Below are 56,494 nucleotides of genomic sequence, written 5' to 3' on the forward strand. Positions count from 1 at the left end.
CGCTTCCCTTCGGTCTTGCGTTTCCGACTCTATCAGATCTTTCCGATCCGATTTCCTCGGTGCTTTCCAGGTTCCCGCTTTCGCGTTTCCCTTTCCGGCGGTTCCGACTTTATCAGAACTTTCAGGCCGGTCTTACCGGCCTTCGTTTCCGATTCATCGGGAGAGTGCTTCGTCGAATTCGTTGATTCGGAGAAGCTCGTAGATGTTCACTGTTGCCCTCTGGGGTGAACCCGTCTCCAGGCAACTGTTCGAATCTACCTCCCCGCTCGCTCCGTGTCAACGGCTCTTGCGGGAACGAAGAGGACAGTAGCAGCTCGTCAGGGGTGGATGCACATCAGGCGGCCGTGGGCACCGTGGCGCTGCGTTCAGCGGGTTCGACGTCACCCGTGTCGCCGGCGCGTACGGCACGGCCGCCCAGAACGTAGACGTAGGACAGGAAGGCCAGCTCGGCGACGACGCCGATGGCGATGCGGGCCCAGGTGGGCAGGCCGGACGGGGTGACGAAACCTTCGATGGCGCCGGACACGAAGAGGACGAGGGCGAGGCCGACCGCCATGCCGATGGCGGCCCGGCCCTCCTCGGCGAGGGCGATGCGCCGGGTACGTGGGCCCGGGTCGATCAGGGTCCAGCCCAGGCGCAGACCGGTGCCCGCGGCGACGAACACCGCTGTCAGTTCGAGCAGACCGTGCGGGAGGACCAGGCCGAGGAAGGTGTCGAGGCGGCCGGCCGACGACATCAGACCGAAGCCGACACCGAGGTTGAGCATGTTCTGGAAGAGGATCCAGAGGACGGGCAGTCCCAGGAAGACGCCCAGGATGAGGCAGAGCGCGGCGGCCCAGGCGTTGTTCGTCCACACCTGTGCCGCGAACGAGGCCGCCGGGTTGCTCGAGTAGTACGTCTCGTACTGACCGCCCGGGCGGGTGAGCTCGCGCAGTTCGCTCGGGGCGGCGATGGTGGACTGCACCTCCGGGTGGGTGCCGATCCACCAGCCCAGGAGGGCCGCGACGGCGGTCGACAGGAGGGCGGTGGGGACCCACCAGTGGCGGGCGCGGTAGACGGCCGCCGGGAACTGCTGGGTCAGGAACCGCGTGACGTCGCGCCAGGAGGCGCGTCGGGTGCCTGTCACGACACTGCGCGCGCGGGCCACCAGTTGGCTGAGACGTCCGGTCAGCTGGGGATCGGGCGCGCTGGACTGGATCAGGGACAGGTGGGTGGCCGTGCGCTGGTAGAGGGCGACGAGTTCGTCCGTCTCCGGACCGGTCAGACGGCGCCGGCGCCGGAGGAGGGCGTCGAGGCGGTCCCACTCCGCGCGGTGGGCGGAGACGAAGACGTCGAGGTCCATCGGTGTGCCTGCTCCTCGGCTATCGTCGGCGGCTCGTCGTGGATCAGCTTGTCGTACTGCGGCGCGGTGCGTCCTCAGCTTGGCAGACTGGCGGGGACGGGGGCAGTCAGGGGAAGGACGGCGGGCGTGAGCGAGCTGGTGACGGGCGAGGCCGTGGCGCTGGAGCTGCGCCCCGCGAGGCTGCCCAGCAGGGCACTGGCCGTCCTGCTCGATCTGGCGGTGGCCGTGGCCGTCTACGTGGCGGTGACCGTCGCGCTGATGGCGGCCACCGCGTCCTTGGATGTGGCGGCGCAGACCGCGCTGTCGATCGCGACCTTCGTCCTCGTGCTGGTGGGCGGGCCGATCGCCGTCGAGACGCTGAGCCACGGGCGGTCGCTCGGGAAGATGGCGTGCGGGCTGCGGGTGGTGCGGGACGACGGCGGGCCGATCCGGTTCCGGCACTCGTTGGTGCGGGGCTTGATCGGGGTGATCGAGATCCTCATGACGCTCGGCGTCATCGCTTGCGTCGCCTCGCTGGTGTCGGCGCGGGGACGGCGGCTCGGCGACGTGTTCGCCGGCACCCTCGTCGTGCGGGAGCGGGTGCCGTTCTCGTCGGCGGGCTTCATGCCGCCGCCTCCACCCTGGCTGGCGGGGCGGTTCTCGGGGCTCGACCTGTCCGCGGTGCCCGATGATCTGTGGCTTGCCGTCCGTCAGTACCTGGCGCGGATGGGTCAGCTGGATCCGCGGGTCGGCTGGGCCATGGCCGAGCGGCTCGCCGCCGACGTGGCGGCGCGTACGGGGGCTCCGGTGCCGCCGGAGGTGCCGCCGCCCGCGTATCTGGCGGCGGTGCTGCAGGAACGGCAGGCTCGGGAGGCCCGGCGGGCGTTCGGCGGCGCTCAGGCGGCTGACGGGGCTGCCGCGTCGGTGCCGGTGGCACCGACCGCTCCTGCTCCCGCTGCCCCGCCTCCCCCGCCGCTTGCTCCGCCGACCGCACAGCCTCCCGCTACGTCACCGGGGGGCCGCCCTGAGGTGCCGCGGGACGTACCGCCCGACCGCCGCTCGGGAACCGGGTTCGTACCGCCGGCGTAGGCAGGGCCGGACGGGGCCGCTCACGGGAACACGGACGGTGGTGTCTCCAGGTCCTCCAGCTCGATCCCGGGGGCCGCGAGCACGACGTCGCCGGCGATGTGCACGGCGTGCTGCTCGCCCGTGTCCAGGGCTGTGACCTGGTATTCGTCCACGGTGAGGGGGCCGTTGTCAGTGGCGTGTGCTTCTCTGTTCAGCAAGGCCCAGGACTGGTCCAGGGTGCGGGGGGCGAGGACCGGGTCGGTGAGGGCGACGAGGCGTACGCGGGTGGCTGATTCCGAGGGGGTGAGGCGCAGAAGACGGGTGACGGCGACGAGGAAGGCCGGAGAGGTGCCGGTGAAGGCGTGGGCGCGCGCATTGCCTTCGGTGGCGTGGATTCCGGTGGGGTCGGTCCGGACCCAGGTGACGCCGTCGATGGCGGCTCCGCGGACCTGCCAGTCGGCGGCGTGCAGTTCGAGGCGGATGGGGCGGCCGAGTTCGTCGAGGGCGAGGTCGACAGAGCCGTAGTGGTCCCCGGTGGGGGTGGTCAGCCGGGAGACGTAGCGCCAGCCGGAGGGGCCGGGTGCGCATTGGAAGTGTTCTTCTGCGAGGGGGGTGTGGTCGTGCGGATCGTGGAGCGAATAACGGCCGCGGGGCATGGGTGTCCTGGGTGGTGACGGGCTGGTCCGGCCGCTGACGCGGCCGCGGCGCCAATGGGGCAGGCCCCCGGCACGGGGGTGCGGGGGCCTGCCTCGGAGGAACCGGTGACTCAGTAGCGGTAGTGGTCCGCCTTGTAGGGGCCCTCGACCTTGACGCCGATGTAGTCGGCCTGCTCCGGGCGGAGCGTGGTCAGCTTGACGCCGAGGGAGTCGAGGTGGAGCCGGGCGACCTTCTCGTCCAGGTGCTTGGGCAGCACGTAGACGTCGGTCGGGTACTCGTCGGGCTTGGTGAACAGCTCGATCTGGGCCAGGGTCTGGTCCGCGAAGGAGTTGGACATCACGAACGACGGGTGACCGGTGGCGTTGCCCAGGTTCAGCAGGCGGCCCTCGGAGAGGACGATGAGTACCTTGCCGTCGGGGTAGGTCCAGGTGTGGACCTGCGGCTTGACCTCGTCCTTGACGATGCCGGGGGTCTGGGCGAGGCCGGCCATGTCGATCTCGTTGTCGAAGTGGCCGATGTTGCCGACGATGGCCTGGTGCTTCATCTTGGCCATGTCCGAGGCCATGATGATGTCCTTGTTGCCGGTCGTGGTGACGAAGATGTCGGCCTTGTCGACGACCTCGTCCAGCGTGGTGACCTGGAAGCCGTCCATCGCCGCCTGCAGGGCGCAGATCGGGTCGATCTCGGTGATGATCACGCGGGCGCCCTGGCCGCGCAGGGACTCCGCGCAGCCCTTGCCGACGTCGCCGTAGCCGCAGACGACGGCGGTCTTGCCGCCGATCAGGACGTCGGTGGCGCGGTTGATGCCGTCGATCAGGGAGTGGCGGCAGCCGTACTTGTTGTCGAACTTCGACTTGGTGACCGCGTCGTTGACGTTGATCGCCGGGAACAGCAGGGTGCCGTCGCGGTGCATCTCGTACAGGCGGTGGACGCCGGTCGTGGTCTCCTCGGTGACGCCGCGGATCTCGGACGCCAGCTGGGTCCACTTCTGCGGGCTCTCGCCGACCGTGCGGGTGAGGAGTTCGAGGATGACGCGGTGCTCGTCGGACTCGGCGGTGTCGACCGAGGGGACCTTGCCGTCCTTCTCATACTCGACGCCCTTGTGGACGAGGAGGGTGGCGTCACCGCCGTCGTCCAGGATCATGTTCGGGCCGCCGGTGGGGGTGTTCGGCCAGGTCAGCGCCTGCTCCGTGCACCACCAGTACTCCTCCAGGCTCTCGCCCTTCCAGGCGAAGACCGGGACGCCCTGCGGGTTGTCGGGCGTGCCGTTCGGGCCGACGGCGATGGCGGCGGCCGCGTGGTCCTGGGTGGAGAAGATGTTGCAGGAGGCCCAGCGGACCTCGGCGCCGAGGGCGACCAGGGTCTCGATGAGCACGGCGGTCTGCACGGTCATGTGCAGAGAGCCGGTGACGCGGGCGCCGGCGAGCGGCTGGGCCTCGGCGTACTCCTTGCGGATCGCCATGAGGCCCGGCATCTCGTGCTCGGCGAGGGTGATCTCCTTGCGGCCGAACGCGGCCAGGGAGAGGTCGGCGACCTTGAAGTCCTGTCGGTTGTCGACAGTCGTCATTACGGGCTGCTCCTCGGGTTGGGTCGAGGTGGGTACGGCTGACCTGCGCGGCGGCGGACACAGGGGTGCCCAGAAGAGGACACAGGCATGCCCGCGTACGCGCAGCGCAGTCCGTCGGAGGCCCTCTCTCCCTCGGCCGGTCCGTCCTGGACCGCCCGACCGCCATCAGCAGCGACGTCTGGCTCCGTCCCAAGCTACACCGCGGGCGCCCGCCGTCCCCAGTCCGCCTCCGAACACTTCCGGACGTTCACGCGGGGTGATGGCGGTCGCGGGCGGGCGGTCAGTGGGTGGCGGGCGACGTGGTCGGGCCGCCGGGGGTCGCCTCGGGGTCGGGGCCCTTGGCGGCCTCGGACTCGCTGTAGATGTCCGGTTCCAGGTAGATGACGCGGGCGATCGGAACGGCCTCGCGGATACGGGACTCGGCGGCGTCGATCGCGGAGGCGATCTCGGTGGCCGTGCCGTCGTGCCGGACGGCGATCTTGGCGGCGACGAGCAGTTCCTCGGGGCCGAGGTGGAGGGTGCGCATGTGGATGATGCCGGTGACGGTGTCGCCGGCCACGACCGCTGCCTCGATCTGCTGGACCACTTCGACGCCGGCGGCCTCGCCGAGCAGCAGGGACTTGGTCTCGGCGGCGAGGACCAGCGCGATCAGGATGAGCAGGATGCCGATGCACAGGGTGCCGATGCCGTCCCAGACGCCGTCGCCGGTGAGCAGGGCGAGGCCGACGCCGCCGAGGGCGAGGATCAGGCCGACGAGGGCGCCGAGGTCCTCCAGCAGGACGACCGGCAGCTCCGGTGCCTTGGCGTGGCGGACGAATTCCTTCCAGGACTTCTTGCCGCGCAGGGGGTTGGACTCCTTGATGGCGGTCCGGAAGGAGAAGCCCTCGGCGATGATCGCGAAGACCAGGACGCCCACCGGCCAGTACCAGTGCTCCAGTTCGTGCGGGTGCTTGATCTTCTCGTAGCCCTCGTAGAGGGCGAACATGCCGCCGACCGAGAAGAGCACGATGGAGACGAGGAAGGCGTAGATGTAGCGCTCGCGGCCGAAGCCGAAGGGGTGTTGCGGGGTGGCCTCGCGCTGGGCGCGCTTGCCGCCCAGGAGCAGCAGGCCCTGGTTGCCGGAGTCGGCGAGGGAGTGCACGGACTCGGCGAGCATCGACGACGATCCGCTGAAGAGGAACGCCACGAATTTCGCTACCGCGATCGAGAGGTTGGCGAGCAGTGCCGCCACGATCGCCCTGGTTCCGCCTGACGCGCTCATGTGTCGCGTTGTCCCTTCGCCTGCGTCTGCTTCGACTGCGTCTGATTCGGCTGCGGCCGTGCGCCGGTGGGGCGCGGCCGGTGAGTACCGGCTTTGCCCCTCCTTTGCGGTGCGCCATTGTTGCAGCCCGTGCGGGCCCCGACGTGCCGGATGCCCCGTCGGGCGCGGGTCAGACGCGCACGGTGGCCCGGAAGAGCGTGCCGGTTCCGGACACTTCGGCCTTTTCGTACGCCGGGACGAAGACGGAGCGGCCGGGGGTCAGTTCGTGTTCGCCCGCTCCTACGGTGCCCGCCGTGCAGAGCAGGATCTGCGGCGTGGGCAGGGTGAGGTCGTGGGCGCCGGAGCCTTCGGGCAGGACGTAGCGGGACAGGCGGAACTCGTCGATCGGGGTGTCGTAGACCTCTTCGCCGTCGGGGGAGGCCTCCGGGCGCAGGATGCCGGGGTCGCCCGCCTCGAAGCGGACGATGCGCAGGAGTTCGGGGACGTCGACGTGCTTGGGGGTGAGGCCGCAGCGCAGGACGTTGTCGGAGTTGGCCATGATCTCGACGCCCAGGCCGTTCAGGTAGGCGTGCGGGATGCCGGCGCCGAGGTACAGGGCCTCGCCGGGCTGGAGCCGGACGTGGTTGAGGAGCATCGCGGCGAGGACGCCGGGGTCGCCGGGGTAGTGGTGGGCGATGTCGGCGTAGGGCCGGTAGGCGCCGCCGAGGCGGTCGCAGGCGGCCGCGGTCTCGGTGACGGTGTGGGACATGTCCTCGGGGTCGGCGGTGAGGATCGCGGTGAGTACCTCGCGCAGGGCGGCGTCCTCGGGCTGGGCGCGCAGCAGGTCGACGTACGGCTTGAGGGAGGCGACGCCGAGGCCGTCGAGCAGGTCGGCCGTCTCGGCCGGGGCGCGGAAGCCGCACAGGCCGTCGAAGTCGGTGAGGGCGCAGACCAGTTCGGGCTTGTGGTTGGCGTCCTTGTAGTTGCGGTGCGGGGCGTCCAGGGGGACGCCACGGCGCTCCTCGTCCTCGTAACCGGCCCTGGCCTGGGCGAGGTCGGGGTGGACCTGGAGGGAGAGCGGGGCACCGGCGGCGAGGAGCTTGAGGAGGAAGGGCAGCCGGGGGCCGAACCTGGCCACGGAGGCGGCGCCCAGTTCCTTCTCGGGGTCGGCGTCGACGACCTCGGCGAGGGTGCCCCGGCCGGTGCGGGAGGGGGCGCCGGGGTGGGCGCCCATCCACATCTCCGCCTGCGGTTCGCCGGTCGGCTCGGTCCCGAGCAGGGTCGGGATCGCGGTGGTGGAACCCCAGGCGTAGGGGCGGACGGTGTTGTCGAGGCGGTCCATGGGCTCTCTCTGCCGGTGCGTGCGGGTGCGTGGGCGATGGTGCGCCGGGGTCAGGCTCCCGAGGCGAGCGCCAGGTAAACGGCGGCGAAATCCGTGATGGCGATCAGTTCGGCGAGGGTCTCGAGTTCGCCGCCCTCTTCCGGTTCCAGCTCGCTGATCGGCGTGTCGTGGCCGAGGGCCAGGTCACGTGCGTTGGGGGCGGCGGTGAGGCCGCCGGTGGGGCGGTCGCGCAGCAGCACCACGCGCGCGTGCAGGGCGGCCGGTTCCTCGACACGGTCGCGGAAGAAGTCGTCGGGGTCGGCGCCCGCGGCGAGTCGGCCGGCGAGCAGGGCGCTGTGCGCCGCGAGCGCCTCGGGCAGGTCGGCGACGACCGCGGGGGTGCCGGACAGTTCGGCGAGGGCGGCCGCGAAGCGGCGGCCCGCGGGTCCGGCGGAGGTGCCCTCGGTCCAGACGACGGGGAGGGACTCGGCCAGCTCGGACGCCAGGGTCTTGGCGGGGTTGCTGTAGGTCACGATGGCGGGCCCGCAGCGTTCGGCGACCCGGTCGAGGCGGTCGGCGACCTTGTCGATGGCCTCGGGCGGCGCCTCGAGCAGGCCGGTGCGGTCCAGCAGGGCCAGGAGCGGCGTGAGCAGTGCCCACAGGACGCCCGGGGCGGAACCGGCGAGCGGCTCGTCGTGGTCGTAGGGGGCGGTCGCCATCGGGATGAACAGGCCGCGCGAGGCGCTCACCGCATCGTTGAGCGGGGAGCGGGCGGGGGCGACGGCGACGACCGTGCAACCCCGGCGGTAGGCCTGCTCGGCGAGGAGGGACAGGCCCGGCTCGGCGCCGTCGGGGGTGGCGATCAGCAGGAGGTCCACGGAACCGGCCCAGCCGGGCAGTTCCCAGCGCAGGGCGCCCGCGGCCGGGGCCACGCCGGTGGGGGCGAGGCGGGTGACGGGGCTGCCCGCCCCTGCGAGGGTGCCGAGGAGGTCGGCGGCGTGGGTGGCGGCGGCGCCGGGCCCCGCGATCAGTACGGCGCGGGGGCGGCCGTCCGGCTTGAGGTTGCCGACGCCGGCTTCGGCGGCGTGCCGGGCGGCGGTGCGGACGCGGGCGCCTGCCTCGGCGGCGCCGCGGAGCAGGCCGCGACGGTCGGCCTCGGTGAGGCGCTCCGGGGCGTCGAGGAGCGATTCGTCGAGCATGGCGGCAGGTCTCCGATCGCCGGGGCGTTCGTTCGAGTGCGCGGGGTGTGCGGGTGTGCGGGGTCGTCGCCGGGTTGCCGGTCGCCGGCCGGCGGTCACTCGGGGCGGCGGGCCTCGTCGACGAGGAGGACGGGGATGCCGTCGCGCACCGGGTATGCCAGGCCGCAGTCCTGGCCGGTGCAGATCAGCTCCGCGTCCTGCTCCTTGAGGGGGGCGTGGCAGGCGGGGCAGGCGAGGATCTCCAGGAGGCCGGCTTCGAGCGGCATGGGGGTTCCCTTCGGGGGCGATGGGGCGTGTGTGGATGTGCTGGTCAGGGTACCGCCGGTCCCGGGACCCCGGGGTGGGTCTCGCGGACCGGCGCCTGCCGGGTGCCGCTGCGCCCACCCGTGCCGCCTGGGGGTACCTCCCAGGCCGTTCAGGCACTGGGGGAGGCACGACTGCCCGCAGCGGCGGCGGGGTGGGGCGGCGCGACTGCCCGTCGCGGCGGCTAGGCCCGGATGATCGCCAGTGCCTCGTCCCGGACCTTCGTCATCGTTGCCTCGTCGCGGGCCTCCGCGTTGAGGCGGAGCAGTGGCTCGGTGTTGGACGGGCGGACGTTGAACCACCAGTCGGCCGACGTGACGGTGAGGCCGTCGAGGTCGTCCACGGTGACGTCGTCGCGGCCCTCGTAGGCGGCCCGGATCGCGGTGAGGCGGGCCTGCTGGTCGTCGACGGTGGAGTTGATCTCACCGGAGCCGGTGTAGCGGTCGTAGGCGGCGACCAGGGCGGACAGCGGGCGGTCCTGCTCGCCGAGGGCGGCGAGGACGTGGAGGGCGGCCAGCATGCCGGTGTCGGCGTTCCAGAAGTCCCGGAAGTAGTAGTGCGCGGAGTGCTCGCCGCCGAAGATGGCGCCGGTCCTGGCCATCTCGGCCTTGATGAAGGAGTGGCCCACGCGCGTGCGTTCCGGTGTGCCGCCGTTCTCCCGTACGACCTCCGGGACGGACCAGGAGGTGATCAGGTTGTGGATGACCGTGCCCTTGCCGCCGTTGCGGGCCAGTTCGCGGGCGGCCACGAGGGCGGTGACGGCGGACGGGGAGACGGGGGCGCCGTCCTGGTCGACGACGAAGCAGCGGTCGGCGTCGCCGTCGAAGGCGAGGCCGAGGTCGGCGCCCTCCTCGCGGACGCGCTGCTGGAGGTCGACGAGGTTGGCCGGGTCGAGGGGGTTGGCCTCGTGGTTGGGGAAGGTGCCGTCCAGTTCGAAGTACATCGGCACCAGGTCGAGGGGCAGGCCGGCGAAGACCGTGGGGACGGTGTGGCCGCCCATGCCGTTGCCCGCGTCGACGACGACCTTGAGGGGGCGGATGGTGGTGAGGTCGACGAGCGAGCGCAGGTGGGCGGCGTAGTCGGCCAGGGTGTCGCGCCGGGTGACCGTGCCGGGGCGGGCGGACGGTTCCGGGGCGCCCACCTCGCTCCAGCGTTCCACCAGGGCGCGGATCTCGGCGAGGCCGGTGTCCTGGCCGACCGGGGCGGCGCCCGCTCGGCACAGCTTGATGCCGTTGTAGCGCGCGGGGTTGTGCGAGGCCGTGAACATGGCGCCCGGCAGGCCGAGGGCGCCGGAGGCGTAGTACAGCTGGTCGGTGGAGCACAGGCCGATCCCGGTCACGTCGGCGCCGCGGGCCGCCGCTCCGCGCGCGAAGGCGTCGGACAGGCCCGGGGACGAGGGCCGCATGTCGTGGCCGACCACGATGGCGCCCGCGCCGGTCAGCTCGACGAAGGCCGCGCCGAACAGCTCGGCCAGCGACTCGTCCCACTGGTCCGGGACGACACCGCGCACGTCGTACGCCTTCACGATCTGCGACAGATCAGCAGCCACGGCCAACCTTCCTGAAAGTCCTGTCGGAGCCCACAAACTACCCGTAGGGACCGGCGGGCCGCCCGGAAGGTTCCCTCAGGTCAGGGCAGCATCCAGCCCAGGGCCGCCGTGGACTGCCCGACCACGATCAGGCACATGACCAGCAGGAGGCCGAGGCTCCAGGGCAGCACCTTGCGCAGCAGGTCGCCCTCGCGGCCCGCGAGCCCGACGGCGGCACAGGCGATGGTGAGGTTCTGCGGGGAGATCATCTTGCCGAGGACGCCGCCGGAGCTGTTGGCGGCGGCCAGCAGCTCGGGCGAGAGGCCGGACTCCCGCGCGGCGGTCACCTGGAGGGCGCCGAAGAGCGCGTTGGCGGAGGTGTCGGAGCCGGAGACGGCGACGCCGAACCAGCCGAGGACCGGGGAGAGGAAGGCGAGTCCGGCACCGGCCGCGGCGACGAAGTGGCCGATGGTGGCGGCCTGCCCGGAGAGGTTCATGACGTAGGCGAGGGCGAGGACCGAGGTGACGGTGAGGATCGCGAACCGCAGTTCGTGCACGGTCGCGAGCCACTCCTTGACCGCCACGCGCGCGTGCACGCCGAGGACGACGGCCGTGGCCAGTCCGGCGAAGAGCACGAGCGTGCCGCCGGTGGAGACGATCGGCCAGGAGAACACGTTGCCGCCGACCGGCTTGCCCTCGGGGTCGAGCACGTCCAGGAACGGCCAGTCGTAGGACTGCGTGGCCTTGGCCAGCCAGTCCTTGACCGCCGGGATCTGCGCCACCGAGAACACGGCGACGATCAGCGCGTACGGCGCGTACGCCCGCACGACCTCACGGGCGGAGTCCCGCTCGTCCAGTTCCTCGCTGCGCTCGCCGGTCAGTACGGACGCCCGTACGGGCTCGGCGGCGGGCCGGCGGGAGTGCGGTACGGCCACCAGCGCACCGGCGCCGATCAGGGCGGCGGCGATGTCGGCGAGTTGGGCGGAGACGTAGTTGGAGGCGACGAACTGGGCGACGGCGAAGGCGACCCCGCAGGCCAGCGCGGGGATCCAGGTCTCGCGCAGTCCGCGCCGCCCGTCCACCAGGGCGACCAGGAGCAGCGGCACGACGAGGGCCAGCAGGGGCGTCTGGCGGCCCACCACGGAGGCGACGTCGTCCAGCGGCAGCCCGGTGACCTGGGCCAGCGTCACCACCGGGGTGCCCATCGCCCCGAAGGCGACCGGCGCGGTGTTGGCGACCAGCGAGACCACGGCGGCGCGTACGGGGTCGAAGCCGAGGGCGACGAGCATGACCGAGCAGATCGCGACGGGCGCCCCGAACCCGGCGAGGGCCTCCAGGAGGGCGCCGAAGCAGAAGGCGACGACGAGGGCCTGGATGCGGGGGTCGTCGGAGAGGCGGCCGAAGGAGCGGCGCAGGATGTCGAAGTGCCGGGTGCGGACGGTCATCCGGTAGACCCACAGGGCGTTCACGACGATCCACAGGATGGGGAAGAGGCCGAAAACCGCCCCCTGGACGGCGCTGGAGGCCGTCTGGTCGAGCGGCATGCCGTAGGCGAGCCAGGCGACCAGTACGGCGGCCAGGAGGCCGATGAGGCCCGCCAGGTGCGCCTTCATGCGGACGCCGCCCAGCAGCACGAGGACGATCACCAGTGGCAGGGCCGCCACCAGGGCGGACAGGCCGAGCGAACCGGCGACGGGTTCCAGTTCCTGCACGTACACGGACGCCTCCCCGGATTCCGCCATGCGAAAGCGATTTCTCGCGGCTTCCGGAATGGTCGTGTCCGCGACAACGGGGCGTCAATGGGTGTGCAGCAACGGATGTGACCGAGGCCACTACGAGTGAAAGGTGCGGGTCCCCTGAACGGGGTGAACGGGGCTCAGTTGTCCGGCGAACGCAGCACGCGCAGGTGGCCGCGGCGCGCGACCTCCATCGGGTCGGCCGTCCGGGCGCTGCCGCCCGCCTCGGCCGCCCGTTCCTGGGGCCGGGCCGCCTCGCGCACCGCGTTGGCAAGCGCTTCCAGGTCGTCGCCGCTGGGGCGGGCCGGGGCGGATCCGTCGAGCAGGCGGACGACCTCCCAGCCGCGCGGGGCGGTGAGGCGCTCGGAGTGCTCGGCGCACAGGTCGTAGCAGTGGGGTTCGGCGTAGGTGGCGAGCGGGCCGAGGACCGCGGTCGAGTCGGCGTAGACGTACGTCAGCGTCGCGACGGCGGGACGGCCGCAGGCGGTGCGCGAACAGCGACGTACAGGGCTCACGATGTTGGACGGTACCGCACTCTTGAGCGGGCCGCGACGACTCTCCACCGGGTCACACCCCCGTGTCGTGGCGTGAAACGTGCTACGGGCCCTTCCGAACAGTCCCCTTTGACCTGGGCGGACCCCGGCCCCCGGGATCCTGCGCAGCCCGGGAAGCGGTCACGACCCGATACAAACAACGACATTTGCCTTGAGTTCCGCGGTCGCGGAGAGATACGGAATTGAGCCCAACCTTGGCTGGAATGGTCATCCGGCGACAAGCGGAGCGGGTCGCCGCCACGCCGCCCGCGGTGCGCGTGCGGTCGGGCACGCGGCCTCGGCGGGGACTACCCTTCACCAGTGATGGACAACCCCGTGACGCCCCGTGATGCCGGCCGCCCAGGACCCCGCCGTCGTGATCGCCACGGTCGGGGCATGCGCGGCCCGGTCGCACCCCCGCAGGTGCCGCTCGCGGCGAGCCGCGGCGAGGTGTTCGCGGACCTGGTGCAGGACTCCGTGGAGCGCCTGGAGCGGCGCTGGCCGCAGCTCGCCGACATCGACTTCCTCGTCCTCGACGTGCCGCGCCCGGCCGAGGCCGGGGAGGCGTGGAACGACGAGGCGGTCCCGCTCGGGGGCATGGTGCCCTCGCGGGACGGGCGGCGGGGGCGGGTGGTCGTCTACCGGCGACCGGTGGAGATCCGGACCAAGGGGCGGGACGAGCGGGCGCTGCTGGTGCACGAGGTCGTCGTCGAGCAGGTCGCGGAGCTGCTCGGACTGACGCCGGAGACGGTGGACCCGCGGTACGGGGAGGACTGAGCGGCGGAGGGACCAGACCCCCCGCCGCGGCTACTTCTGCACCACCGACAGGTCCTCGTCCGCGTTCGGCACCGAGACCGTGCCCCGGTCGTCGGAAAGGGTCTGGACGGTGAAGGCCGCCACGTCGTCGTCCGAACCCGTCAGGGTGCGGGACGCGTGGACGGGGCCGCCCGAGACGGTCTCGACGGTCAGCGCGTAGGAGCCCTTGAGCCCGGCGGGAACCGGTGCGTCGACGTTCTGGGTCGTACCCGCCTTCACCGTGTACGTCTTGGTCGCCGTCGTGCCGCCCTCGGTGCCCGCCGACGCCGTGACCTTGACCTTCGCCGCCTGGCCGGGCGCGGACAGGGCCAGCGTGGTGCTCTTGGCACGGTTGTCCGCGACGGTCGCGCGCGCCCCGACCGGGTCGGAGGCCGGGATGAACGCCGACTCCTGCTCGTCGCCCTTGCCCCGCACGACCCGGACCGCGGCCACAACCGGCACGGACCGGTCCGCCGGCGTCAGCACCAGCGAACCCGCCTCGCCGCGGGTGATCTCGCCGAGGTCGACGCCGGTCGTCATACCCGCCTTGACGTGCACCGTCTCATGCCCGGCGGGCGTGATCAGCCCGGACGGCGAGGCGAGCCGCACCTTCAGGTCGGCGTCCGTGCCGCCGGGCGTGAACAGCACCAGGCGTACGGCGGTGGCGTCCTCGGGGATGCCCGGCAGTACGAGGTCGCCCGCCGGGTCCGCGGCCGCGGTCAGCCAGTCGCCGCCGGTCTTGTCGTCCAGGGCCTGGACCGCGGCGCCGAGCCGCCCGCTGCGCACGCCGACGTGCACGGTCAGGTCGGTCTGCTTCACGTCGCTGAGCGTGGACAGCAGGAGGGACTCACTGCCGTGCGGCGGCACCGTGACGCCCTCCCCCACCGTGGACTTGAGGGCTCCGTCCTTGCCGTACAGCTCGATGTCGACGACGGCCGCCGAGTCGTCGGGGTTCGTCAGGTGCACGTAGTCGGTGCGGCCGGTCGCCGTGCTGGCGCCCGGGAACCAGAACTCCGTGTCCGGGGCGGTGCAGTTGACGCCCTGCAGGCCCCGGCCCGTCCCTGCGGCGACCTCCGTGGTCTGCTGGACCGTCCAGCCGGGCGCGCTGCTTCCCTCGGCGGTGCCGATGAGCGCGGGCGTGTCGGCGCCGGTGGCCTTCCCGGCGACGGGGGTGCCGGGCGCCTTGGGCTGGACGACCGGCTTCTCGTTCTTCTGGTCCTTCTGGTCCTTCCCGGCGTCTTCGGCCGGCTCCGCCGTCGCGAGTTCCGCGCTGCCCTTCTCGTCCGCGCCCTTCGTGACGGGAGTGAAGGACGTGTACGCGGTCTCGGCCAGGTCGGAGGTGCTGGGCGCCGGGCACAGCAGGCTGGTGCGCTCCACGGGCAGCCGGGCGGCCGGTACGGCCGTGTCCGTGCCGGAGCCGTCCGGGGCGGACACCGCCGCGAACCCGGTGACGGCGGCGAGCGCCGTCGCACAGGCGATCAGGGACAGGGTCGTGCGCTTCACTGCTGGCTCCCGTCGGGACGCTCACTGCCCGTGCCGTGGGGCTGCTGGGGCTGCTGGGGCTGGGAAGGGTCGTACGGCGTGTCGTATCCGCCCTGCCCGTACGCCTGGTCGTAGGCGGGGTCGTACCCGCCCTCCTGCGCCTGCGCCGGGTCGCCGTAGGCGTAGGGGTCGTACTGGCCTGCCCCGTACTGCGCGCCCTGACCGCCCTCGCCGCCGTGACCGCCCTGGTAGGCGTCCGCCTGGTACGGGTCCGCCGCCTGGTACGGCTGCTGTCCGTACGCGCCCGGGTCGTACTGCTGGGCGCCCTGGTACTGCTCACCGCCGTAGCCGCCGTCGTAGGAGCCGTAACCGGCGCCGGTGTAGCCCGTCGCGTCCCATTCGCCGTACGCCTGCTGCTGGGGGACCGGCACGGGGGCCTGCACCGGTGGCCCGGGCACCTCGGCGGCGTCGCCCGCCGCCTCGGGGCCCGGCTCCGCCTCCGAGAAGGCCCCGGCCTCCGCTTCGGCCTCGGCCTCGGCCTGGGCCCGCAGTCGGCGGGCCCGGCGGCCTTCGCCCTCGACGGGCTGGGCGGGGACGAGCGGCTCGTCGGGCAGGTCGTCGTCGACGTCGCGGCGCCTGCCGGGCAGGGCGAGGACGACCAGGACGACGGCGAGGAGCCCCTGGGCCCACAGCCAGGCCGTGTGCGTGAACGGGTCGTCGTAGGTGACGTCCAGCCGGCCGCCGGAGGCGGGGAGTTCGAAGCCCTGGGCCCAGCCGTCGACGGTGGTGCGAGCCAGCGGCTTGCCGTCCAGGGTGGCCGTCCAGCCCTCGGCGGCGGTGTCGGCCAGGCGCAGCACCCGGCCCTCGGCGCCCGCCTCGATGTCGGTGTGGATCTCCACGGGTCCGGCGGCCACGGGCTCGGGCTCGCCCCCGGCGGACTTGCCGGCACCTGACTCGGCACCGGACACGATGGTCGCGCGCGCGACCTCCTGGTCCACCCGCCACAGTCCGCTGCCGTCCTGCTGGCTGAGCCTGCTCAGTCCGGGCGTGGCGTCCAGGACGCGGGTGACCTCGCGGGGGGCGCCCTTGTGCACGAGCACGTAGCGCACGGCGAACCCGCCGAGCTGGTCGGCCTGGTCGGCGCCGGAGCCGGCCACGAGGTTGGCGACGACCTTGTCGAGGGTCCTGTTCCCGCCGTCGCCGGAGGCCAGTTCGCCGTCGCCGAGGCGGGCGCCGGAGCCGCGGACCAGCATGTAGCCCACGTGCGCGGCGGAGTCGCTGTCCAGGACGAGGGTGCGGGCCTGGTCGCGGGTGTGGCTCTCCTCGGCGACGAACGCGGGCACCTGCACGGGATCGCGGCGCTCCACGGGGCCGTCGGCGCCGCCGAACACCCAGCCGGCGGCGGCGATCAGCGGGCCGAGGGCCGAGGCGAGGGCGATCAGGGCGGCGACCGGCTGGCGCCAGCCGAAGCTCTGCTCGGCCACGCGGAAGCGCGCCCCGTCGGCGCCGAGGGTCGCGGCGGACAGCAGGGCGATGCCGTAGACGAGGGTGGCGGGACCGGCCCAGGCGGAGCGGTTGGACAGCACCGAGAAGACCAGGGCGACCAGGGCCACGGCCCAGGCGGTGCGGACGCCCAACTGCCGCTCGGAGCGCAGCAGGGCGGCCAGCGCGGCCAGCACGATGCCGAGGAGGAGCAGCCCGCCCACCGTGCCGGGGCCGCCGGGGCTGGCGCCGAGCAGGTCGAGGGCGGAGGCGGCCGAGGAGCCGTACTCGAGCCCGGCCTCGTCGAAGAAGCCGAACGGCAGCAGCGACAACGACCAGGGCGCGAGCAGCAGCAGCGGGGTGCCGAGCTGGGCGAGGAAGCGCGGCCCGTACGCCGTGATCTCGCCGCGGCGCAGGGCGAGGACCCCGATGCCGAGGACCAGCGCGACGGGCCACACGACGGGCGTGAAGGCGGTGGTGACGGTGAGGAGCAGGGCGTACGCCCAGGTGGCGCGCCAGCTGCCGCGGGCGCCGGAGGAGCCCGACAGGCCGGCCGCCGCGACGCCCGCGCGCGCGATGAGCGGGAGCAGCACGGCGAGGACGGCGGTGCCGATGCGGCCGCCGGCGAGTGCGCCGGTGGCGGCGGGCAGGAAGGCGTAGGCGACGGCGGCCCAGGCGCGCAGCAGCCGGGACGGAACCAGCGGGCGGGAGGCGAAGTACGCGGTGGCACCGGCCAGGGGCACCGAGCAGACCATCAGCAGGGTGACGGCGAGCCCCGTGGAGCCGAGCAGCAGGGACGCGACGGTGGCGACGATCGCCAGGTAGGGCGGTGCGGAGGCGGTGCCGCCGGTGCCGACCGTGTGCCAGGCGTCCACGTACCGCGACCACAGCTCACCGGCGCCGGCCGGGGCGGGCAGCAGTGCGCCGCCCGCCAGGGCGCCGCCGCCGAGGAGCGCCCGGCAGGCGGCCAGCGAGACGAGCAGCAGTACCAGGAAGAGCACCGGTCCGGGCTTGCGGGCGATGCGCTTGAGGCGGGCGAACTGCTCGATCTCCAGGAAGTCGGCGTCGTCGCCGCCCGGTCCGGACTCGATGCCCCCGCCGTGCCGTCCGGCGCCCGCGGCTGCCTCGGCGTCCGAGCTGCCGAAGAGGTCGCCCGCGACCTGCTCGACGGTGGCCCGGACGGTCGCGCCCGGGGGTGGGAACAGGGGCCGCAGTTCGTCCTTCTCGACCTGCGGGCGGCCGCGTTCGCGTCGGCCCGCGATGATCCGCTCGGGCCGCAGCAGGACGCCCAGCAGGCCCCGGATCTCGTCGAGGGCCTGACCGGGGACCTTGCCGACGAGGTAGGCGACGGTGCGCAGCAGCGTGCCGAGGACGATGCGCAGCAGCACCCACGGCAGGACGGCGGTGCGGACGTTGACCAGGAGGGTGTGGACGGCACCGGCCTTGTCCACCTTGTGCGGTGAGGCGGTGGTGCGCCCGGCGCAGTCGACGGCGCGGCGTTCGCGCGAGGCCGCCTCGGCGTGGCGGACGACCGCCTCCGGGGCGACGAGGACGCGCAGTCCGGCGGCGTGCGCGCGCCAGCACAGGTCGACGTCGTCGCGCATCAGGGGCAGCCTGCGGTCGAATCCGCCGAGCCGCTCGAAGACGTCGCGCCGGATCAGCATGCCGGCGGTGGACACCGACAGCACGGTCCTGACGTGGTCGTGCTGGCCCTGGTCCTGCTCGCGACGGTCCAGGCCGGTCCAGCGGCGGCCGGAGTTGGCGATGGAGACGCCGACCTCCAGCAACTGCCTGCGGTCGTACCAGCCGCGCAGTTTGGGGCCGACGACGGCGACGTCGTCGCGGCCGAGTTCGTACTCGGTGTCCACGACGCGCAGCAGCTGGGCGAGAGCCTCGGGTTCGGGGGCGCAGTCGTCGTGCAGCAGCCACAGCCACTGGACCGGCTCCCCGTGGGGAAGCTCCGGCATGTCGTAGGCGTCGTCGCGCCAGGAGCGGGTGACGGGGTCCCAGCCGCTGGGCCGCCTCAGGTACGGCAGCTCCTCGGGGGTGAGGACGGGGGCGGTGCGGGCGGCCTCCTCGACGGCCTGGCCGAAGCCGGTGCGCCGGGCGAGGTGGAGCACGCGGTCGTCGCCGAGGGCTTCGGCGACCAGCCGGGAGGAGTCGTCGGCGCTGCCGGTGTCGGCTGCCACGGCGTACTGGACGGGGCGCTCCTGGCCCAGCAGCCCGGCGAGCGCGTCGGGCAGCCAGCGGGCTCCGTCGTGGGCGACGAGGACCGCGGTCACCACGTGACGCGGGAACTCAGGTGTGGCAGCGAGGTCTTGCTGGGCTGCCGAGTGACTCTGCACGGACATCGAGGTACGGGCCCCGGTTCGGTGGACTGCGGTGGACGCCCGTGCCCGTTGAGGGTGGCGGGGCGTCTCGGACGAGCGCCCACACTATCGGCTGGGCAGCAAGAGGGCCCGCCGCCTGTGGACAACCCACCCGCGACGGGCCGTTCTCGCTGTTCGGGCCGTTTCTGCCGCTGCGTCGGGCGGCGCTTTCAGACCGCGGCCTTCTTGAGGCGGCGGCGTTCCCTCTCGGACAGGCCGCCCCAGATGCCGAAGCGCTCGTCGTTGGCAAGGGCGTACTCGAGGCATTCGGAGCGGACCTCACAGGCGAGGCAGACCTTCTTGGCCTCGCGGGTGGAGCCGCCCTTCTCGGGGAAGAAGGACTCGGGGTCGGTCTGGGCGCACAGTGCGCGCTCCTGCCAGCCGAGTTCCTCGTCCGCGTCGTCGACCAGCAGTTGCTGCACCAGCTCGGTCATGTGCGCCCCTCGTCTGTCTTTCGCGTCCCCGTGATCTAGCCGTTACCGATTCCGGCTGAACGACACGAGTGAAATTACAAGTGTGCTGCTCCGGGCGAGTCAAGCCGAGATCTGCTATTGGGCCCCTTATTCACTCTGCGGAACCAAGCCCATGCAGTAAGTGTTCAAATCGCCATAAACCTTGACATACCAATGAGGCCCACCGGGACACCCGTCCCGATTCACACCCGCACCAGGAAGGACGCCCCGGCGTTCGATCCCGTTCCGATACACGCGCCGAAGCGAACCTGATCACATTCGGATCACGGGATCGCAACGGGGGTTGTGCGCCCGGCTTGTGCGCCATGTGTCCCGGTAGCCGCCTGAGCAAACCTTTCCGCAGGACGATCAACCGGATGAGGTGAAACATGTCCCACATAACGGTCATCGAGTTGACAGTGCCTGTGTGAACCGCTGTCCTTGGGGGCATGCTCGCGAACTTGGCGCTCGCCTCGACCCGCATCGCCGGGTCCCACGGTGCTGCCCGCGCTCGCTGTAGCTGTTGCCGCTGTTCCAGCTGTTGAGCCCACCGCGCTCCGGCTGTCCCCGAGTCCCACGCGACTCGACTGCTCCGTTCCCGCCCCACCAGGGCGCGCTTCGTCATTCGCTCCGCTCAGCCGCACTCTTCCGTTGAGGACCACCGCACCCATGAACAGCGACAGCGACCTCCAGATCGCCGGCGACATCCTCGAAGTCCCCCACCTGCTGCAGGCTCCGCGCGAGCACCCGGCCACCGTCGCCGAGTTCGCCGGTCTGCTCCGCTCCGTCGCCGCCGACCGCTCCGCGTGGGGACACCTCGTCCGGTACGACGCGACGACCCGCTGGTACCACCGGCTGCGCACCGGCCCCGGGTACGAGGTCTGGCTGCTGTCCTGGGTGCCGGGACAGGGCAGCGGACGGCACGACCACGGCCCCTCCTCCGGCGTGTGGACGGTCCTTGAAGGCACCCTCACCGAGCACACGGAGCGCGGCACGCGCGCGTTGGGCCCCGGCACGCAGCGCGTGTTCGCACCGGGGTACGTGCACGAGGTGGTCAACGACGCGCTGGCGCCGGCGGTCAGCCTGCACGTCTACCACCCGGGCCTGACCGAGATGCCCATGCACTCCCCGCAGTGCTCGGCCGCCGCGGTGACGACTGGCTGACGCACTGTCGTACCCGCCTGCAAGACTGGGGCCATGCGCATTGTGGTTCTGGCAGGAGGCATCGGTGGTGCCCGGTTCCTGCGTGGTCTCAGGCAGGCCGCGCCGGACGCGGACATCACGGTCATCGGCAACACCGGGGACGACATCCACCTCTTCGGGCTGAAGGTCTGCCCGGACCTCGACACGGTGATGTACACGCTCGGCGGCGGCATCAACGAGGAGCAGGGCTGGGGCCGGGCCGACGAGACCTTCCACCTCAAGGAGGAACTGGCGGCGTACGGCGTCGGCCCCGAGTGGTTCGGCCTCGGCGACCGCGACTTCGCCACGCACATCGTGCGGACGCAGATGATCACCGCGGGCTTTCCGCTGAGCGCGGTGACCGAGGCGCTGTGCGACCGCTGGAAGCCCGGTGTGCGCCTGATCCCGATGACCGACGACCGCGTGGAGACGCATGTCGCGGTCGAGCTGGACGGGGAGCGGAAGGCGGTCCACTTCCAGGAGTACTGGGTGCGCCTGCGCGCCTCCGTCCCCGCCGAGGCGGTCGTGCCGGTCGGCGCCGAGCAGGCCAAGCCGGCCCCCGGCGTCCTGGAGGCCATCGGGGAGGCGGACGTGATCCTCTTCCCGCCCTCCAACCCGGTCGTCTCCATCGGCACGATCCTCGCCGTGCCCGGCATCCGCGAGGCGATCGCCGACGCCGGGGTGCCGGTGGTGGGCCTCTCCCCCATCGTCGGCGACGCGCCCGTGCGCGGGATGGCCGACAAGGTGCTCGCCGCGGTCGGCGTGGAGTCCACGGCCGCCGCGGTCGCCGAGCACTACGGCTCGGGCCTGCTCGACGGCTGGCTGGTCGACACGGTCGACGCGGACGCCGTCACCCGGGTCAGGGCGGCCGGCGTCCTCTGCCGCGCCGTACCGCTGATGATGACCGACCTCGACGCGACGGCGCAGATGGCCCGGGAGGCGCTGACGCTGGCGGAGGAGGTGCGGGAGGCATGAGCGACGAGACGCGCGACGACGCTCCCGGCCGCCGGGACGGCTACCGGGTGTGGGCCCTGCCCGGGCTGCCCGAGGTGCGGCCCGGCGACGACCTCGCCAAGCTGATCGCGGCCGCCGAGCCCGCGCTGGCCGACGGGGACGTGCTGCTCGTCACGTCCAAGATCGTGTCCAAGGCCGAGGGCCGGGTCGTCGAGGCCGCCGACCGGGAGGCCGCGATCGACGCGGAGACCGTACGGGTCGTGGCCCGGCGCGGCCCGCTGCGCATCGTCGAGAACCGCCAGGGCCTGGTCATGGCGGCCGCGGGCGTCGACGCCTCCAACACCCCGGCCGGGACCGTACTGCTGCTCCCCGAGGACTCCGACGCCTCCGCGCGCGGCATCCGCGAGGGACTCCGCGACACGCTCGGCGTGGACGTCGGCGTCATCGTCACCGACACCTTCGGGCGCCCCTGGCGGGCCGGGCTCACGGACGTGGCGATCGGTGCCGCGGGCGTCCGCGTCCTCGACGACCTGCGCGGCGGCACGGACGCGCACGGCAATCCGCTCGCCGCCACCGTCGTCGCCACCGCGGACGAGCTGGCCGCCGCGGGCGACCTGGTCAAGGGCAAGGCCGCGGGCCTGCCCGTCGCCGTCCTGCGCGGGCTGCCGCAGGTGGTCGCCGAGGACGACGGCGAGGGCGCGCGGGCGATGGTGCGCGGCGCGCGCGACGACATGTTCCGCCTCGGCACCTCGGAGGCGGTACGCCAGGCGGTCACCCAGCGTCGTACGGTGCGGACCTTCACGGACGAGCCGGTCGATCCCGGTGCCGTACGGCGGGCGGTGGCCGCGGCCGTGACCGCGCCTGCGCCGCACCACACGACGCCGTGGCGGTTCGTGCTCCTGGAGTCCGGGGAGTCCCGCGCCCGGCTTCTCGACGCGATGCGCGACGCCTGGATCGCGGACCTGCGGCGCGACGGCAAGAGCGAGGAGTCCATCGCCAAGCGCGTCCGGCGCGGCGACGTCCTGCGCAACGCGCCCTACCTCGTCGTCCCCTGCCTGGTCATGGACGGCTCGCACACCTACGGGGACGTACGCCGCGACGGGGCCGAGCGGGAGATGTTCGTCGTCGCCACCGGCGCGGGGGTGCAGAACCTGCTCGTCGCGCTCGCCGGGGAGCGGCTGGGCTCCGCGTGGGTCTCCTCGACGATGTTCTGCCGGGACGTCGTGCGGGAGGTGCTGGGGCTGCCGGGCGACTGGGACCCGATGGGAGCGGTGGCGGTCGGCCATCCCGCGGAGGAGCCGAAGGCCCGGCCGGAGCGGGACGCGGAGGCGTTCATCGAGGTGCGGTGAGCCCTCTACTCTCGTAGGGGTTCCCCTGCTCCTTTGCTCCTCTAGCTCCTCTTCTTCCTCTCTTCCCCTTTCGCCCAAGGACCTCACTCGTGGCAGGACGTTTCGCTCCCCGGACCCCGCGCGCCGTCGTGCGCGACGGGATACCCCGGCAGGCGTTCGCGCCGGGCCGGGTACGCGTGTGGGTGCCGGACGGGCCACTGGACCTGGGGCTGGTGCTCGGGCCGCTGCGGCGCGGGCCGGGCGATCCGACGTTCCGGACGATGCCGGACGGGTCGGTGTGGCGGGCCTGCCGGACGCCCGCCGGGCCGGGCACGCTGCGGGTCACCGCGCGCGGCGGCGAGGTACGGGGCGAGGCCTGGGGGCCCGGGGCCGAGTGGCTGCTGGAGCAGCTGCCGCGGATGCTGGGCGCCGAGGACGACCCGTCCGCGTTCGTGCCGCGACACCGGCTGCTGGCGGTCACGGCCCATCGGCGGCCCGGGCTGCGGCTGACGCGGACCGGACTGGTGCTGGAGTCGTTGATCCCGTCGATCCTGGAGCAGAAGGTCACGACGCTGGAGGCGTACCAGGCGTGGCGGCTGCTCGTACGGAGGTTCGGGGAACCGGCGCCGGGGCCCGCGCCCGGGCGGATGTGCGTGATGCCGGCGGCGCGGACGTGGGCGCTGATCCCGTCCTGGGAGTGGCATCTGGCGGGGGTGGACGACAAGCGGGCGTCCACGATCCTGCGGGCCGTGCGGGTCGCCGCGCGCCTGGAGGAGGCGGCGGGGATGGAGCCGGCGACGGCGCGGGAGCGGCTGGAGGTGCTGCCGGGGGTGGGGCCGTGGACGTCGGCGGAGACGGTGCAGCGCAGTCATGGGGCGGCGGACGCGGTGACGGTGGGGGATCTGCATCTGCCGGGGATCGTGGGGTTCGCGCTGGGTGGGGACCGGTATGCGGATGACGCGGAGATGCTGCGGTTGCTCGAGCCGTATGCGGGGCAGCGGCATCGGGCGGCTCGGTTGGTGTTGCTGAGTGGGCGGGTGCCGGGGAGGCGGGCGCCGCGGATGGCTCCGCGGGGGATTGAGCGGTTGTAGGTGGTCCGGCGTTCCCTTGGCGCCCGGGGTGGGTGTGGGCGGCGGGTGGGTGCGCAGCCCGGCGTGGCGGGGTGCCTCCCCCACTCTCGGCTTCGCTCGAGCGGGAGGTACCCCCACCGCCCACCCGTGCCGCCCCAGCGGCACGATTGCCCGCAGTTACGGCGGCACGCGACTGCCCGTGGCTCGGGGGCGGCACGCGACTGCCCGTGGCTCGGGGGCGGCACGCGACTGCCCGTGGCTCGGGGGCGGGAGGCGGCGCGGCTATCTGTTACTACGCGTCCGGGGAGAAGCGTAGGGCTCCCGGCGGGATGTGGGCGTTGCACCAGATTCGGGCGCCGGAGCGGAGTTCGTTGTCGGCGCCGATGACCGCGCCGTCGCCGATGACCGTGTCGGCGAGGACCGAGCGGGTGCCGATGCGGGCGCGGGTGCCGATGAGGGAGTCGGTGATGACGGCCCCCGGCTCGATGACGGCGCCCGGCAGGATCGTGCTGCCGAAGACGCGGGCCCCCTCCGCCACGAAGGCGCCCTCGCCGACCACCGTGCCGCCGGTCAGCTTGGCGTCGGGCGCGACCCGTGCCGTGGGCAGGACGAGGCGGTCGCCGCAGCGGCCCGGTACGGCCGGGGACGGGGCGCGGCCCAGGACCAGGTCGGCCGAGCCGCGGACGAAGGCCGCCGGGGTGCCCAGGTCCAGCCAGTACGTGGAGTCGACCATGCCCTGGAGGTGCGCGCCGGTGGCGAGGAGTTCCGGAAAGGTCTCGCGTTCGACCGAGACCGGGCGTCCCGCCGGGATCGTGTCGATGACGGAGCGGCGGAAGACGTACGCCCCCGCGTTGATCTGGTCGGTGACGATCTCCTCGGGGGTCTGGGGCTTCTCCAGGAAGGCGAGCACCCGGCCCGTGTCGTCCGTGGGGACCAGCCCGTACGCCCTCGGATCGGTCACCTGCGTCAGGTGCAGGGAGACGTCCGCGCCCGTCGTCTCGTGGGTGCGGACCAGCGCGCCGATGTCCAGGCCCGTCAGGATGTCGCCGTTGAAGATCAGCACCGGCTCGTCGGGGCCCGAGTGCAGCCGGGAGGCCACGTTGCGGATCGCGCCGCCGGTGCCGAGCGGCTCCTCCTCCGTGACGTACTCGAGGTGGAGGCCCAGGGACGAGCCGTCACCGAAGTGCGGTTCGAAGACCTCTGCCAGGTAGCTCGTCGCGAGGACGATGTGGTCGACGCCCGCCGCCTTCGCCCGCGCCAGCTGATGCGTGAGGAACGGCACCCCCGCCGCCCTGACCATGGGCTTGGGCGTGTTCACCGTGAGCGGACGCAGTCGCGTGCCCTTGCCGCCGACCAGGAGGATCGCTTCTGTCACCTGTCGTCTCTGCTTCCTGCCGGGACCGGCCGAACTGTCTTTCGGCGGGCCAGTGTATGCAGACCGTTCCACGGTGCCTTCGACGACCGCGCGGTGCCCGGCCTCAGCGGCCCTGGTACTGCGCCGCCTTCGAGCGGGCCGTGCCGAGCCTGGCGTAGAGCTTCGTGCCGGGGCAGTTCGTGGCGAAGCCGTCGCGGTGACCGGAGATGACGTTCAGTCGTACCTTCTTGCCCTTTCGGTAGAGGTTGCCACCCCCGGACTTCAGGTATGTCTTCCCGCGCGGATTCATGCCGTAGAGCCCGACCTTCCACGCGGTGAGCCGGGCGATCGCCTTCAGCGCGGCCGACGACGGCTTCTTCGCGCTGTACGTGCCGAGCACCGCGATTCCCATGCTGTTGGAGTTGAACCCCAGGGTGTGGGCGCCCAGCACCGGCTTGGACACGCCTCCGGCCCGGCCCTCGTAGATGTGTCCGCACTTGTCGACGAGGAAGTTGTAGCCGAGGTCGCGCCAGCCCATGCTGCGGACGTGGTAGCGGTAGATACCGCGGATGACCGACGGCGCCTGCGAGCAGCGGTAGTTGTTGCCGGTGGCCGAGTGGTGCACGAAGGCCGTCTTGACCTTCTTCGTGTACACGAACCCCTTCTCGCGCAGCTTCTCGTCGGCGCCCCAGCCGCGGCGCGTGGTGATGCTCGGGCGGGGGCCGATGTGCGGCCCGGCCTTCTGCCGCGCGGGAAGTGCGAGGGGTGCGGAGAGTGCGAGGGGTGCGGGGAGTACGGACGGTTCCGTCCGGGTCCGCGCGCGGTGCGTCGGCGGCGGGGCGTCCTCGCCGGGGTCGACGAGTTCGAGGCGCAGGCCGGCGGGGAGCGGCGAGGCGGACCGGGCGGTACCGGGCTCGTGCCCGGCCCGTACCCGGACCTCGACGCCGTCGGACTCCCCCACCCACAGCGGTGCGGTGGCGCCGCGGACACGGCCCGAGGTGCTCTCCGGGGTGCCCGGGTCGGCGGCGTGGTCGGCGTTGTGGGTCTCCAGTTCCCGCCAGCCGGACCAGGTGCCGGTGGCAGTGGCGCGGGTACGGACCTCTACGCGGCCGTGGAGTTCGGTGGCGGGGCTGTCCCAGACGACGCCGACGAGCGAGAAGTGCCGTACGTCCGAGCGTCGCAGGCCCTGTTCGGCCGCACCGGGTGTCCCGGGTGCACGGTCGCGGGCGAGGGGGGCGAGGGGCAGGGACTGGGTGCCGCCGGGGGCGTACGCCCCGGGCCGTGCGGTCGAACTCGTCGCGGGCGGAGCCGAGGAGGTGGCGGCTGCCGCGGGCGGGGCGAGCGGGAGGGCCAGGGCCGCCGCGCACGTGACACCGGTCGAGGAAGCTAGGAATCCACGCATGCCCCTGATACTGGACATGGTCTTACAAATATGTCCATTTGGGATCTGACGGGTCGTAGGGTGCCTTGGTCCGATCCGGTGGCGGCGCGGTCCCCCGTGCGCTCGGTGCGCGTTGCCCGTCCCGCGTACGCTTGCGCGGGTGAACGCGACCGACCGCACCCCTGCCGACCTGCTGAGTTCCGCGCTCGCCGCGGACCCGGGACGCCCCCTGGTGACCTTCTACGACGACGCCACGGGCGAACGCGTCGAACTGTCCGTGGCCACCTTCGCCAATTGGGTGGCCAAGACCGCGAATCTGCTCCAGGACGAGCTCTCCGTCGAACCCGGCGACCGGGTGGCGCTGCTGCTGCCCGCGCACTGGCAGACGGCCGTGTGGCTGCTGGCGTGCGCGTCGGTGGGTGTCGTCGCCGACGTGGCGGGTGATCCGGGGGCGGCGGACGTGGTCGTGAGCGGGCCGGAGCCGGAGTCGCTGGAGGCGGCGCGGGCGTGCTCGGGTGCGCGGATCGCGCTGGCGTTGCGGCCGCTGGGGGGTCGGTTCGCGCCGGCGCCGCCGGAGGGCTTCGCCGATTACGCGGTGGAGGTGCCGGGGCAGGGGGACCGGTTCGTGCCGTACGCGCCGGTGGATCCGGAGGCGGCGGCACTGATCGTGGCCGGGCGGGAGTTCAGCGGGGCGGAGGTCGTGGAGCGGGCTCGGGCGGAGGCGTCGGGGCTGGGGCTCACGGGGCCCGGGGTGCGGATTCTGTCGGGGTTGCCGTACGACACGTGGGAGGGGTTGAGCGCGGGGTTGTACGGGCCGCTCGCGAGTGGGGGGTCGGTGGTGCTGTGCCGGAATCTGGAGCTGGCGGGGGCGGGTGTGGTGGATCAGCGGATCGAGGCGGAGCGGGTTTCGGCGACGGCGCGGTGAGGTTTCGCGGGCCCTGTTGGCCGACCGGCGTCGAGGTGGGCGCCGGTGAGTCGGTGAACCGGAGCTGACCCGGGCCCGGCGTCGGTGTCGGCGCGGGGTGGGGTGCGCGGCCCGGCGCTGACGGGGCGCCGCCTGCGCCCACCCGTGCCGCCCCAGCGGCACGACTGCCCGCAGCTTGCGGAGAGGGGGCGGACGCTTCGCGCACCCGCAGCTCGCGGCGGGGGGCCGGGGTGCCGCGCACCCGCAGCTCGCGGCGGAGGACAGGGTGCCGCGCACCCGCAGCTCGCGGCGGAGGACAGGGTGCCGCGCACCCGCGGCCGGCCGCGGGCCGGAGGAACCTCTCGTGCCCGCAGCTTGCGGCGGGGGGGTGTCGTCCGTTCGGCCTACCTGCGTTCTGTCCTTCGGGGCCGCTCGGGGCATGGTCGTACCAGCGTGCGGGTGTGGACGGAGGCAGGTGTGGGCGATGACGCGGGCACGGCGGGCTCCGGCGGAGGCCCCGGGGACGGGGCGTCCGCGAGCGGGGTCGGGCTGAGGCGGCGGCGTCGCAGGCGGCGGCTGGGGATCGCCGGGATCGTGGTCGTCGCGCTGGCCGGGGGCGCGGTGGGCGTCGGATGGGCGGTGTACGCCAAGCTGAGCGGCAACATCACCGCGGACGAGGCGGCCGCGGCCGAACTCGCCCGGTACGAGAAGGAGCGGCCCACCTCGCTGGTGCGCGGCGCGCAGAACGTCCTGCTGATCGGCTCGGACTCGCGGTCCGGGGACGGCAACGCGCGCTACGGGCGGGACTCCGGCACCGAGCGGTCGGACACCACGATCCTGCTGCACCTGGCCGCGGGCCGGGACAGCGTCACCGCCGTCTCCCTCCCCCGCGACCTGATGGTGCACGTCCCCGGCTGCCACCGCCCGGACGGGTCCCTCGCCGAACCCGCGCTCCAGCAGTTCAACTACGCCTTCGCCGCGGGCGGTTCGGCATGCTCGATCCGCACGGTGGAGAAGCTGACCGGCATCCGGATCGACCACCACGTGGTCGTCGACTTCGAGGGTTTCAAGGAGATGGTCGACGCGCTCGACGGCGTCGAGGTGTGCCTGCGAAAGCCGGTCGACGACAAGGACGCCAAGCTGAAACTGCCCGCGGGCCGGGTGACGCTCGACGGGGAGCAGGCGCTCGGGTACGTCCGGGCGCGGAAGTCGCTCGGCGACGGCAGCGACACCGACCGGATGGACCGGCAGCAGCGTTTTCTGGGGGCGCTGGTGAGCAAGGTGCAGAGCAATGACGTGCTGCTGAATCCGGTGAAGCTGTACCCCGTTCTGGACGCCGCCACGTCGTCGCTCACCACGGATCCGGGTCTGGCGAGTCTGCGCGATTTGTACGACCTTGTGCGCGGGCTGCGCGGGATTCCCACCGAGCGCGTGCAATTCCTGACCGTCCCCCGGGAGTCCTACTCGGGCGACGCCAATCGGGACCAGCTCGTGCAGCCCGCCGCGGAGAAGCTGTTCACCCGCCTGCGGACGGACGAGCCCGTGACGGTCACGGCTTCCCGACGGGACGCGACGGACGCGACGGGCGGTACGGCGAATTCCGGCGAACCCGGTGACGCCGATTCCCCGGCGCCCACGTTCAGCGGGAACACCGCCGACGAGGACGTCTGCGAGTAAAGCGCATTCCAAGAAGGAGCCACCCGCACACAAGGCGGGCACGAACGCGCGGACAATTGTCCGAGAAATGCGCCGGATTGCCCAGTTGTAAGGTCCGTGGAATGCGTCACTGCCGTCGCCGTGCGACGAAGAGGGCGGTTAGTGTGAGCGATCCGGTGTGCCCGGCCGCGGACTGCTGTCCCGGCCACGCACTGAACTGACGTGAGCGAGACCGGGCGCCCGGAGGGGAGGGCGCCGCGTGGCCCCGACGGAGGATTCGGACAACCGTGGACGCGCAAGGCCGTGGGCGGGCGGAGGACATCGACCCCGCAGACCAGTGGGTACTCAATCCGGACACCGGTGACTACGAACTGCGACTGCCCCCCTCCGCACCGCAGTCACCCGTCCCGAGGCCCCGACGGGCCACCCCCGCGGCGGCCCCCGAGGTTCCCGCGCCCCGCAGACGCCGCGCGACGCCCGAGGAGCCGCCACCGCCCGGCCGGCGCGGTCGGCGACGGCCGGCGAAGAAGAAGTCGAGGGGCAAGAAGATCCTGCTGTGGACCGGCGGCACGATGGCGTTCGTGGTCCTCGCCGTCGGCGCCGGCGGATACCTCTACCTCCAGCACCTCAACGACAACATCGAGTCCCTCCCCGACGACGGCGCGAGCACCGGCGGGTTCCAGAAGGACCAGGCCATCAACATCCTGCTGATCGGCACCGACAAGCGCACCGGCTCCGGCAACGACGGCTACGGCGACAAGGGCAGCGCCGGGCACGCCGACACCACGATCCTGCTGCACGTCGCCAAGGACCGCTCCAACGCCACCGCCCTCAGCATCCCCCGCGACCTGATCGTCGACGTCCCCGACTGCCCGACCACGCAGGAGGACGGGAGCACGAAGGTCATCCCGGGTTCCTCCGGTGTCCGCTTCAACACCAGCCTCGGCCAGAGCGGCCGCACGCCCAGCTGCACCATGCGGACCGTCACCGAGCTGACCGGCGTCACGCCCGACAACTTCATGGTGGCCGACTTCAACGCGGTCAAGACCCTGACCTCGGCGGTCGGCGGGGTCGAGGTCTGCCTGGCGAAGGACATCGACGACCCCGACTCGCACCTGAACCTGCCGGCGGGCAAGCACACCGTCGAGGGCGAGCAGGCACTCGCCTTCGTCCGCACCCGGCACTCCGTCGGCTTCGGCGGCGACCTGAGCCGCATCGAGATCCAGCAGCAGTTCCTCGGCTCGCTGATGCGCAAGCTGAAGTCCAACGACACGCTCACCAGCCCGACGAAGATGGTGAAGCTGGCCGAGGCGGGCACCGAGGCGCTGACCGTCGACGCCAAGCTGAAGAGCATCGGCAAGCTCAAGGACCTCGGTATGGAGCTGGGCAAGCTCGACACCAAGAACCTCACCTTCGCCACGGTCCCGGTGAAGGACAACCCGGCCGAGAAGACACCGGTGACCGTCGTCCTCAAGGACGGTCCCGCCCAGCAGGTCTTCGACATGGTCAAGAACGACGTCTCCTTCACCGAGGTCAAGAAGAAGGAGAAGGAGAAGAAGGAGAAGGAGGACGCCGCGGTCGCCGCCCGCCTCGAGGGCGAGAAGTCCGAGCCCTCCGAGGTCCGCGTCCGCGTCCTCAACGGCGGCGCCTCGTCCGGCAGCGCGGGGCGGGAGCTGACCTACCTCCAGAACGAGGCGGGCGTCACCAAGTCCGAGAACGCGGGCAACGCCCCCGCCGACATCGCCAAGACCACCCTGGAGTACGCCCCCGACCAGGCCGACCAGGCCCGCGCCCTCGCCGAGATCCTCGGCCTGTCCGGCGCCGCCATGAAGCCCGGCAAGAGCGTCACCAACTCCCAGGGCCTGCCCACCATGACCCTCACCCTCGGCAAGGACTTCAAGGGCGCGGGCGTCAAACTCGACGCCACCTCCGCGAAGGCGCCGGAGGACCTCCAGAAGTCCACGGCGGACAAGGTCGAGTGCGCGAAGTGACCTGAAGGGCCCCACACGCGTCTGACAGTACGACAGTCCATCGGTCGACCGGTCCAACCGCGAACAAACCACCGGGCGTCGTACAGCCAACGCGAGGCTTCGTACGTCCAACTGTGCGAACAGGTCGCGTGCGGGAGCACGTTCGCGGGTCCGAGGGTGGGAGAGGCATGACGCAGAGCAGTGTGCGCGGGGAGGGAACGCGACCCGACACGGTTCGGCACGCCCGCGGCAGGCGAGCCGGACGCAGCGGCCGTGACGAGGGCGGGGCGGGAACGAGCGGACGGGGCGGCTCGGGCGGCCACGGCGGCAAGGGTGGCAACGGCGGACGCTCCGGGCGGCGGCGCGCGGGAGGGCGCCGGCACCGGGCGTTGCGATGGTCCGCGACGACCCTCGCGGTGCTGATACTCGGCACGGCCGGCGCCGGATACCTCTACTACCAGCACCTGAACGGCAACATCGACAAGGGCGAGCGCAGCAGCGGCGACTCCAAGGCGCACAAGGCCGAGCCGAACGCGGCCGGACAGACGCCGATGAACATCCTGCTGCTCGGCTCCGACAGCCGCGCCTCCGCCGCCAACGTGGCACTGGGCGGCGGCAAGAACCACCGCGACAACCCGCCGCTGGCCGACGTGCAGATGCTGATCCACCTGTCCGCCGACCGCAAGAGCGCCTCGGTGGTGAGCATCCCCCGGGACACCCGGGTCGACATCCCGGCCTGTGAGGACCCCGACAGCGGGGAGAAGTTCCCGGCGACCAACGCCATCATCAACACCTCGCTGGCCCGCGGCGGCGCCGGCTGCACCCTGGCCACCTGGGAGAACCTCACCGGGGTCTACATCGACCACTGGATGACGATCGACTTCGCGGGCGTGGTGTCGATGGCGGACGCCATCGGCGGGGTCGAGGTGTGCGTGAACCAGAACGTGTGGGACCGCCCGCTGCCCGGCGTGCCCGGCGGCTCCGGCCTGAAGATGACGGCCGGCCGGAAGAAGGTCGAGGGCGAGCAGGCGCTGCAGTGGCTGCGCACCCGGCACGCCTGGGGCAGCGACCCGCTGCGGGCCCGGGCCCAGCACATGTACATGAACTCGATGATCCGCACGCTGAAGAGCCAGAACGTCTTCACGGACGCGGGCAGGCTGATGGACCTGGCCGAGGCCGCCACGAAGTCGCTGACGGTCTCCGAGGAGATCGGCACCGTGAAGAAGCTGTACGACCTGGGCATGCAGCTCAAGACGGTGCCCACGGACCGCCTCACCATGACGACGATCCCCACCGTCGAGGACCCCGAGGACAAGAACCACCTGCTTCCCGCCCCCGACGCCGACAAGATGTGGGCGATGCTCCGCGACGACGTGTCCTTCGACGACAAGGGCACGAAGGAGAAGAAGGGCGCGGGCACGGGCGAGGGCAAGGACGCCGCCGGAGACGACGCCGGGCAGCCCTCCGACGAGCCCGCCGCCGACTCCGAGATCGGCGTCCTCGTCCAGAACGCCACCCGCTCGGCCACCCTCGGCCCGGTCACCGGCCGCGCCGGTGACATCGCCGGAACGCTGGTGGACAAGGGCTTCGCCAAGGCGGTCAAGGACACCTCGGCGGCGCTCTCCGAGGAGCGGACCGTAGTCCGGTACCCGGGCGACGAGTTGGCGGGCGACGCGCGTCGCGTCGCCGAGGCGCTGGGGATCCCCGCGAACGCGGTGCGCAAGTCCACGGACGTGTCCGGGATCACTCTCGTCGTGGGAGCTGACTGGCGCGAGGGAACGTCCTATCCGAAGCAGAAGACACCCGAGGCAGGCGACCTGCCGGAGACCAGCGACGCCATCAACGGCTCGGACACCAGCAAGTGCATGGACGTCTACAAGCCCTACCGATGGTAGGAGTTCACGAAAATAGGAGGGAATGCCCTGTTGTAGGGGTGACGATCGTGACACCAGAGTCGTTCGACGCCGAACCGGGCGGATAGTGTGAGCGCTCCGGTGCCCCCTGCCGCGAGGTCCGCCCTGGCGTCGTGCACTTGTTGACTCTTTACCGGGCACCTTCAGAGGAAGGTGCCGCGTGGCCCCCGACGGAGGATTGGGAGACCGTGGACGCGCAAGGACGTGGGCGGGCAGACGACGTCGATCCCGCAGACCAGTGGGTACTGAATCCGCGGACCGGTGAATACGAACTGCGACTGTCCCCTTCCGCACCGGAGTCGTCCGTCCCGGGGCCCCGCACCGAAGGACCCCGCACGGCGGGGCGCCGTACGACCGCTCCGGGCCGTGAGGTGCCGCCCCAGCGGCGACGTCCGGAGCCCGAGGCGCCGGTGCCCGGACGGCGCGGACGCCGGCCGGAGAAGAAGAAGTCCAGGGGCAAGAGGGTCCTGCTGTGGACCGGCGGCAGCATGGCCTTCGTCGTCCTCGTGGCCGGGGTGGGCGGCTACGTCTACCTCAAGCACCTCGAGGGGAACGTCTCGACGACGGACGTGGGCACCGCCGGAAGCAGCAGCTTCAAGAAGGACGAGGCCTTCAACATCCTCATCATCGGCACCGACAAGCGCACCGGTGAGGGCAACGAGGGCTACGGCGACAAGGGCAGCGCCGGACACGCCGACACCAACATCCTGCTGCACGTCGCCGAGGACCGCTCCAACGCCACGGCGCTCAGCATCCCCCGCGACCTGATCGTCGACATCCCCGACTGCGAGACGACGCAGAAGGACGGGACGAAGAAGGTCATCCCCGGTACCTCCGGCGTCCGCTTCAACCAGAGCCTCGGGGACTTCGGCCGGGACGCGGGCTGCACGATGCGCACGGTGGCGGAGACAACCGGCATCAAGCCGGACCACTTCATGATGGCCGACTTCAACGCGGTCAAGACGCTGACCACCGCGGTCGACGGGGTCGACGTGTGCGTGGAGCACGCCGTGGACGACCCGAAGTCCCATCTCCAGCTGCCCGCGGGCGAGTCCAAGGTCGAGGGCGAGCAGGCCCTGGCCTTCGTCCGCACCCGGCACGCCTTCGGCAACGAGGGCGACCTGGACCGCATCAAGGTGCAGCAGCAGTTCCTGGGCTCGCTGATGCGCAAGATGGCCTCCGGCGACACCCTCACCAGCCCCACCAAGCTGGTGAAACTCGCCGAGGCCGCGACCAAGGCCCTCACCGTGGACAGCGCCATCGGCAAGGTGGGCACGCTCAAGGACATCGCCCTGGAGCTGAAGAAGGTGCCGACGAAGAACATCACGTTCACCACGGTGCCGGTGATCGACAACCCGGCCGAGAAGGTCAAGGCGACGGTGGTCGTGAACGAGGCTAAGGGCCCCCAGGTCTTCGACATGATCAAGAACGACATCTCCTTCACCGAGGTCGAGCAGAAGGAAAAGAAGGAGAAGGCCGCGGTCGCCGCCCGGCTCAAGGGCGAGAAGTCCGAGCCCGGCGAGGTCCGGGTCCGCGTCATGAACGGCGGCGCCCCCACCGGCAGCGCCCAGCAGGAACTGGCCTACCTGCAGACCCAGGCCGGGGTCTCCAAGTCCGAGAACGCGGGCAACGCCCCCGCCGACATCGCCAAGACCACCCTGGAGTACGCCCCCGACCAGGCCGACCAGGCCCGCGCCCTCGCCGAGATCCTCGGCCTGTCCGGCGCCGCCATGAAGCCCGGCAAGAGCGTCACCAACTCCCAGGGCCTGCCCACCATGACCCTCACCCTCGGCAAGGACTTCAAGGGCGCGGGCGTCAAACTCGACGGCTCCGTCAAGAAGCCGGACCTGGACAACGAGTCCACGGCCGACCAGAAGCTGTGCGCCAGTTGACCTGAGGGGCCTGTCGTACGTCTCACAGGACGGCGACGGGCCCACGCGGTGGCCCGGGGGCGGGGAGGGACGCGGACGTGACGCGAAGCAGTGTGCAGGGGGAGGACACGGACGAGGGCGCGGCAGACGCCCCCGAGCGTGAGGAGACCGTCCGGGGGGACGACGACAACGGTGTCGACGACAACAGGGACGAAGCCGAGGGCGAGCCCGACGCCCCCCGTCCGCGCAGGCGCCGGCGGGTCCTGCGCTGGACCGCGGTGGTGCTCGCCGTGGTGCTGGCCGGCACGGCCGGAGCGGGTTACCTCTACTACGAGCACCTCAACGACAACATCAAGCAGGACGCCCTGAACCTGGGCGACAACAAGGTCGCCGCGCCGACACCGAACGCGGCCGGGCAGACCCCGCTGAACATCCTCGTCATCGGCTCGGACGCCCGGGACAGCGAGGAGAACCAGCAACTCGGTGGCGCCCGCGAGACGTTCGGCTCCACGCCGCTGGCGGACGTGCAGATGCTGGTGCACCTGTCCGCCGACCGCAGCAACATGTCGGTGGTCAGCATGCCGCGCGACACCCTGCTCGAGATACCCAGGTGCACCGACCCGGACGACGGCGAGGTCTACCCGGCGAGCGAGGGCCGGGTGATGACCAACCAGAGCCTCGGCCACGGCGGCCCGGGCTGCACGGTGGCCACCTGGCAGGAGCTGACCGGCATCCACATCGACCACTTCGTGATGGTCGACTTCGCCGGCGTGGTCTCGATGGCCGACGCCGTCGGCGGCGTCCCGGTCTGCGTGGACGCCAACATCCACTCGCGCGACAGCGGGGGCCACGGCTCCGGCCTGAAGCTGGCGAAGGGCACGCACCCGGTCAAGGGCGAGCAGGCGCTGCAGTGGCTGCGCACCCGGTACGGCTTCGAGGACGGCAGCGACCTGGCGCGGGCCAAGGCCCAGCACATGTACCTGAACTCGATGGTCCGGGTGCTGCGCGAGAACGCGACCCTCAGCAGCCCGAACAAGCTGCGCAGGCTCGCCGAGGAGGCCACCGCGGCGCTCACCGTCGACCCGGGCCTGGACTCCGTCAAGAAGCTGTACGACCTCAGCAACGAGCTGCGCCGGGTGAAGCCCGAGCGCATCACCATGACCACGATGCCCAACCGGTACGTCGGCGCCCGCGTCGAGCCGACCGAGGACGCGGAGCAGCTGTTCCGGCTGGTGCGCGAGGACATCGCGCTGGACGGCAAGGACGCGAAGAAGAAGCCCGACGCGGAGCCGGAGCTCCCGGCCGACCCGGCCGCACCCGACGACGAGATCGCGGTGCAGGTCCGCAACGGCACCCGCACCGACGCACTGGGCACGGCCCCCGGACGCGCGAACACGGTCACCGGGCTCCTGGTGGAGCGGGGCTTCACGAAGGCGGTCGCGGACCCGTCGGTGCTGCCGAGCGAGGACCGTACGGTGATCCGCTACCCGAGCGCCGACCTGGAGGGCGACGCCCACCGCGTCGCCAAGTCCCTCGGCATCCCGGCGAGTTCGGTGAAGCGCTCGACGGACGTCTCCGGCGTCACACTCGTCGTGGGCGCCGACTGGCGCGAGGACACGGCGTACCGGGCACCCGAGAGCGACGACCGGACCCCCGAGTCGGCCGAGGCCCTCAACGGCGCGGACGACAGCGCCTGCATGCACGTGAATCCGGCGTTCACCTGGTCCTGACGGCCGGCCGGGCATGATCACGGAAGCGGCGGGCGGCCGCATGCCGACTTGGCGTTCGTCGGCGCTCGCGTTACCGCGAACGGGGGACACGGGTGCGTGCCGCGGGGTCACAGTCCCGGGCAGCAGATCGTATGGGCCTACGGTGCTCACGAATCCCGCGTCACTCCCATGTCCGGCCGCACGGTCCACGCCGAGGGCCCCGTCCCCGCGGAGGTGTCCCCTTGCCCACGCCGCCCCGCTCGTCCCGGGTCCCGGCCTCGACCAACCGGGGCGGATCCCCGCCGCAGCGCGGCGGCCCCAGGCCGTCCGGTCGTCCGCCGAGGCCCCCCGTACGGCGGAAGAAGCCGCGCTGGGCCATGCGGGCGGTGACCGCGTTGTCGGTGGTGGTGCTCGCCTCCGCCGGGATCGGGCACGCGGTGCTCTCGAGTCTGGACTCGGACATCTCGCGGTTCGACGCGTTCAAGGACATGAAGAACCGGCCGCGGGCGGGCGACGGCATGAACGTCCTGATGGTCGGCACCGACGGCCGGGACGAGATCACCGAGGAGGAGCGGCGCAAGTACCGGCTGGGCGGGGCTCCCTGCCACTGCACCGACACGATCATGATCGTGCACATCTCGGAGGACCGGGAGCGCGCGAGCGTGGTCAGCCTGCCGCGCGACTCGTACGCCGAGACGCCCGGCCACACCGACCGCACCACCGGCGAGCACCACGAGGGGCACCCCCTCAAGCTGAACGCGGCCTATGCCGAGGGCGGCCCGCAGCTGACGATCCGCACCGTGGAGAACATGACCCGCGTGAAGATCGACCACTATCTGGAGGTCGACTTCACCAGCTTCATGAAGACCGTGGACGTCCTCGGCGGTGTGAAGATCTGCACGGTCCAGCCGCTCAAGGACAGCTACACGGGACTCGACCTGCCGGCCGGCTCGCACACCCTGATGGGCGGGCAGGCGCTGCAGTACGTGCGCGCCCGCCACCTCGACGGTGCCTCGGACCTGAGCCGGATGAAGCGCCAGCAGCGCTTCCTGGCCGCCCTGATCGACCGGGCGACCTCCTCGGGGATCCTGCTGAACCCGCTGAAGTTCCGCGACGTCACCCGGGCCGTGCTCGGTTCGGTCCGGGCCGACCAGGGCTTCGGCACCGACGAGCTGCTGACGCTCGGGCGGGCGATGCGGAACTTCTCGCCGTCGTCCTCCGAGTTCACCACCGTGCCGATCGGGCAGATGGGCTACGCCGTCAAGGGCGTCGGTTCGACCCTGAAGTGGGACCCGGCGAAGTCGGAACGGCTCTTCGACGCCCTGCGCGAGGACAAGCCGCTGGCCGCGCCGAAACCGAGGCCGAAGGGTCCGGCGCCGGTCCGGGTCCCGGTGGACCCCAAGCAGATCCGCGTCCAGGTGGAGAACGGCACCCGCACCTCAGGGCTCGGCAAGCGGGTGGACGACGCGCTGGCCGCGACCGGGTTCCGCACCACCAAGGCACCGCGGAACGCCAGGGACCGGGCGGTCGAACGGACCGTCGTCGCCTACGACCCCCGCTGGGACCGGTCGGCGAAGTCGCTGGCCGCGGCGCTGCCCGGCAGTGAGCTGAAGCCGGTCAAGGGGCTGGGCGCCACGCTGAAGGTGATCGCGGGCGTCGACTTCGAGAAGGTGGCGAAGGTGCGGCCGGCCGACCCGCCGCAGGAGTCGGGCACGGTGGTGCGGGGCGACGAGGTGGTCTGCGGCAAGGAGTGAGGCGCGCCGGGGCCCGGCCGGGGCTCACCGGCGCGCCCCGGCTCAGTTGCCGGAGACGGTGACCTTCTCGTCGTTCTTCAGCTCCTCGACGAGCTTCTTCACCTTCGCGTCGTCCCACTTGAGGTTGCCGCCGACGCTGCCCGAGATCGGCATGTTCATCGAGGTGCCCTCGCCGCCGCTGACGCTCTTCATCGCCCAGAACATGCTCGCCAGGTCGAACAGGCCCATGTCCTTGTCGACGATGAGGGAGTCCAGGCCGGCGCCCATGGTCGGGTAGAGCTTGAACGGGTTGAGGATGGTCGACGGGGTGGCCACCTGGCTCGCCAGCGCCGACAGGAACTTCTGCTGGTTCTTGGTGCGGTCCAGGTCGGAGCCGGCCAGCGCGTACCGGGTGCGGACGAAGGCGAGGGCCTCCTGGCCGTCCAGGGTCTGCTTGCCCTTCTTGAGGTCGGCGCCGGACTTCTTGTCCTTGATGTCCTGCGGGATGTCGATCTCGACGCCGCCGACCGCGTCCACGATGTTCGCGAAGCCGCCGAAGCCGATCTCCACATAGTGGTCCAGGCGCAGCCCGGTGTTGTGCTCGACGGTGCGCACCAGCAGCTCGGGGCCGTCCTCGGCGTAGGCGGCGTTCAGCTTGGTGTGCCGGCCCGTGCCCGGGTACTTCTTGCCGGACTCGGAGCCGACGAAGCTCGGGATCTCCACGTCCGAGTCGCGGGGCAGGGAGATCAGCGTCGACCCGTTGTCCCCGGTGTGCAGGATCATCATCGAGTCGGTGCGCTTGCCCTCGGCGTAGCCGGTGTGCAGGTCCTTCATCTCGTCCTTGGACATGCCCTCGCGGCTGTCGGACCCGACGATCAGGTAGTTCGTGCCCTCGCCCGCCTCGGGCCGCTCGATGACCTTGGACAGGTCGACGTCGCGGTTGAGCTTGGAGTCGGCCCAGAAGTAGGTGCCGACGGTGGTGACGACCAGCACGGTCACCACCGTGATCGCGGTCCACTTGATCCGGCGGCGCCAGTTCGGCGCGGGCCGGCCCGGTGCCTGGCGGCCGGATCCCTGGCCACCGCCGCCGCCGTAGACCTGACCGGTGTTGTAGCCGCTGTCGTACCCGTCGCCGCCGTGCCCCTGACCGTCGGTGTACGACGGCTGCTGGGGCACCCCGGCGCCGTATGGCGGGGCCGACGGGCCCGGGCCGGGCGGCGGCGTCGCGCCGCGGCGGACCTGACGCATCACACGTGCGCTCTCGGGCCGGGCGCTCGCGCTGCCACGCCCATAGCCGCTGCCGCGGTTGTCACCGGACCATCCCTCGGGCCAATCATTCATGCGCACCAGTGTGCAGGGCCGCCCGGTGGGCGTTACAAGGTATGTCGGAAAATCAGGGCAGTGCTGTTGCGAACCCGACACAAAATCACGCCGGTGTGGCCCCGGCATAAGGTGGAGGCCATGACAGACCAGGCAGAACAGGCCTCGGCCGCGCAGTCGACGGCCCCGGAGATCCCGGGCAAGCCGACCTCGGCGTCCCGCACCACCCTCAGTCACATCATGACGCACAGCGACACCAACCTTCTGGGCACGGTGCACGGCGGTGTGATCATGAAGCTCGTCGACGACGCGGCGGGCGCCGTGGCCGGACGGCACTCCGGCGGGCCCGCCGTCACCGCGTCCATGGACGAGATGGCGTTCCTCGAACCGGTCCGCGTCGGCGACCTCGTCCATGTGAAGGCCCAGGTCAACTGGACCGGCCGCAGTTCCATGGAGGTGGGCGTCCGGGTCCTGGCCGAGCGCTGGAACGAGTCGACCCCGGCCACCCAGGTCGGCTCGGCCTACCTGGTCTTCGCGGCCGTGGACGCCGACGGCAAGCCGCGCACGGTGCCGCCGGTGCTGCCCGAGACCGAGAAGGACAAGCGGCGCTACCAGGAGGCCCAGATCCGCCGCACCCACCGCCTGGCCCGCCGCCGGGCGATCATGGAACTGCGGGAGCGGCGGGTGGCGGAGGGGTACGAGGACTGACCCCCGTCCGGGGCGCCGCCCCGGGCGCCGGCGGCGTCAGAGCATGAGCAGGAGCCGTGTGTTCGCCACGAGCTTCCGGTTCACGCTCGTGCTCTGCACGAAGATCGTGAACTCGTCGTTGTGGTCGGGCTTGATGCGGACTTCCACGTCCGGCAGGCCGAGCAGGGCGCGGGCCTCGGGCCCGGTGTAGACCCGGTCCGTTTTCTTCTCCAGCACCGATATCTGCTTCTTCGGCTGGACCTTCTCCGACTTGCTCAGCTGGTAGAAGGCACCGCCGGTGCGGTAGGTGTGCCCGCGCTCGACGACCCAGTCCCGGATCGCCACGTCGCGGGTGACGTCGATCAGCTGGTACTTCGACGACTCCACCGGGGTCAGGCCGGCCGCCTTGATGGTGTCCTTGTTGACCGCGTCGCCGCCCGTGGAGAACACGGCCCGCGACCCCCGGATGCCCTTGGTGCGCCCCACCATGAACTTCTCGGTGGCCTCCTGGATGACCTGTCCGGCCTCCTCCAGGCCCTGGGTGCTCGTGGCGTCCCAGATGGCGATGTTGTCCTTCGGGAACCCGTACTGCATGGCCTCGCGCTTGCCCATCTGGTCCGGCACGAGGACGGCCAGCGTCCAGTTGTCCGCCTGGGTCTCGATCATCGTGGACACGGCCTCGACCAGGGCGCGCGGGTCCCGGGCGGGGGCGTCCGGGCAGCGGTGGCTGACGTTCTCCTGCCCGTCCGTGAGGACGAAGGTCAGGAAGCTGTGGTCGCCGTACAGCTGGGCCGTCTGCGCCAGCTCCCGCTGCGACTTGAGCGTGGCCGCCAGCAGCGCCGTCATGCCGCCGACCCGGTACATCTGCTTCAGCGACGGCATCCGCAGCACGTCCTTGTCGTAGATGACGCACTCCACCTGGTCGGCGAAGACGTACACCGTGACGCGGGTCTCCTGGTCCAGCTCCTGCGACCGGCGGGCCAGGTAGGCGATCTGCTGGTCGGCGACCTCGACCACCTTGTGGCTCAGGCGCCGCATGGACGAACTGGCGTCCAGCACGAGAGCGACGTGGTTGATGTAGTTCTGGCTCCTGGGCATGGCGGCTCCCCCTCTTACCGATTGCCGCTCGGCGGCTTCCCGACTCGATGGATCCACCGTCTCACCCACCACTGACAATCGGTCACGACGAGCGAGGGGCGCCCGGCCGGCGGACGCCCCTCGCTGACAAGACCCCGGCCGCTACGGCAGGTTGCGCGCCATGACGATGCGCTGGACCTGGTTGGTGCCCTCGTAGATCTGCGTGATCTTGGCGTCGCGCATCATGCGCTCCACCGGGTAGTCCCGGGTGTAGCCGTAGCCGCCGAGCAGCTGGACGGCGTCCGTGGTGACCTCCATGGCCACGTCGGAGGCGAAGCACTTGGCGGCGGCGCCCTGGAAGGTGAGGTCGCTGTCACCGCGCTGGGACTTGGCGGCGGCCGCGTAGGTGAGCTGGCGGGCGGCCTCGATCTTCATGGCCATGTCGGCCAGCATGAACTGGACGCCCTGGAAGTCGGCGATCGGCTTGCCGAACTGCTTGCGCTCCTTGACGTAGCCCTTGGCGTAGTCGAGGGCGCCCTGGGCGATGCCGAGGGCCTGGGCGGCGATGGTGATGCGGGTGTGGTCCAGCGTCTTCATCGCGGTGGCGAAGCCGGTGCCCTCCGCGCCGATCATGCGGTCGGCGGGGATGCGGACGTTGTCGAGGTAGACCTCGCGGGTCGGCGAGCCCTTGATGCCGAGCTTCTTCTCCGGGGCGCCGAAGGAGACGCCCTCGTCGGACTTCTCGACCACGAAGGCGGAGATGCCCTTGGAGCGCTTGCTCGGGTCGGTGACCGCCATGACGGTGTAGTACTCGCTGACGCCGGCGTTGGTGATCCAGCGCTTGACGCCGTTGAGCACCCAGAAGTCGCCGTCGCGGACGGCCTTGGTCTTCATGCCGGCCGCGTCCGAGCCCGCGTCGGGCTCGGAGAGGCAGTAGGAGAACATGCCGTCGCCCTTGGCGAGCGGGGTCATGTACTTCTTCTTCAGCTCCTCGGAGCCGGAGAGGATCACCGGGAGCGAGCCGAGCTTGTTCACGGCCGGGATGAGGGAGGAGGAGGCGCAGGCGCGGGCCACCTCCTCGATCACGATGACCGTGGCGAGCGCGTCGGCGCCCGCGCCGCCGTACTCCTCGGGGACGTGCACCGCGTGCAGGTCGTTCGCGGTGAGCGCGTCCAGCGCCTCCTGCGGGAAGCGCGCCTCCTCGTCCACCGCCGCGGCGTACGGCGCGATCTTCGCCTCGGCCAGCGAGCGGACGGCGTCCCGGAGCATGTCGTGCTCCTCGGACGGGCGGTACAGGTCGAAGTCAGCCGATCCGGCCAAGGTGTCTCACGCTCCAAAACGCTGTGATGCTGGGCACGCTAACTACCGTTAAGTAACCCAAATTTTAGAGCCCCTGCCGGTCCGTGGATAGGTGAGCTTGACGACAGCCGGCCCAAAGGCCTCGAAAGGCTTTTCCCGCGTCCCCGATATGCTCGGGCGCGCAACCGTGCCGTACACCTCTGGAGCGCATCCATGGCCCTGAAGATCACTGTGATCGGTACCGGCTATCTCGGCGCCACCCACGCGGCGGCCATGGCCGAGCTCGGTTTCGAGGTGCTGGGTCTCGACGTGGTGCCCGAGAAGATCGAGATGCTCCAGCGGGGCGAGGTCCCGATGTACGAGCCGGGTCTGCGGGAGCTGCTGGGCAAGCACGTCGCGGGGATCGAGGGCTCCAGCGGGCGGCTGCGCTTCACCACCGACTTCGCCGAGGTCGCGGCCTTCGGCGACGTGCACTTCCTGTGCGTGAACACCCCGCAGAAGCACGGCGAGTACGCCTGCGACATGTCGTACGTCGACTCGGCGCTGGCCTCGCTGGCGCCGCACCTGACCGGCCCCGCGCTGGTCGTCGGCAAGTCGACCGTGCCCGTGGGCTCCGCCGACCGGCTGGCCGCCTACCTGGCCGAGCACGCGCCGGCCGGCGACGGGGCCGAGCTGGCCTGGAACCCGGAGTTCCTGCGCGAGGGCTTCGCCGTCGAGGACACCCTGCACCCCGACCGGCTGGTGGTCGGCGTACGCAGCGAGCGGGCCGAGAAGCTGCTGCGCGAGGTGTACGCGACGCCGATCGCGGAGGGCTCGCCGTTCGTCGTCACGGACTTCCCCACGGCCGAGCTGGTGAAGACCGCCGCGAACTCCTTCCTCGCCACCAAGATCTCTTTCATCAACGCGATGGCGGAGGTCTGCGAGGCGGCCGGCGGCGACGTCGCCAAGCTGGCGGAGGCGATCGGGTACGACGACCGGATCGGCAAGAAGTTCCTGCGGGCCGGGATCGGCTTCGGCGGCGGCTGTCTGCCGAAGGACATCCGGGCGTTCATGGCGCGCGCCGGTGAGCTGGGCGCCGACCAGGCGCTGACCTTCCTGCGCGAGATCGACTCCATCAACATGCGCCAGCGCGGCCAGATGGTGGAGCTGACCCGGCAGGCGCTGGGCGGCGGCCCCTTCCTCGGCAAGCGCGTCGCGGTGCTCGGCGCCACCTTCAAGCCCGACTCGGACGACGTACGGGACTCCCCCGCGCTGAACGTCGCCGGGCAGGTGCACCTCCAGGGCGCCCAGGTGACGGTGTACGACCCCAAGGGCATGGAGAACGCCCGGCGGCTCTTCCCGACCCTCGGCTACGCCGACTCGGCGCTGGAGGCGGTGCGGGGCGCGGACGTGGTCCTGCACCTCACCGAGTGGCGGGAGTTCCGCGAGCTGGACCCCGAGGTGCTCGGCGAGGCGGCGGCGGCCCGGGTGATCCTGGACGGGCGCAACGCCCTGGACCCGGCGCTGTGGCGCAAGGCCGGCTGGAGGTACCGGGCGATGGGCCGCCCGACCGCCTGAGGGCTGCCTGAGGCCTGTCTGAGGGCGGCGGCGGAGGCGACGCCGGTTCGGCCGAGGCTCAGTCGGCCGAACCGGCGTCGATCGCATTGTGCCGCAGTGCGCGGCCGGCCGGCCGGTGAAGCGGGCGGTGTTTACGACTCCTTGGCCCGGTACCGGCGCATCTTGGCGCGGGCCCCGCACACCTGCATGGAGCACCAGCGGCCGCGTCCCGCCGGGCTGCGGTCGTAGTACGCCCAGTGGCAGTCGGCGGCCTCGCACGCCTTGAAGCGGCTCCAGGTGCCGGCCACCAGTGCCTCGGCGACGGCGGCGGCGACGCGGGCGGTCAGGGAACCCTCCCCGGCCGGGGCGAGGGCGGCGGAGCCGTCGGCCGGGTCGACGGCGACGACCAGCGGGGCGGCCGCGAGCAGCTCCCCCAACGGGGTCACCGCGCGGTGCGGCGGGTGGCCGGCGTGGGCGAGCAGGGTGGCGCGCAGTGACTCGCGCAGCTCACGGGCCGCGGGCAGGTCGTCCTGCGTCAGGCCGAACCGCTCCCGGACCTCCGGGGTGTCCAGCGAGTCGGCGCCCGTCTCGATGTCCAGCAGCGTGTTCACCAGGGCCTCGACCAGTTCCAGGCCGCCCGGTGCGGGCGATCTCTCACTCATGCTTGCGACGTTACCTCCAATAGGGCAGCATGCAGTAACCGTTACCGGTTACCCGCACTGTGCCGGTAACCGAAGAACCGAAGACCGCGTGCTTCAAGGAGGAAGTCATGGCTGTCGCCGAACTGGGCCCCGTCGTCCTGGACTGTCCCGAGCCCCGTGCACTGGCCCGCTTCTACGCCGGCGTGCTCGGCGGCACCGTCGAGGGCGAGGGCGACTGGGTCGACCTGAAGCTGCCGGACGGACGGGCGCTGGCCTTCCAGGCGGCCCCCGGGTTCGTGCCGCCGAAGTGGCCCGCTCCCGACGACTCGCAGCAGTTCCACCTCGACCTCACCGTCACGGACCTGGACACGGCCGAGAAGGCGGTACTGGAGCTGGGCGCGCGTCCGCTGGACGCGGAGGACCGCACCCGTACCTTCCGGGTTTACGCCGACCCGGCCGGGCACCCGTTCTGCCTCTGCGCCTGCTGAACGCCGACGATCCGCCGATCCCGGGAGGTACCCCGCATGGCACCCGCGGCACGTTTCCGTTCCGTCGTCGTCGACTGCCCCCAGCCCCGTGATCTCGCCCGCTTCTACGCGGCGGTCGGGGGCGGCACGCCCGACGAGGCGGACCCGGACTGGGTGGTCCTCCACCTGCCCGGCGGACCGCGCGTCTCCTTCCAGCGGGCGCCGGACCTCACCCCGCCCGAGTGGCCGCGCTCCGACCGCAACGCCCAGCAGTTCCACCTCGACTTCGACGGCGGGGCGACCTGGGCGGAGATGGACGCGGCGCACGAGCGGGTGCTCGCGCTGGGCGCCCGGCCGCTGGACCTGGAGGACCGGGAGCGGAAGGGCTTCATGGTGTACGCCGATCCGGCGGGGCATCCGTTCTGCCTCTGCCGGATCGAGCACACCTGACGCTCGCGCCGGCTATCCGTCCAGGTCGGCGATGGTCGCCGTGGACGGCTCGCGGCGCAGCTGGGCCGCCTTCGCGGTGAAGGCCGCGGCGCGCAGGACCCGCTGGACGTTGCCCCAGGTCAGCAGGGCCACGTCCGCCTCGTCCCAGCCGCGCCTGAGCAGTTCGGCGACGAGGCGGGGGTAGCAGGAGGGGTCGCCCAGCTCCAGCGGGTGCGCGGCGCCGCTGTCGTAGGTGCCGGACAGGCCGACGCTCTCCGGTCCGGCCACCGTGCGGACGTGGTCGAGGTGGTCGGCGACGTCCCGGACCGTCGGGCCGGTCTGCTCGGCGGTCAGCGGCACCATGCACAGGCCGCCGGCCGCGCCCAGCTCCACCAGCAGGTCGTCGGGGAGGTTCGCGGGGTGCGGGCGCAGGGCGCGGGCGGCGGAGCGGGTGCACAGCGCCGGGGCCTTGGACACCGCGAAGGTGCGGCGGATGGTCTCGGCACCGGCGCCGGAGAGGTCGGCGACGACACCGAGCCGGTTCATCTCCCGGACGACCTCCTCGCCGAACCGGGTCAGCCCCGCCTCGCTCGCCCAGCTCACCCCGGACAGCGTCAGGACGCGCAGGCCGAGCGCGTGCAGGGAGCGCAGGATGCCGAGGCGGTCGCCGAGGGCGGCGGCGCCCGCGGGACCGGGCAGCACGGCGACCCGGCCGCAGTTGCGGGCGTCGATGGCCTGCCCCGCGTCGTACGCCAGGCGCAGCCCCTCCGGGTGGGCCCGCACGACCGTCTTGACCAGGTCGAGCTGCTCCAGCGTGGCGCCGACCGCACGGTCCCCGTCGAGGGACTCGGGCAGGTGCAGCGACCACAGCAGCGCTCCCACGTGTCCCTCGCGCAGCCGCGGCACGTCGGTGTCGACGGCGCTCTCGCCCAGCTCCAGGTCGTACCAGGGCAGGTGCCTGAGCGCCCAGGGCAGGCCGTTGCAGCCGTCGGCGACGGGGTGGGCGGCCAGCACGGCGTGAGCCCGGGTCAGCGGTTCGTCGTCGGGGTCGGACACGGGAGCGTAGGGCTCCGGCGGAAAGGCCTCCGCGGCGAGCGGCACGGGCAGGTCGTCGAGCCCACCGGCCTCGGTACCGGTGTGCAGGTCGTCCTGGAGGTCTGCCATGACGGGCTCCGTACGGTCGTCGTGAGGTACGGCCACCGTCGCACGGAGCGGAAAGGGCTTCCTGGTGGGTGGGGCGTTCGGGGGTACGCGGCTCAGCCCCTGGCCGCCTCGATCACCTCGTCCAGGGTGTCCCGGGAGCGGAGCAGGTCGGCGATGGTCCGGTCGATGCGGGCGCGCTCGGCGGTGAGGTCGGCGACCAGCTTCGGCGTGGCCACGGCCGAGGGGCCGCCGTCGCCGTCGCGCATGCACGGCAGCAACTGCGCGATCTTGCTGCTGCACAGCCCGGCCGCGTACAGCTCCTGGATCCGGACGACCCGGTCGACGGCCGCCTGGGCGTACTCGCGGTGCCCGCCGGGCGTGCGCTCGGCAGCGAGCAGGCCCTGCGTCTCGTAGTAGCGCAGCGAGCGTTCGCTGACGCCCGTGCGCCGGGCCAGTTCACCGATCCGCATCCGCCCTGCCTCCCGGTCGCGCACTTGATTCTGACATCAGTGTCAAGTTCTAGCGTACGGGCATGACGCACACAACAGACCTCTTCGCACCCGCCCCGCTCGGCTCCCTCACGCTGCCCAACCGGCTCGTGATGGCCCCGCTGACGCGCAACCGCGCCGAGGCCGACGGCACCCCCACCCGGCTCATGGCCACGTACTACGCCCAACGCGCCTCCGCGGGGCTGATCATCGCCGAGGCGGCGACGCCGAACGCGGTCGGGCAGACGTACCCGAACATCACCGCCGTGCACAGCGCCCGGCACGTGGCGGGCTGGCGGCAGGTGACCGACGCCGTGCGGCACGGCGGCGGGCGGATGTTCCTCCAGCTCCAGCACGGCGGCCGGGTCGGGCATCCGGCGACCAGCGGGCTGACGCCCGTCGCGCCCTCGCCCGTGCCGCTGCCCGAGACGATCTTCACGCCGGACGGGCACCGGTCGGCCGTCGTCCCCAGGGAGATGACCACCGAGGACATCCGGACCACCGTCGCCGACTTCGCGCGGGCCGCCCGCAACGCGCTCGACGCCGGGTTCGAAGGAGTGGAGGTGCACTCCGCCAACGGCCACTTGCTGCACCAGTTCCTGGCCGCCAACACCAACCTGCGCACTGACCGCTACGGCGGCTCCGTCGCCGCGCGGATCCGGTTCACGGCCGAGGTGGTGGAGGCCGTGGCCACCGAGGTCGGTCCCGGGCGGGTCGGGCTGCGGATCTCCCCCGGCAGCACCGTCAACGGCATCGCGGAGGGCGAGACCGACGCGCTGTACCCGGCTCTCCTGGAGCGTCTCGGCGGGCTGGGGCTCGCCTACCTGCACCTCGTGCACGCCGACCCGGACGCCCCGCTGTTCGCCAGGCTCCGCGCCGGGTGGTCCGGCGTGCTGATCGCCAACCCGGTCCTCGTCGAGTCCCCCGCCACGGACGCCGTACGGCGTGCCTCCGCACGGCTGCTGGCCGCCGGAGCCGACCTGATCGCGCTCGGCCGGCCGTTCCTCGCCAACCCGGACCTGGTGGCGCGGCTGCGGCTCGGCGCGCCGCTGAACCCGGTGCGGGGCCGGTACCTGATGTACGTGGGCGGGGCGACCGGATACACCGACTACCCCGCCCTCCCAGAGGGGACGGCTCAGCCGTCGAGCTCCTCCAGCGACGCGTTGGACGGCTCCCGCGTGGCCTGAAGTCCCCGGGCCACGTCCTCGGCGGCGTCGAGTACGCGGACCGCGTTCTTCCAGGTCAGCTTGGCCAGGTCGGACTGGGACCAGCCGCGGTCGAGGAGCTCGGCGATCAGGTTCGGGTAGCCGGAGACGTCGCCGAGGCCGTCCGGGGTGAAGGGCGTGCCGTCGTAGTCGCCGCCGATGCCGAGGTGGTCGACGCCGGCGACCTCGCGCATGTGGTCGAGGTGGTCGGCGACCGTGGAGACGGTGGCGACGGGGCGCGGGACGCGCTCCTCGAAGGCCGCGTGGACCTTCATCGCCTCGGGGCTGGAGTCGAGGTGGTGGAAGCCGTGCGCGCGCATGTTCTCGTCGGCCTCGGCGGTCCAGTCGACCGCGGCCTGGAGCACGAACTTCGGCACGAACGTCACCATCGCCATGCCGCCGTTGGCGGGCAGCCGCTCCAGGACGTCGTCCGGGATGTTGCGCGGGTGGTCGCAGACGGCGCGGGAGGAGGAGTGCGAGAAGATCACCGGCGCGGTGGAGGTGTCCAGCGCGTCCCGCATCGTCGTCGCCGCGACGTGGGAGAGGTCGACCAGCATGCCCTCGCGGTTCATCTCCCGCACGACCTCGCGGCCGAAGGCCGACAGGCCGCCGGCGCGGGGCTCGTCGGTCGCCGAGTCCGCCCACGCGACGTTGTCGTTGTGGGTGAGCGTCATGTAGCGCACGCCGAGCGCGTACAGCCCGCGGAGGGTGGCCAGCGAGTTGTCGATGGAGTGGCCGCCCTCGGCACCCATGAGGGACGCGATCCGGCCCTCGGCGCGGGCGGCCTCCATGTCGGCGGCGGTCAGCGCGGCCCGCAGCTCGCCGGGGTGGCGGTCGATCAGCCGCCGTACGCAGTCGATCTGCTCCAGCGTCGCCGTCACCGCGCCGGGCAGGTCGGAGCGGACGTACACCGACCAGTACTGGGCGCCTACGCCTCCGGCCCGCAGCCGGGCCAGGTCGGTGTGCAGGTGGGCCGACTGGTCGGCGGCGATGTCGCGGGCGTCGAGGTCGTAGCGGACCTGTTCGCGCAGCGCCCAGGGCAGGTCGTTGTGCCCGTCGACGACGGGGAACTCGCGCAGCAGTTCCCGGGCCTTGTCCAGCGATGTCATCCGCGTCCCTTCCGTCACTTTCCGAAGCCGAAGCCGGCCGCGGAGCCCTCGACCTTGGTGCGCAGCCGCTTGCCCTTCTCGGTGGCCTGGTCGTTGAGGTCCTGCTGGAACTCGCGCATCCGGCCGAGCAGTTCCTCGTCGTGGGCGGCGAGGATGCGGGCGGCCAGCAGACCGGCGTTGCGGGCGCCGCCGACGGAGACCGTGGCGACGGGGACGCCGGCCGGCATCTGCACGATGGACAGCAGGCTGTCCATGCCGTCCAGGTACTTCAGCGGCACCGGGACGCCGATGACCGGCAGCGGGGTGACGGAGGCGAGCATGCCGGGCAGGTGGGCGGCGCCCCCGGCCCCGGCGATGATCGCCTTGAGGCCGCGTCCGGCGGCCTGCTCGCCGTACGCGATCATCTCGTGCGGCATACGGTGCGCGGAGACGACGTCGACCTCGTAGGGGACCTCGAACTCGTCGAGGGCCTTGGCGGCGGCCTCCATGACGGGCCAGTCGGAGTCCGACCCCATGACGATGCCTACGACCGGGCTCACCGGGCTGGCCTGGCTCATTCGGTGATCGTCCCTCTCAGGTAGCCGGCAGCGTGACTGGCGCGCTCCAGCACGTCGTCCAGGTCGTCGCCGTAGGTGTTGACGTGGCCGACCTTGCGGCCGGGCTTCACGTCCTTGCCGTACATGTGGATCTTCAGCTGCGGGTCGCGGGCCATGCAGTGCAGGTACGCGGAGTACATGTCCGGGTAGTCGCCGCCGAGGACGTTGACCATGACCGTCCACCTGGCGCGCGGGCGCGGGTCGCCGAGAGGGAGGTCGAGGACGGCGCGGACGTGGTTGGCGAACTGCGAGGTGATCGCGCCGTCCATCGTCCAGTGGCCGGAGTTGTGCGGGCGCATCGCCAGTTCGTTGACGAGGACGCGGCCGTCGCGGGTCTGGAACAGCTCGACGGCGAGGTGGCCGACGACGCCCAGCTCCTTGGCGATGCCGAGCGCCATCTCCTCGGCGCGCAGGGCAAGCGCCTCGTCGAGGCCGGGCGCCGGGGCGATCACCGTGTCGCAGACGCCGTTGACCTGCCGGGACTCGACGACGGGGTAGGCCACCGCCTGGCCGTGCGGGGAGCGGACCACGTTGGCGGCCAGCTCGCGGACGAAGTCGACCTTCTCCTCCGCCAGCACGGGCACACCCGCGCGGAAGGGCTCGGCCGCCTCCTCGACGGAGTTGACGACCCACACGCCCTTGCCGTCGTACCCGCCGCGGACCGTCTTGAGGACGACGGGGAAGCCGTCGCCCCCGGCGGCGCCTCCCGCGACGCCTTCCGCCGCGAAGGCGGCCACGTCGGCCGGATCGCGCACGATCCGGTGCCGCGGGCAGGGCACGCCGATCGCGTCGAGCTTCGCACGCATCACGCCCTTGTCCTGGGCGTGCACGAGCGCCTCGGGACCGGGTCGGACGGGGATGCCGTCCGCCTCCAGGGCCTTGAGGTGCTCGGTCGGCACGTGTTCGTGATCGAAGGTGATCACGTCACAGCCGCGCGCGAACTCGCGCAACGTGTCCAGATCGCGATAGTCGCCGACGACGACTTCGTTCACGACCTGCGCCGCAGAGTCCTGGGGAGTGTCACTGAGAAGCTTGAACCTGATGCCGAGCGGGATGCCCGCCTCGTGTGTCATACGAGCGAGCTGGCCACCGCCGACCATGCCGACTACGGGGAACGTCACACCCCTAGCGTATCGGCCGCGCGGAGCCCACCTGTTTACCGGCCGTTTCCCGCCGCTCCCGGCGCCCGTTCCGGCCCGCGTGGGTCCGTCCGCAGGAAGATCGCGCGTCCGGGTGGTTAGCATGAACGGATTGACGCCAACCCTGGACGGGGGCCTGCACGACCATGGGACATGGTTCCTCGGGTGCTCACCCGGCTCCCTCCGTGCCCGATGCGCCCCGCGCCGGGATGCGGGAGCGGATCGACCGGCTCGTGCGCGAGGTCGTGAAGTTCGGCGCCGTGGGCGGCGCGGGGGTGCTGGTCAACCTCCTCGTCTTCAACTTCGTACGGCACACGACCGACCTCCAGGTGGTGCGGGCCAGCATCATCGCCACGGTCGTCGCGATCGTCTTCAACTACGTGGGCTTCCGGTACTTCACCTACCGCGACCGCGACAAGAGCGGCCAGACCCGCGAGATGTCGCTGTTCCTGCTGTTCAGCGCGGTCGGCCTGATCATCGAGAACGGCGTGCTCTACACCGCGACGTACGGGTTCGGCTGGGACAGCCCGCTGCAGAGCAACATCTTCAAGTTCCTCGGCATCGGGATCGGCACGCTCTTCCGCTTCTGGTCGTACCGCAGCTGGGTCTTCCGCGCGCTGCCCGCCCGTGAGCCGGTGACGCGGGCAGAGACCTTCCTGGAGCACGAGCACCCGACCGCGCTCCCCCGCCCGGACGGCGCCCCCGCCGGCCACCGCTGATCCGCTTCCCCCTCCTCCGGCGCGCTCAGCGCACCGTCCGGTCGCCGTCCCCCGGGGCCTTCTTCGAGGGCGGCGTGCGGGACAGGAACAGCCCGAAGACCGGCGGACGCCCCTGGAGCAGTTCCAGGCGGCCGCCGTCCGCCTCCGCCAGGTCACGGGCGACGGCGAGGCCGATGCCGGTGGAGTTGCGCCCGCTGATCGCGCGCTCGAAGATCCGCGCCCCCAGGTCGGCCGGGACGCCGGGGCCCTCGTCGGTGACCTCGACCACGGCCTGGTTGCCGGTCACCCGGGTCCGCAGGGCCACCGTGCCGTCGCCGTGCATCAGGGAGTTCTCGATCAGCGCGGCCAGCACCTGCGCCACGGCGCCCGGGGTGCCCACGGCCGTCAGATGTCGCTTGCCGGAGCTGACGATGGCCCGTCCCTCGCTGCGGTAGGCGGGGCGCCACTCGGCGATCTGCTGCTGGATGACGTCGTCCAGCTCGAAGGTGACGGCCGAGCCGCTGCGCGGGTCGCGGGAGTTGGTGAGCAGCCGGTCCACGACGTCCGTCAGCCGCTCCACCTGCGACAACGCGATCGTCGCCTCTTCCTTCACCGTCTCCGGCTCGTCGGTCAGGGTGATCTCCTCCAACCGCATCGACAGCGCGGTCAGCGGCGTGCGCAGCTGGTGGGAGGCGTCGGCGGCCAGCCGGCGCTCGGCGGTGAGCATCCGGGCGATGCGCTCGGCGGAGGAGTCCAGGACGTCCGCGACCCGGTCCAGCTCGGGGACGCCGTACCGCTTGTGCCGCGGGCGCGGGTCGCCGGAGCCGAGGCGCTCGGCGGTCTCGGCGAGGTCGGTGAGCGGGGAGGAGAGGCGGTTGGCCTGCCGGATCGCCAGCAGTACGGCGGCGATCACCGCGAGCAGCGCCACCAGGCCGATGATCAGCAGGGTCCGCCCGACCTCCCGGGTCACCGAGGAGCGGGGCTCCTCGACGAGGACCGTCTCGCCCTCCTCGCCGGTGGCCCTGCCCTGGAGGACGTCGCCGGTCGGCTTGCTGCCGACCTCGACGACCGGCTCGCCGGGGATGCGGATCAGGGCGTACCGGGCGTCGCGGATCTGCTCCCGCAGGAAGTCCTCGTCGACGGAACCGGTGCCGATGAGCCGGCTGTCGACGATGCTGGCCAGCCGCACCGCTTCCAGGTCGACCCGTTCCTGGGCCGTGCTGCTGATGGTCCGGGTCTCGACGATGACGAGGGAGACGCCGAAGACGGCGATCACCACGAGCACCACGGCGAGCGTGGACTGGATCAGTCGGCGGCGCATGTCCTCTTACCCGGAAGGCCCTCTCGGGGCCCGCTCAGTTCTTCTCGAAACGGAAGCCCACGCCGCGCACGGTGGCGATGTAGCGGGGGTTGGCCGCGTCGTCGCCCAGCTTCTTGCGCAGCCAGGAGATGTGCATGTCGAGGGTCTTGGTCGACGACCACCAGGTGGTGTCCCAGACCTCGCGCATCAGCTGGTCGCGGGTGACGACCCGGCCGGCGTCGCGCACCAGGACCCGCAGCAGGTCGAACTCCTTCGCGGTGAGCTGGAGCTCCTCCTCGCCCATCCAGGCCCGGTGCGACTCGACGTCGATGCGCACGCCGTGGGTGGCGGGCGGCTGCGGCGGCTCGGCGGCACCGCGCCGCAGCAGGGCCCGGACCCGGGCGAGCAGCTCGGCGAGGCGGAAGGGCTTGGTGACGTAGTCGTCGGCACCCGCGTCCAGGCCGACGACGGTGTCCACCTCGTCGGCGCGCGCGGTCAGGATCAGGATCGGCACGGTGTGGCCCTCGGACCGCAGCCGGCGGGCGACCTCGAGTCCGTCCATGCCCGGCAGGCCCAGGTCGAGCACGACCAGGTCGATGCCGCCCTGCAACCCCGCGTCGACTGCGGTGGGTCCGTCCTCACGCACCTCGACCTCGTACCCTTCCCTGCGCAGTGCGCGGGCCAGCGGCTCCGAGATGGACGCGTCGTCCTCGGCGAGCAGTACACGGGTCATGGGCTGATGGTAGACCGCTCGGAGCAACGCCCGGGGCAAGATCGCCCCGAGGACCGCCCCACCCCGCCACCCCCGCGTCCGGACCTGCGGCTGTGGGGTGCCATCCTGGGGGAAACCTTCGAAAGATCGTTCACGGTTCCACTATTACCTGTGATCCGCGTCTCAAGTCCTTCCATACCGGGCGGTGTCCTGCCGTATGGTGAATCAGCGCCTGTAGCACCCAGCGGACCTTTGGCGACAGTTCGACGCTGAAGGTCTCTTTTGTGTGCGGGCCGACCCCCACGGTCGGCCTTGAAAGGAATGACCTGTGGCCGGGCCTCACCGCGTGCAGTGACGCGCGCAGAGGCGTGGATCCCGGTGGCCGCCGCCCACCGCTTCGCAATCCGGAGCGGATCCCTCAGGCGTGGGACGGGCGGGGAAGGCCGCCGGTGCCGGCCGCCCCCCACCGGGCGCGCATCGCCTCATGAGCGCGTCCCGACCAGCAAGGATCGACCATGGCGTCCAGCCTGACGAAGGACTCGGTCACCCCGGGCACCCCCGGCACCGAGAAGACCTTCTTCGGCCACCCCCGCGGACTGGCCACACTCTTCATGACCGAGATGTGGGAGAGGTTCTCCTACTACGGCATGAGGGCTCTGCTCCCGCTGTACCTCGTCGCCCCGGGTGGTCTCGGCCTCGGCGCCGGCACCGCGACCGCGATCTACTCGGTGTACCTCTCGCTGGTGTACCTGCTCACGATGCCGGGCGGCTGGTTCGGCGACCGCGTCTGGGGCCCCCGCAAGACCGTCGCCATCGCCGGCGGCGTGATCATGCTCGGCCACCTCACGCTGGCGCTGCCGTCCTCCGGCACGTTCTACGCGGGCCTCGGCCTGGTCGCCATCGGCTCGGGTCTGCTGAAGGCCAACATCTCCACGATGGTCGGCCAGCTCTACGACGGCCCCGACGACCCGCGCCGCGACGGTGGCTTCACCGTCTTCTACATGGGCATCAACCTCGGTGCCTTCGCCGCGCCGCTGACCATCGGCACCATCGGCGAGAACGTCAACTGGCACCTGGGCTTCGCGCTCGCCGCGGTCGGCATGGGCCTGGGCGTGCTCCAGTTCCTGATCGGCAGCCGCCACCTGGCCCCGCACTCCAGCGTGGTCCCGAAGCCGCTGTCCGTCGAGGAGAAGACCTCGACGCTGCGCAAGGCCGCCTTCTGGGCCGCGCTGGCCGTCGTCTTCTACGCGATCGTCGGCTTCTCCGGCCACTACACCCTGAACTGGATCCTGGTCCCGCTGACCCTGCTCGGCGTGATCATCCCGGTGCTGGTGCTGACCAACATCAAGCGCGACAAGTCCCTGGACCGCGCCGAGCAGTCCAAGATGTCGGCGTACATCTGGTTCTTCGTCGCCGCCGCCGTGTTCTGGATGATCTACGACCAGGGCGGCTCGACCCTGTCGCTCTTCGCCGACTCCTCAGCGAACAACAGCGTCTTCGGCTGGAGCTTCCCGGTCTCCTGGTACCAGTCGGTCAACCCGGTCATCATCATGGCCCTGGCCCCGGTCTTCGCCACGCTGTGGCTGGCGCTCAACCGCCGGGGCAAGGAGCCCAGCACGGTCGTCAAGTTCTGCGGCGGTCTGGTCCTGGTCGGCGCCTCCTTCTTCCTCTTCCTGGCCCCGCTGGGCATCGCGGAGGGCGGCCACAAGGCGGCGGCCATGTGGCTGGTGGCGATCTACTTCGTCCAGACCTGCGGTGAGCTGATGCTCTCCCCGGTCGGCCTGTCGGTGACGACGAAGATGGCGCCGGTGAAGTACGCCTCGCAGATGATGGGCGTCTGGTTCCTGGCCGTCACCGCCGGTGACGCCACGACCGGCCTGCTCTCCATCGCCGGCGTCGACCTCAACAAGACGGGCATCGTCGCCGCGGAGGCCACCCTCGCGGTGGTCGCGGGCATCGCGATCTGGATGTACCGCAAGCGCGTCAAGGAACTCATGGGCGACGTCCGCTGAGCCCCGCGGGCCCGCCCGCTGCTTCTCGGAGGGTCACCTCATCCGGTGGGTGGGGTGACCCTCCGGGCGTTTGAGCAGGAGGAAGAGCCGCCTGGGCTCAGCCCCGGCCGGGCCCGCGCTCATGGACCTGCCGGCGCGTGGGCGTCCGCCGCGTACGAGGCGAAGTCGGCCCACGTGGCGGGGAGGAGGGCGAGCCGCGGACCGGACGGCTTCTTGGAATCGCGGACCAGGACGGTTGTCGGGGTGGTGGCCATCTCGAGGCAGTTCGAACCATCGGGACCGTGAGTGGACTTGTGCCACATGAGGTGCTGCACGTTGCTCCCCTTCAGAGGCTCTGGGCGAGGTGTGCGATGAATGTGCGGGAGGCGACGACGTCCAGCGCGCAGGCCTCCATGCGCTCCAAGAGGGTCCGGTACTTCGAGAGTTGGGCCTCCGCGTCCAGGAAACGCGGAGGGCGGGCGCGGGCTGCGGCTCGTGCAGGCGTGTGCCGACTCGTGGGGTGGGTGGTCGCTGGGCGACGACGTGCTCCCGCGGGGCGCCGGGAAGCTGCTCCGGTTC

General features: G+C 71.9%; 47 protein-coding genes. 20 read left to right on the top strand and 27 right to left on the bottom strand.

What is annotated here, in order from left to right; translation table 11 throughout:
• Nucleotides 1-334 precede the first annotated feature (334 nt).
• The gene (locus tag ACFYZ3_RS27305; protein ID WP_388522813.1) at nt 335-1,342 is read right to left on the bottom strand and encodes a stage II sporulation protein M; all 1,008 of its coding nucleotides are present in this window, start codon (nt 1,340-1,342) and stop codon (nt 335-337) included.
• Between the two features lie 126 nt (nt 1,343-1,468).
• Here ACFYZ3_RS27305 and ACFYZ3_RS27310 point away from each other — a divergent pair, with 126 nt between their 5' ends.
• Nucleotides 1,469-2,410: an RDD family protein gene (locus tag ACFYZ3_RS27310; protein ID WP_388522816.1), complete on the top strand. Its 942-nt coding sequence runs from the start codon at nt 1,469-1,471 to the stop codon at nt 2,408-2,410.
• 20 nt (nt 2,411-2,430) lie between these two features.
• Here ACFYZ3_RS27310 and ACFYZ3_RS27315 read toward each other — a convergent pair whose 3' ends face one another.
• The 9 genes from ACFYZ3_RS27315 to ACFYZ3_RS27355 form a co-directional block, all read right to left on the bottom strand.
• Nucleotides 2,431-3,045, bottom strand: a complete 615-nt coding sequence (locus ACFYZ3_RS27315; RefSeq protein WP_388522819.1) for a hypothetical protein — start codon at nt 3,043-3,045, stop codon at nt 2,431-2,433.
• A 110-nt stretch (nt 3,046-3,155) separates the two neighbouring features.
• Nucleotides 3,156-4,613, bottom strand: coding sequence for an adenosylhomocysteinase (ahcY, locus tag ACFYZ3_RS27320; protein WP_388522821.1), 1,458 nt, complete (start codon nt 4,611-4,613; stop codon nt 3,156-3,158).
• A 280-nt stretch (nt 4,614-4,893) separates the two neighbouring features.
• Nucleotides 4,894-5,874, bottom strand: coding sequence for a cation diffusion facilitator family transporter (locus tag ACFYZ3_RS27325; RefSeq protein WP_388522825.1), 981 nt, complete (start codon nt 5,872-5,874; stop codon nt 4,894-4,896).
• A gap of 169 nt (nt 5,875-6,043) precedes the next feature.
• Entirely contained in the window at nt 6,044-7,195 is a 1,152-nt protein-coding gene (gene manA / locus ACFYZ3_RS27330; RefSeq protein ID WP_388522828.1) for a mannose-6-phosphate isomerase, class I, read from the bottom strand.
• Nucleotides 7,196-7,245: 50 nt separating this feature from the next.
• Nucleotides 7,246-8,373 carry an SIS domain-containing protein gene (locus ACFYZ3_RS27335; protein ID WP_388522831.1) on the bottom strand — a complete coding sequence of 376 codons (1,128 nt, stop codon included), beginning with the start codon at nt 8,371-8,373 and terminating at the stop codon, nt 7,246-7,248.
• A gap of 95 nt (nt 8,374-8,468) precedes the next feature.
• Complete coding sequence (locus tag ACFYZ3_RS27340) at nt 8,469-8,639, bottom strand: Trm112 family protein (RefSeq protein WP_007450268.1); 171 nt, start codon at nt 8,637-8,639, stop codon at nt 8,469-8,471.
• Between the two features lie 221 nt (nt 8,640-8,860).
• On the bottom strand, nt 8,861-10,225 hold the full coding sequence (locus tag ACFYZ3_RS27345) for a phosphomannomutase/phosphoglucomutase (protein ID WP_388522835.1): 1,365 nt from the start codon (nt 10,223-10,225) through the stop codon (nt 8,861-8,863).
• An 80-nt stretch (nt 10,226-10,305) separates the two neighbouring features.
• Nucleotides 10,306-11,922 (bottom strand): L-lactate permease, encoded by a 1,617-nt coding sequence (locus ACFYZ3_RS27350; protein ID WP_388523286.1) that lies wholly within the window; start codon nt 11,920-11,922, stop codon nt 10,306-10,308.
• A gap of 158 nt (nt 11,923-12,080) precedes the next feature.
• Nucleotides 12,081-12,503 (bottom strand): DUF3499 domain-containing protein, encoded by a 423-nt coding sequence (locus ACFYZ3_RS27355; RefSeq protein WP_388522838.1) that lies wholly within the window; start codon nt 12,501-12,503, stop codon nt 12,081-12,083.
• A 294-nt stretch (nt 12,504-12,797) separates the two neighbouring features.
• On the opposite strand from ACFYZ3_RS27355, the gene ACFYZ3_RS27360 reads away from it, so the two are divergent.
• The gene (locus ACFYZ3_RS27360; protein WP_063628643.1) at nt 12,798-13,250 is read left to right on the top strand and encodes a metallopeptidase family protein; all 453 of its coding nucleotides are present in this window, start codon (nt 12,798-12,800) and stop codon (nt 13,248-13,250) included.
• A gap of 30 nt (nt 13,251-13,280) precedes the next feature.
• Here the strand turns inward: ACFYZ3_RS27360 and ACFYZ3_RS27365 are convergent, their stop codons facing one another.
• From ACFYZ3_RS27365 to ACFYZ3_RS27375, 3 genes are all read right to left on the bottom strand, one after another.
• Nucleotides 13,281-14,771: a DUF5719 family protein gene (locus tag ACFYZ3_RS27365; protein WP_388522841.1), complete on the bottom strand. Its 1,491-nt coding sequence runs from the start codon at nt 14,769-14,771 to the stop codon at nt 13,281-13,283.
• On the bottom strand, nt 14,768-18,583 hold the full coding sequence (locus tag ACFYZ3_RS27370; protein WP_388522844.1) for a glycosyltransferase: 3,816 nt from the start codon (nt 18,581-18,583) through the stop codon (nt 14,768-14,770). Before ACFYZ3_RS27370 ends, ACFYZ3_RS27365 begins: the two co-directional genes overlap by 4 nt.
• A gap of 188 nt (nt 18,584-18,771) precedes the next feature.
• Nucleotides 18,772-19,035: a WhiB family transcriptional regulator gene (locus ACFYZ3_RS27375; RefSeq protein ID WP_003975777.1), complete on the bottom strand. Its 264-nt coding sequence runs from the start codon at nt 19,033-19,035 to the stop codon at nt 18,772-18,774.
• Between the two features lie 687 nt (nt 19,036-19,722).
• Here ACFYZ3_RS27375 and ACFYZ3_RS27380 point away from each other — a divergent pair.
• The 4 genes from ACFYZ3_RS27380 (at nt 19,723) to ACFYZ3_RS27395 (ending at nt 23,608) form a co-directional block, all read left to right on the top strand.
• The gene (locus ACFYZ3_RS27380; protein ID WP_388522848.1) at nt 19,723-20,217 is read left to right on the top strand and encodes a cysteine dioxygenase; all 495 of its coding nucleotides are present in this window, start codon (nt 19,723-19,725) and stop codon (nt 20,215-20,217) included.
• Between the two features lie 33 nt (nt 20,218-20,250).
• On the top strand, nt 20,251-21,210 hold the full coding sequence (gene cofD / locus ACFYZ3_RS27385; protein WP_003975775.1) for a 2-phospho-L-lactate transferase: 960 nt from the start codon (nt 20,251-20,253) through the stop codon (nt 21,208-21,210).
• On the top strand, nt 21,207-22,538 hold the full coding sequence (locus ACFYZ3_RS27390; RefSeq protein ID WP_388522851.1) for a coenzyme F420-0:L-glutamate ligase: 1,332 nt from the start codon (nt 21,207-21,209) through the stop codon (nt 22,536-22,538). Before cofD ends, ACFYZ3_RS27390 begins: the two co-directional genes overlap by 4 nt.
• An 89-nt stretch (nt 22,539-22,627) precedes the next feature.
• Nucleotides 22,628-23,608 carry a DNA-3-methyladenine glycosylase family protein gene (locus tag ACFYZ3_RS27395; RefSeq protein ID WP_388522854.1) on the top strand — a complete coding sequence of 327 codons (981 nt, stop codon included), beginning with the start codon at nt 22,628-22,630 and terminating at the stop codon, nt 23,606-23,608.
• A gap of 271 nt (nt 23,609-23,879) precedes the next feature.
• Here the strand turns inward: ACFYZ3_RS27395 and ACFYZ3_RS27400 are convergent, their stop codons facing one another.
• The gene (locus ACFYZ3_RS27400; RefSeq protein ID WP_388522857.1) at nt 23,880-24,962 is read right to left on the bottom strand and encodes a sugar phosphate nucleotidyltransferase; all 1,083 of its coding nucleotides are present in this window, start codon (nt 24,960-24,962) and stop codon (nt 23,880-23,882) included.
• A gap of 103 nt (nt 24,963-25,065) precedes the next feature.
• Nucleotides 25,066-26,343, bottom strand: a complete 1,278-nt coding sequence (locus ACFYZ3_RS27405; RefSeq protein WP_388522860.1) for an N-acetylmuramoyl-L-alanine amidase — start codon at nt 26,341-26,343, stop codon at nt 25,066-25,068.
• A gap of 139 nt (nt 26,344-26,482) precedes the next feature.
• Between ACFYZ3_RS27405 and ACFYZ3_RS27410 the strand changes: the two genes are divergently transcribed.
• The 7 genes from ACFYZ3_RS27410 (at nt 26,483) to ACFYZ3_RS27440 (ending at nt 38,099) form a co-directional block, all read left to right on the top strand.
• The gene (locus ACFYZ3_RS27410) at nt 26,483-27,247 is read left to right on the top strand and encodes a TIGR03089 family protein (protein ID WP_388522863.1); all 765 of its coding nucleotides are present in this window, start codon (nt 26,483-26,485) and stop codon (nt 27,245-27,247) included.
• A 456-nt stretch (nt 27,248-27,703) separates the two neighbouring features.
• Nucleotides 27,704-28,903, top strand: coding sequence for an LCP family protein (locus ACFYZ3_RS27415; RefSeq protein WP_388522866.1), 1,200 nt, complete (start codon nt 27,704-27,706; stop codon nt 28,901-28,903).
• Between the two features lie 266 nt (nt 28,904-29,169).
• The gene (locus tag ACFYZ3_RS27420; RefSeq protein ID WP_388522869.1) at nt 29,170-30,873 is read left to right on the top strand and encodes an LCP family protein; all 1,704 of its coding nucleotides are present in this window, start codon (nt 29,170-29,172) and stop codon (nt 30,871-30,873) included.
• Nucleotides 30,874-31,040: 167 nt separating this feature from the next.
• Entirely contained in the window at nt 31,041-32,747 is a 1,707-nt protein-coding gene (locus ACFYZ3_RS27425; RefSeq protein ID WP_388522872.1) for an LCP family protein, read from the top strand.
• Between the two features lie 206 nt (nt 32,748-32,953).
• Nucleotides 32,954-34,657, top strand: coding sequence for an LCP family protein (locus ACFYZ3_RS27430; protein WP_388522875.1), 1,704 nt, complete (start codon nt 32,954-32,956; stop codon nt 34,655-34,657).
• A 77-nt stretch (nt 34,658-34,734) separates the two neighbouring features.
• Entirely contained in the window at nt 34,735-36,366 is a 1,632-nt protein-coding gene (locus tag ACFYZ3_RS27435) for an LCP family protein (RefSeq protein ID WP_388522878.1), read from the top strand.
• 131 nt (nt 36,367-36,497) lie between these two features.
• The gene (locus tag ACFYZ3_RS27440; protein WP_388522881.1) at nt 36,498-38,099 is read left to right on the top strand and encodes an LCP family protein; all 1,602 of its coding nucleotides are present in this window, start codon (nt 36,498-36,500) and stop codon (nt 38,097-38,099) included.
• Between the two features lie 42 nt (nt 38,100-38,141).
• Here ACFYZ3_RS27440 and ACFYZ3_RS27445 read toward each other — a convergent pair whose 3' ends face one another.
• Entirely contained in the window at nt 38,142-39,419 is a 1,278-nt protein-coding gene (locus ACFYZ3_RS27445) for an LCP family protein (protein ID WP_388522883.1), read from the bottom strand.
• 120 nt (nt 39,420-39,539) lie between these two features.
• Between ACFYZ3_RS27445 and ACFYZ3_RS27450 the strand changes: the two genes are divergently transcribed.
• Nucleotides 39,540-40,106, top strand: coding sequence for an acyl-CoA thioesterase (locus tag ACFYZ3_RS27450; protein ID WP_030873063.1), 567 nt, complete (start codon nt 39,540-39,542; stop codon nt 40,104-40,106).
• A gap of 36 nt (nt 40,107-40,142) precedes the next feature.
• Here the strand turns inward: ACFYZ3_RS27450 and ACFYZ3_RS27455 are convergent, their stop codons facing one another.
• Both ACFYZ3_RS27455 and ACFYZ3_RS27460 read right to left on the bottom strand, forming a co-directional pair.
• Nucleotides 40,143-41,183, bottom strand: coding sequence for a vWA domain-containing protein (locus ACFYZ3_RS27455; protein ID WP_388522886.1), 1,041 nt, complete (start codon nt 41,181-41,183; stop codon nt 40,143-40,145).
• Nucleotides 41,184-41,324: 141 nt separating this feature from the next.
• Nucleotides 41,325-42,482 carry an acyl-CoA dehydrogenase gene (locus ACFYZ3_RS27460; RefSeq protein ID WP_388522889.1) on the bottom strand — a complete coding sequence of 386 codons (1,158 nt, stop codon included), beginning with the start codon at nt 42,480-42,482 and terminating at the stop codon, nt 41,325-41,327.
• Nucleotides 42,483-42,674: 192 nt separating this feature from the next.
• Between ACFYZ3_RS27460 and ACFYZ3_RS27465 the strand changes: the two genes are divergently transcribed.
• Nucleotides 42,675-44,018, top strand: a complete 1,344-nt coding sequence (locus ACFYZ3_RS27465; protein ID WP_388522891.1) for a UDP-glucose dehydrogenase family protein — start codon at nt 42,675-42,677, stop codon at nt 44,016-44,018.
• Nucleotides 44,019-44,149: 131 nt separating this feature from the next.
• Here ACFYZ3_RS27465 and ACFYZ3_RS27470 read toward each other — a convergent pair whose 3' ends face one another.
• The gene (locus ACFYZ3_RS27470; RefSeq protein WP_388522894.1) at nt 44,150-44,659 is read right to left on the bottom strand and encodes a CGNR zinc finger domain-containing protein; all 510 of its coding nucleotides are present in this window, start codon (nt 44,657-44,659) and stop codon (nt 44,150-44,152) included.
• Between the two features lie 107 nt (nt 44,660-44,766).
• Between ACFYZ3_RS27470 and ACFYZ3_RS27475 the strand changes: the two genes are divergently transcribed.
• Together ACFYZ3_RS27475 and ACFYZ3_RS27480 are read left to right on the top strand one after the other, a co-directional pair.
• Entirely contained in the window at nt 44,767-45,126 is a 360-nt protein-coding gene (locus ACFYZ3_RS27475) for a VOC family protein (protein ID WP_388522897.1), read from the top strand.
• A 36-nt stretch (nt 45,127-45,162) separates the two neighbouring features.
• Nucleotides 45,163-45,555 (top strand): VOC family protein, encoded by a 393-nt coding sequence (locus ACFYZ3_RS27480; protein ID WP_388522900.1) that lies wholly within the window; start codon nt 45,163-45,165, stop codon nt 45,553-45,555.
• Between the two features lie 12 nt (nt 45,556-45,567).
• On the opposite strand, the gene ACFYZ3_RS27485 is transcribed toward ACFYZ3_RS27480, so the two are convergent.
• Nucleotides 45,568-46,698: a dipeptidase gene (locus ACFYZ3_RS27485; protein ID WP_388522903.1), complete on the bottom strand. Its 1,131-nt coding sequence runs from the start codon at nt 46,696-46,698 to the stop codon at nt 45,568-45,570.
• 92 nt (nt 46,699-46,790) lie between these two features.
• Nucleotides 46,791-47,147 carry a MerR family transcriptional regulator gene (locus ACFYZ3_RS27490; RefSeq protein WP_388522905.1) on the bottom strand — a complete coding sequence of 119 codons (357 nt, stop codon included), beginning with the start codon at nt 47,145-47,147 and terminating at the stop codon, nt 46,791-46,793.
• Between the two features lie 62 nt (nt 47,148-47,209).
• Between ACFYZ3_RS27490 and ACFYZ3_RS27495 the strand changes: the two genes are divergently transcribed.
• Nucleotides 47,210-48,352, top strand: coding sequence for an alkene reductase (locus ACFYZ3_RS27495; RefSeq protein ID WP_388522908.1), 1,143 nt, complete (start codon nt 47,210-47,212; stop codon nt 48,350-48,352).
• On the opposite strand, the gene ACFYZ3_RS27500 is transcribed toward ACFYZ3_RS27495, so the two are convergent.
• The 3 genes from ACFYZ3_RS27500 to ACFYZ3_RS27510 are packed head-to-tail and all read right to left on the bottom strand — an operon-like array spanning nt 48,301 to nt 51,196.
• Nucleotides 48,301-49,479, bottom strand: coding sequence for a dipeptidase (locus ACFYZ3_RS27500; RefSeq protein WP_388522911.1), 1,179 nt, complete (start codon nt 49,477-49,479; stop codon nt 48,301-48,303). The two genes, ACFYZ3_RS27495 and ACFYZ3_RS27500, sit on opposite strands and share 52 nt — an antisense overlap.
• A gap of 14 nt (nt 49,480-49,493) precedes the next feature.
• Nucleotides 49,494-50,036: a 5-(carboxyamino)imidazole ribonucleotide mutase gene (gene purE / locus ACFYZ3_RS27505; protein ID WP_361008540.1), complete on the bottom strand. Its 543-nt coding sequence runs from the start codon at nt 50,034-50,036 to the stop codon at nt 49,494-49,496.
• The gene (locus tag ACFYZ3_RS27510; protein WP_388522914.1) at nt 50,033-51,196 is read right to left on the bottom strand and encodes a 5-(carboxyamino)imidazole ribonucleotide synthase; all 1,164 of its coding nucleotides are present in this window, start codon (nt 51,194-51,196) and stop codon (nt 50,033-50,035) included. The genes purE and ACFYZ3_RS27510 overlap by 4 nt, the downstream gene beginning before the upstream one ends.
• 164 nt (nt 51,197-51,360) lie before the next feature.
• Here ACFYZ3_RS27510 and ACFYZ3_RS27515 point away from each other — a divergent pair, with 164 nt between their 5' ends.
• Nucleotides 51,361-51,933 carry a GtrA family protein gene (locus tag ACFYZ3_RS27515; protein ID WP_388522917.1) on the top strand — a complete coding sequence of 191 codons (573 nt, stop codon included), beginning with the start codon at nt 51,361-51,363 and terminating at the stop codon, nt 51,931-51,933.
• Nucleotides 51,934-51,958: 25 nt separating this feature from the next.
• On the opposite strand, the gene draK is transcribed toward ACFYZ3_RS27515, so the two are convergent.
• Both draK and ACFYZ3_RS27525 read right to left on the bottom strand, forming a co-directional pair.
• Nucleotides 51,959-53,233 carry a two-component system sensor histidine kinase DraK gene (gene draK / locus ACFYZ3_RS27520; RefSeq protein WP_388522920.1) on the bottom strand — a complete coding sequence of 425 codons (1,275 nt, stop codon included), beginning with the start codon at nt 53,231-53,233 and terminating at the stop codon, nt 51,959-51,961.
• A gap of 34 nt (nt 53,234-53,267) precedes the next feature.
• Nucleotides 53,268-53,945 carry a response regulator transcription factor gene (locus ACFYZ3_RS27525; protein ID WP_109034585.1) on the bottom strand — a complete coding sequence of 226 codons (678 nt, stop codon included), beginning with the start codon at nt 53,943-53,945 and terminating at the stop codon, nt 53,268-53,270.
• 494 nt (nt 53,946-54,439) lie between these two features.
• Between ACFYZ3_RS27525 and ACFYZ3_RS27530 the strand changes: the two genes are divergently transcribed.
• Nucleotides 54,440-55,936: an MFS transporter gene (locus ACFYZ3_RS27530; RefSeq protein WP_388522924.1), complete on the top strand. Its 1,497-nt coding sequence runs from the start codon at nt 54,440-54,442 to the stop codon at nt 55,934-55,936.
• A gap of 119 nt (nt 55,937-56,055) precedes the next feature.
• On the opposite strand, the gene ACFYZ3_RS27535 is transcribed toward ACFYZ3_RS27530, so the two are convergent.
• Complete coding sequence (locus ACFYZ3_RS27535) at nt 56,056-56,250, bottom strand: DUF397 domain-containing protein (protein WP_388522926.1); 195 nt, start codon at nt 56,248-56,250, stop codon at nt 56,056-56,058.
• Nucleotides 56,251-56,494 lie beyond the last annotated feature (244 nt).

The sequence above is a fragment of the Streptomyces sp. NPDC001599 genome (assembly GCF_042893535.1).
Lineage (GTDB): Bacteria > Actinomycetota > Actinomycetes > Streptomycetales > Streptomycetaceae > Streptomyces.

What these genes read in the sequence shown, in the direction of transcription:
- ACFYZ3_RS27305 (WP_388522813.1), bottom strand. Translation starts at nt 1,342, where the DNA reads ATGGACCTCGACGTCTTCGTCTCCGCCCACCGCGCGGAGTGGGACCGC.
- ACFYZ3_RS27315 (WP_388522819.1), bottom strand. Translation starts at nt 3,045, where the DNA reads ATGCCCCGCGGCCGTTATTCGCTCCACGATCCGCACGACCACACCCCC.
- ahcY (WP_388522821.1), bottom strand. Translation starts at nt 4,613, where the DNA reads ATGACGACTGTCGACAACCGACAGGACTTCAAGGTCGCCGACCTCTCC.
- ACFYZ3_RS27325 (WP_388522825.1), bottom strand. Translation starts at nt 5,874, where the DNA reads ATGAGCGCGTCAGGCGGAACCAGGGCGATCGTGGCGGCACTGCTCGCC.
- manA (WP_388522828.1), bottom strand. Translation starts at nt 7,195, where the DNA reads ATGGACCGCCTCGACAACACCGTCCGCCCCTACGCCTGGGGTTCCACC.
- ACFYZ3_RS27335 (WP_388522831.1), bottom strand. Translation starts at nt 8,373, where the DNA reads ATGCTCGACGAATCGCTCCTCGACGCCCCGGAGCGCCTCACCGAGGCC.
- ACFYZ3_RS27340 (WP_007450268.1), bottom strand. Translation starts at nt 8,639, where the DNA reads ATGCCGCTCGAAGCCGGCCTCCTGGAGATCCTCGCCTGCCCCGCCTGC.
- ACFYZ3_RS27360 (WP_063628643.1), top strand. Translation starts at nt 12,798, where the DNA reads ATGGACAACCCCGTGACGCCCCGTGATGCCGGCCGCCCAGGACCCCGC.
- ACFYZ3_RS27370 (WP_388522844.1), bottom strand. Translation starts at nt 18,583, where the DNA reads ATGTCCGTGCAGAGTCACTCGGCAGCCCAGCAAGACCTCGCTGCCACA.
- ACFYZ3_RS27375 (WP_003975777.1), bottom strand. Translation starts at nt 19,035, where the DNA reads ATGACCGAGCTGGTGCAGCAACTGCTGGTCGACGACGCGGACGAGGAA.
- ACFYZ3_RS27380 (WP_388522848.1), top strand. Translation starts at nt 19,723, where the DNA reads ATGAACAGCGACAGCGACCTCCAGATCGCCGGCGACATCCTCGAAGTC.
- cofD (WP_003975775.1), top strand. Translation starts at nt 20,251, where the DNA reads ATGCGCATTGTGGTTCTGGCAGGAGGCATCGGTGGTGCCCGGTTCCTG.
- ACFYZ3_RS27390 (WP_388522851.1), top strand. Translation starts at nt 21,207, where the DNA reads ATGAGCGACGAGACGCGCGACGACGCTCCCGGCCGCCGGGACGGCTAC.
- ACFYZ3_RS27405 (WP_388522860.1), bottom strand. Translation starts at nt 26,343, where the DNA reads ATGCGTGGATTCCTAGCTTCCTCGACCGGTGTCACGTGCGCGGCGGCC.
- ACFYZ3_RS27425 (WP_388522872.1), top strand. Translation starts at nt 31,041, where the DNA reads ATGACGCAGAGCAGTGTGCGCGGGGAGGGAACGCGACCCGACACGGTT.
- ACFYZ3_RS27440 (WP_388522881.1), top strand. Translation starts at nt 36,498, where the DNA reads ATGGGCCTACGGTGCTCACGAATCCCGCGTCACTCCCATGTCCGGCCG.
- ACFYZ3_RS27445 (WP_388522883.1), bottom strand. Translation starts at nt 39,419, where the DNA reads ATGAATGATTGGCCCGAGGGATGGTCCGGTGACAACCGCGGCAGCGGC.
- ACFYZ3_RS27450 (WP_030873063.1), top strand. Translation starts at nt 39,540, where the DNA reads ATGACAGACCAGGCAGAACAGGCCTCGGCCGCGCAGTCGACGGCCCCG.
- ACFYZ3_RS27455 (WP_388522886.1), bottom strand. Translation starts at nt 41,183, where the DNA reads ATGCCCAGGAGCCAGAACTACATCAACCACGTCGCTCTCGTGCTGGAC.
- ACFYZ3_RS27465 (WP_388522891.1), top strand. Translation starts at nt 42,675, where the DNA reads ATGGCCCTGAAGATCACTGTGATCGGTACCGGCTATCTCGGCGCCACC.
- ACFYZ3_RS27470 (WP_388522894.1), bottom strand. Translation starts at nt 44,659, where the DNA reads ATGAGTGAGAGATCGCCCGCACCGGGCGGCCTGGAACTGGTCGAGGCC.
- ACFYZ3_RS27475 (WP_388522897.1), top strand. Translation starts at nt 44,767, where the DNA reads ATGGCTGTCGCCGAACTGGGCCCCGTCGTCCTGGACTGTCCCGAGCCC.
- ACFYZ3_RS27480 (WP_388522900.1), top strand. Translation starts at nt 45,163, where the DNA reads ATGGCACCCGCGGCACGTTTCCGTTCCGTCGTCGTCGACTGCCCCCAG.
- ACFYZ3_RS27485 (WP_388522903.1), bottom strand. Translation starts at nt 46,698, where the DNA reads ATGGCAGACCTCCAGGACGACCTGCACACCGGTACCGAGGCCGGTGGG.
- ACFYZ3_RS27490 (WP_388522905.1), bottom strand. Translation starts at nt 47,147, where the DNA reads ATGCGGATCGGTGAACTGGCCCGGCGCACGGGCGTCAGCGAACGCTCG.
- ACFYZ3_RS27495 (WP_388522908.1), top strand. Translation starts at nt 47,210, where the DNA reads ATGACGCACACAACAGACCTCTTCGCACCCGCCCCGCTCGGCTCCCTC.
- ACFYZ3_RS27500 (WP_388522911.1), bottom strand. Translation starts at nt 49,479, where the DNA reads ATGACATCGCTGGACAAGGCCCGGGAACTGCTGCGCGAGTTCCCCGTC.
- purE (WP_361008540.1), bottom strand. Translation starts at nt 50,036, where the DNA reads ATGAGCCAGGCCAGCCCGGTGAGCCCGGTCGTAGGCATCGTCATGGGG.
- ACFYZ3_RS27515 (WP_388522917.1), top strand. Translation starts at nt 51,361, where the DNA reads ATGGGACATGGTTCCTCGGGTGCTCACCCGGCTCCCTCCGTGCCCGAT.
- draK (WP_388522920.1), bottom strand. Translation starts at nt 53,233, where the DNA reads ATGCGCCGCCGACTGATCCAGTCCACGCTCGCCGTGGTGCTCGTGGTG.
- ACFYZ3_RS27525 (WP_109034585.1), bottom strand. Translation starts at nt 53,945, where the DNA reads ATGACCCGTGTACTGCTCGCCGAGGACGACGCGTCCATCTCGGAGCCG.
- ACFYZ3_RS27530 (WP_388522924.1), top strand. Translation starts at nt 54,440, where the DNA reads ATGGCGTCCAGCCTGACGAAGGACTCGGTCACCCCGGGCACCCCCGGC.